Origin of the sequence: Arachnia rubra (assembly GCF_019973735.1) — a bacterium.
GTDB lineage: Bacteria > Actinomycetota > Actinomycetes > Propionibacteriales > Propionibacteriaceae > Arachnia > Arachnia rubra.
Genome location: NZ_AP024463.1, coordinates 1,478,094 through 1,535,351 on the forward strand (window position 1 = coordinate 1,478,094; position 57,258 = coordinate 1,535,351).

A 57,258-nucleotide genomic window follows, 5' to 3' on the forward strand; every position below is an offset into this window, starting at 1 on the left:
GGCGAGCTGGCTTCTCGTATTCGGGCTGCTGGGTGTTGGAATGCGTTTCCTGGACCGGGCACACTCCTGGATCCGGTATCTCGCCGATGCCTCCTACTGGATGTACCTGATGCACCTGCCCTTGCTGGTGGCGCTCGAGATCCCGCTGGCTGACCTGGCGTGGCCAGTACTTGTGAAACTCGTGATCGTGTGGGTGGTCTCCACCACAATCTTGCTCATCACGTATGAGCTGTTGATTCGTCACACCTGGCTTGGCGCATGGCTCAATGGCAGACGCTATCCACGTACGTCACCGGTCTCAGATACCAGTCCTCGGGAGTCCCGGTCTGGGCAGCCGTGAGCCGCCCATTGGAGAAGCGGAACCGCATACTGAGTCGTCGCCAGCGACCTTGACCTGCTGGCGAGCCACGGTCCCGGAAGGGGAGAACCTGAAGACCAGGGTCTGGGCGCCAGAGGGGATCGCGCAGCCAGCGGGAAGACTGATATCTACCCGTGCCCTGCCCTCCGTAACGGTTCCGCCGCCGACCCTGGTCTCGCCGAGGAACACCTCAACGCTGTCGTTGGCGAGCGCTGGAGTCACCCTGGCAGGATCTTTCGGGGAATTTCCAGTCGCCGTCCCTAACAGGAAATCCACACCCTCACGAGCCTTAACGGCTCCTGAGGGCAGATCGAAGCTGAACGTCACGGTCTCGCCGTTACGGTTCAATTCGGTGGGTGCAGCAATGAGTGACAGGCCACGTTTGGCATAGCTCGGGGAGAGAGTCTGCTTGTCCTTCACCCAGCTGGTCCATGCCTCCAGATCGACGCGTCCTGTATCCCGGGTGTTGGCTCCCTTGGCCAGCTCCCGGAAATTGTCACCGCCTGCGATCAGGAAGGAGGTGGAACCTAGGGAATAGAGCCGGTCCGGGTCAAGGGGAACACCGCCGATGAAGATTGAGGTGATGCGATCGCCCTCAGGACGTGACTCGTCATAGGTGTAGGAGACATTGCTGGATAGGCCAAGGCGCAGGAAGGGTCGTGAGGGGATCTCGCCCCTGGCATTGCGCTGCCATTGCTGTTCCAAGACCGTTTTGAACTGGGTTCCCGTCAACCGGGTGGTCAGCAATGTGTTTGCGAACGGCAGGGTCAGCGCTGCCTCCTTGTAGGTGATGTCACCGGAGTCAAAACTATCGCGCGTTCCTCCGGGGTTCTGGACGCCGATGAAATACGGATCCCCATTGCCCAGTACCTCATGGAACATCTGAGCCACCAGGTTGCTCATGGGGGATTCCACATCCCGGACATCAGAGTTACCGGTTGGGGTCGAGATGGCTGCGGTGGCCTTGCCGATCACAGTGGTTCCGATCTCGTCGGCCCTGGCTACGGCTGCGGAGACGATACCGGAGATCCGCTGGATACGCGGGAGGCTGTCGTCGGCAACTCCAGGGTCGATCTCAATTGCGGTGTTGGAGACTCCACAGAGCGTCCCAGCCGAGGTCACGCCGGCCCGAAGCTCATTGATTACGGTCCCATATGAGCCCGCCTGGGTGAAGAGCTGGCCCTTGGCGTTTGTCCACGAATACCTCTGATGGGTGTGACCGTTCAGCACGACGTGAACCCTGGAGTCTATGCCCGTCCACATCTTGTGAAAGTTCGGGCTGGCCTCGGCCTGTTCGTCACCGGTGCTGTTTCCGTCTGGCGCTCCCTCGTGGATGGAGGCAATGACCAGGTCGGTCTCTGGGGGCAGCTGAGCGACGGTCTCGTTCACGGCCTCCACCGGGTCGCCGATGGTGAGGCCGGTGATTCCTGCGGGGGAGACAACAGATGACAGATCACCGGTGACTGCCCCGATAACCGCGACATTCAAGTCACCCACTTTAAAGGTCCTGTATGCCTTGAGCGGAGAGGCCACCTGTCTGGTGCCTTTCGCGTAGACATTCGCCCCAAGCTGCTCTATGCCGTTCAAGGAGGTATTCACCCGGCCGGCGAGGTCGGCCCAGCCTTTGTCGAACTCATGGTTTCCCACGGTCTGCACGTTGAGGCCCACTGCTGACATCACCTTCAAGGTGGGGTTGTCATTGTCTGCCATGGACTCGAATGTTGAGCCGCCAATGTCATCTCCGCTGCTGATCAGCGCGACGTTCGCCTCTCCCTGGACAGATCGTGCTCTTTCCACAGGGGTGAACAGCGCTGATGCATTTCTCAGCCGCCCATGGAAGTCGTTGTAGGTGAACAATGAGACGTTGTGGGAAGGCGTGCAGCTGGCGGGATCGGCTGCCGCGTGGGAAGGCGTGATGAAAAGTGTCCCAAGACCCAAGCAGAGAGCCATCAATCCGGTAGGTAAGTGTTTCCTTGGCAGGGTCATGGGTAACTCCATATGTTTTTCCGGCCCGACGCTGTTGTCGAGATTCCTGGGGACAACCCTTAGGCACGCACTTTGCAGCAGTCAAGGAATTGAATCGTTGTTAACCCAAGATTTACCTACAGCGCATCGTGGTGAGAGTTTCCAACAGGTTCCGGCACCCTTGGAGGATCGGCCCCAGCCCTGCCCAGAGTGTTGGCATGGGGAGTCTCACAGATCAGCAGCAGATTGAGCGGGCGCGGCTGGCGCTCGTGGCCTCCGGGCAGGCCCCGCTCGGCGCGGCGCGGCGAGCGGATGACATCTCGACCGAAAGTGACCCGCCTGCGCAAGCGGGGGAGGAAACACCCGAGGCCAAGGCACGCACAGGCTGGCGGCGGCTGGTCATGCTCGGCCGCGAACATGTTGTCGTGGTGATAGCGCTGCTGGCCTGTGGCGTGCTCATCACCTTCTATGCCCTGGGACAGAGCTCCGCCACAGAACTGCCGGCCAGCTCACCCAGCATGATCTCCACCTCAGGGCCTGCACTGTCAAGTAGTCCCGAGGTCTCCGCCAGCCGTGGTGTGCTAAGAGTTCATGTGCTGGGAGCGGTGGCCAGGCCTGGGGTGGTCTCCGTCACTGAAGGAGCAATCGTGCTGGACGTGATCGAGGCCGCGGGTGGGCTGGTCTCCGGGGCGGACCCCGGTGAACTGAACCTGGCGGCTCCCGTACGTGACGGGCAGCAGATCATTGTCGGCACCTCAGCCTCGCCACGTGGGGAGGTTGTGGAGCCGGGAGGCGGTGTGGCGACGGAATCGGGCTCAAGTTCTGGGGCAGGGCTCGTGAACCTGAACCGTGCCACCTCGCAGCAGCTGCAGGAACTCCCCGGGGTGGGACCCGTCTTGGCTGAGGCCATCATCAAGTGGCGGACCGACAACGGGTCCTTCACAGAGGTCTCTCAGCTACGGCAGGTCTCGGGGATCGGCCCGAAGGTTTTCGAGAAACTAGCGCCGTTGGTGACTTTGTGAGCCGCCATGACTGGCGCCTGGTTCCCCTGGCAGTGGCAGCCTGGATAGGCTGCTGGGCAGGGACCTCGGGATGGCGGCCAGCCACGGGGCTGTTGTGCGCTGGTATCGGTGTGCTCGTGGTCTGTGCCCTACTGCTGCGGAAGATCTGGTTCGATCTTGCCGTCTGTGTCCTGGTCGTGGCCGCGGTTCTGGCTGGGGTGCGCTCCTCAGCGGTCCACGAGGGTCTTCCCGCCAGGTGGGCAGCCGAGGAGCCACTGGGGTCAGCGCTGATCAGGCTGGAGGGGGAGCCGGCCCTGACCCAGCACTCAGGGCGTACCTTAGCGATCGCCAGGGCGACGCTGCTGGAGCTTGAGGTGAACCGGCGGAGCCTGAGCACGTCGCAGCCGGTCCTGCTACTGGCAGGTGACCAATTGGCAACGGAGCTGATGGACATCGCGCCAGGAGCGGTTTACAGGATCTTGGGGCGATTGGGTTCCTCGGAACCTGAGTCCCACGAAGCCCTCGTTGTGAGGGTGACTAGAATTTCCGGCGAAACCCGGGCGCCCGACTTCTTCAATGCTTTGGTGACCGCGATCCATGCCGGCTTGCGCGAGGCCGCATCCCACTCCCCACCCGAGCAGGCGGCTCTGGTGCCGTCGCTGGTGGTCGGAGATCGCAGCGGGATCACGCCGGAGCTCACTGATGTCTTCCGTGCCACCTCGCTCAGTCACTTGCTGGCGGTCAGCGGTTCCAACCTCACGCTGCTGCTTGGGGTGCTGCTTTTCGCCACGCGTTTCATAGGCGTCAGGGGTTGGGCGGTCCGCGGAGTTGCCGCTGGGGGAGTGGCTTTGTTCGTGCTGGTGTGTAGGGCCGAGCCCTCTGTGCTGCGCGCAGCAGCCATGGGGCTTGTGGCCTTGCCTGCGATGGGAATCGGGCGTGGCAAAAGCAGCGTCCGCAATCTCAGCGTCGCGATCCTCGTTCTCCTGCCGCTGGATCCCTGGCTGTCCCGCTCCTGGGGTTTTGCGCTTTCCGCGGCAGCGTGCCTCGGCATCAGCGTCGGTGCAGGACCGATGGTCAAGAGCATGGGCTCATGGGCGCCTGGATGGCTTGCCGAGGCCATTGCTGTGCCTCTGGCCGCTCAGCTGGCCACACTCCCGCTGACAACGGCGCTTTCGGGCCAAGTGTCGGTGGTTGGGGTGGTCGCGAATGCGCTGGCGGGTCCTTTCGTCGGGCCTGCCACTGTGCTGGGTCTCGTGGCTACCATCTTGACCTGGGCGCCACCGGCTGCTGCCCTGGTGGCCTGGCTGGCGGGCTGGGTGGTGCAACCCATCCTCTGGATAGCTCATTGTGGCGCTGCGATGCCGGGTTCAGTCCTCGAATGGCCCACGACACCTCCCGGGATCATCGCCAGTGTTCTGCTGGCTGGGGCTGTTGCGGTGCTGGCCTGGGCAGCACTCCGGCGGCGGGCAGGAGCCCTGTGCCTGATCCTTGGCCTGCTGGTCGCCGGATGGCTACGTCCGGTTCCTCTGGACTGGCCGGGGAGATGGCAGGTTGTGTTCTGTGATGTCGGGCAAGGAGATGCGACGGTGTTGCGTGCTGGTGATGCAACAGCCGTCCTTGTGGACACCGGACCCGAGCCTGCCCCCACCATCGCCTGCCTGGAATCCCTCGGGATCAGGCATATCCCGTTGCTCGTTCTCACGCATTTTCACGCGGACCATATCGGGGGCGCCGAGGCCGTCCTGTCCCGGTTCCGGCCCGAGATGGTTCTGGTGAGCCCGCTGCGCTCCCCTGGGATGTCTGCCGCCTCAGTTGACGCCGCAGCGGAGGCCTACGGGGCGCGTGTGATCGTGGCCGTCCCTGGGCAGAGCATGACTGTTGGGGAGGTTGGATGGGTCACCGCATCGGCATGGCAGCCAGGCGGTACCTCGGTGGCGGGGGAGAGCGAAAGCTCCGTGGAGAACGACTCCTCCGTGGTGGGAGTCGCCGATGTCGCAGGAATGCGGGTCTTGCTTCCTGGGGACGCGGAGCCTGGCGGTCAGGAGCAGGCGATACGCAGGGCCCGTGATCTGGGGATCTCACTTAGTGCGCATGTCCTGAAAATTCCCCACCATGGCTCTTCCCGGCAGGCTCCGGAGTTCCTCGCAGCCTCGGCGGCTCAGCTGGCGGTTGCGAGTTGCGGGCAGGGCAACTCCTACGGGCACCCCAGCTCCAAGACCTTGACCAGAGTGGCGGCACTCGGCATGGTTGTTGCCCGCACCGACACGGATGGCAGCGTAGCGGTCTCACTCGAAGCCGGGAAACTCAATGTACGCCGCTGGCGTGGCTGATGTCGGAGCCAGCTGGCATGCTGGGCGGGTGAACAGTTTCGGACACACCCTGCTAGTCACCGGTTCTGAGTCGCTGCTTACCGCCCGGGCCATCGACGGCAGGCGCCGGGCCGCGCTGGAGGAGGAACCTGAGGCCGAGGTCAACCGGATCTCGGGTGCCGAGCTGGCCGATTCCATGCTCTCGGAGGTGACGGGAGGCTCCTTGTTCTCCAGCCATATCATCGCCATCATCGACGACATTGGCGCCACCCCGCCGGATGTGGTCGATGCGCTCGTGGCCTTGGCGAAAGACCCAGGGGATGAGTTGTGCCTGATCCTTTCCCACGAAGGTGGCAACAAGGGCCGCGGGCTGGCAGACAAACTGAGGAAAGCCAAGATCGAGACGGTCAGCGTCGCTGCCCCCAAGCCGTGGGAGCTCCCGAGGTTCTGCGTGGAGGAGGCGCGTTCCCGCAAGGTGAAGCTCTCGCAGGAAGCGGCGGGTGTGCTTGTGGCGGCGGTTGGAAATGATCTCAGGGCACTCACCTCAGCCATAGCCCAGCTGGCTGATGATGCTGATGGCGCGCCGGTCGACGAGGCACTGGTGCAGAAATACTTCGCGGGCCGCGCCGAGGTGACCTCGTTTGCGGTGTCCGATGCAGTCCTGGCAGGCAACACCTCGCTGGCTTTGGAACGTCTCCGCTGGGCTCTTGGTACAGGGGTCGCACCGGTGTTGATCACCTCGGCCATGGCCGGGGCATTCCGTGGAATGGGCAAATACCTGGAAGCGCGGGGAAGTGGTGCTGATCTTGCCCGGCGTATCGGTGTACCGCCGTTCAAGCTGAAGGAGTACCAGCGCACCTCCCGGAACTGGCAGCCGGCGGGTGTCGCGGCGGCAATCGGGATCATTGCCCAGGCTGACGCCGATGTCAAAGGCGCCGCCACCAACCCGGACTATGCCCTGGAACGCATGGTGCTTGGAATCCTGCGACAGAAACGGGCCTAGGCGTCGTGTGGTGTGAGTCCGCTGGTGTTTTCCGACACTGGAGGCGGCACCTCGTTTCGTTCACCTCGCTCACGGTACGCCCAGTAGCGTTTTACTCGGCTGCCTTGGCACAGCATCCGCCCCGGAACCGCCTCCCACTGACAAACTCCCACCACAACACCAGCCTCTGATTCCCCAGGCTGGATCCTCAATGCTTCCGGTACAGTTTTTTGGTCTGGAACACCGGCTCGCAGGTTACATACGCCCCCAGGCTTCGCAGAATGGCCTCATCGACTGGGCCGAGAATCACCGTGGAGTGGACATCACAGCCGCGGATGTTGTGGAGCTCCGCCAGGGCGCGGCGCGCGAAGTCGCTATGTGTGGCACTCACCGACAGGGCGATCAGGACCTCGTCTGTGTGGAGACGCGGATTCTGGCTGCCCAGGTGCTTCGTCTTCAACGTCTGGATCGGCTCGATGGTCTCAGCCGCCAGCAGCTTGACGTCCGGGTCGATCCCGGCGAGTGCTTTGAGGGCGTCGAGCAGCATGGCCGAGCAGGCACCCAGCAACGGTGAGGTCTTGCCGACGATGATCTGGCCGTCTGGAAGCTCGATGGCAGCGGCGGGTGCCTTTGTTGTCCGCTGCTTCTCCAATGCTGGACCCACCACGGGCCTATCCTCGCGGGAGATCTGCAGTTTACTCATCAGCAATGCGATGCGGTCCGACTGGACCGGTTCCGTCTGGTCCCGGTGCTCTGCCGCGAGGGCTTTGAAATAGCGGCGGATCACCTCCTGCCGGGACGCCTCTTGGCACACCTGATCGTCGCTGATGCACATCCCGGCCATGTTGACGCCCATGTCGGTGGGTGACTGATATGGGGACTCGTCGAGCAGCTGCTCGAACAGCCGCTTTAGCACTGGGAAGACTTCGATGTCGCGGTTGTAGTTGACCGTCTGCTCGCCATGGGCAGCCAGATGGAAATGGTCGATCATGTTCACGTCGTCCAGGTCAGCGGTTGCCGCCTCATAGGCGATGTTCACGGGATGGTCGAGGGGTAGGTTCCAAATCGGGAAGGTCTCGAACTTCGCATAGCCGGAGCGAATGCCGCGCTGATGGTCGTGGTAGAGCTGTGACAGGCAGGTGGCCATCTTGCCTGATCCCGGGCCGGGTGCGGTCACGACCACCAGGTCGCGTTCAGTCTCGATGTAGTCGTTGCGCCCATACCCGTCGGGGGAGACGATACGTGCCACGTCATGTGGGTAGCCGGGAATCACATAGTGGCGGTAGACCTTGATGCCGAGCCGATCCAGTTTCCGCCTGAAGGCCGCGGCCTGGCGATTGTCATTGGACCAGTGGGAGATGACGACACTTCCGACATAGAGACCGTAGGAGCGGAATGCATCGATGTGACGCAACACGTCGTCCTCGTAGGAGATACCCAGATCCGCTCGCACCTTGTGGCGGGAGAAATCCTGGGCGTTGACTACCACCACGATCTCCACCTCGTCGGCGAGCCCAGCCAGCATCACGATCTTGTTGTCGGGGGTGAAACCAGGCAGGACGCGGGAGGCATGCATGTCGTCGACGAGTTTCCCGCCAAACTCCAGGTAAAGCTTGCCCCCGAACTGGCGTCGCCGGGCCTCGATGTGCTCGCCCTGAAGCGTCAGATACTTTTCCCTGTCGAATCCAACTTTGTGCATTTCTCCCCATTCGTTGTGACTGCCGAAGCATACGCGAAACAGCGCCCAGACCACCGAGTGGGTCCGGGCGCTGGCTTACCGGTTCGGCTATGGGTCAGTCGAGGGCGTTGACGGTCAGACTGATGGCCGACTTGCGGTTGGCCGCCTGGTTGGCATGGATCACACCTTTGCTGACAGCCTTGTCTAGGGCGCGATTGGCGACCCTGGAAAGCTCGATGGCCTTGGCCTTGTCACCCTCGGCGACGGCAGTGCGGAAGTTGCGAACATAGGTGCGCAGCTGAGACTTGACAGCCTTGTTGCGCTGGCGCGCTTTCTCGTTGGTCTTGATGCGCTTCTTCTGGGACTTGATGTTTGCCACTTGGGCTTGCCTCGCTAGTCTGGTTACTCGGTTTGGGCGCGTCATTACGACGCGACAGTCCAGACTAGCGGAGCCTGGGTAGAGCCGCCAAATTTCTGGCCGTGATCCTGCGGGCCGGGTCGTGCTCGTGTCCTGAGGGTCGCTCGTGAGAAGATAATTCGTCCCGCTCCCGGCTACAAGGAGGATGGATGCCAGCACCCGGCAGGACCGATCCGGCGATCATCCGCAATTTCTGCATCATCGCTCACATCGACCACGGCAAATCCACTCTCGCCGACAGAATGCTGCAGCTCACCAAAGTGGTCGATGAACGCGCCATGCGAGCCCAGTACCTGGACCGCATGGACATCGAGCGTGAGCGCGGCATCACCATCAAGTCACAGGCGGTGCGGATGCCATGGACAGTCGACGGGACCGAGCACATTCTCAACATGATCGATACCCCGGGGCACGTGGACTTCACCTACGAGGTCTCGCGCTCCCTGGCGGCCTGCGAGGGCGCGATCCTGCTGGTGGATGCGGCCCAGGGCATCGAGGCCCAGACGCTCGCCAATCTGTACCTGGCCCTGGAGGCCAACCTCCACATCATCCCGGTCCTGAACAAGATCGACCTGCCCAGTGCCAATCCGGAGAAATACGCCGCTGAACTGGCCGGGATCATCGGCTGCGATGAGCCGGAGGTGCTCAGGGTCTCTGCCAAGACCGGGAACGGCGTCGCCGGCCTACTGGACCAGATCGTCGCCCAGATACCGGCTCCCGTCGGTGACCCCGAAGGCCCCGCGCGGGCCCTGATCTTCGATTCCGTATACGACACCTACCGCGGTGTGGTCACCTACGTCCGCGTGGTCGACGGGGAACTCAGCCATCGTGAACGCATCCTCATGATGTCCACCAAGGCCGAGCATGACCTCCTCGAGGTGGGGGTGATCTCCCCGGAGCCGAAGAAAACCGATTCGCTGGGCGTCGGCGAGGTGGGATACCTGATCACCGGTGTCAAGGACGTACGTCAGTCGCGGGTGGGTGACACCATCACCGGGGCCAGCCGTTCTGCTGCCGAGGACCTTGGCGGCTACCGGCACCCCAACCCGATGGTCTATGCCGGTTTGTACCCGATCGACGGTGACGACTTCAACGAGCTACGTGAGGCCTTGGAGAAACTCCAGCTCAACGACGCGGCTCTCACTTTCGAACCAGAGACCTCGGGGGCGCTGGGTTTCGGGTTCCGTGTCGGTTTCCTCGGTTTGTTGCACATGGAGATCGTCCGTGAACGCCTAGAACGCGAGTTCGGCCTGGACTTGATCTCCACCGCGCCCAACGTTGTCTACCGCGTCGTCATGGAGGACGGCACCGAGCACACCGTGACCAATCCATCGGAATATCCCGAGGGCAAGATCTCCGATGTCTATGAACCTGTGGTGCGTGGCACGATCCTGACCCCGGCTGAGTACATCGGGGCCGTCCTCGAGCTATGCCAGATGCGGCGTGGCGTTCAGCAGGGCCTCGACTACCTGAGCGAGGACCGGGTTGAGATTCGCTACACCCTGCCGCTGGCTGAGATCGTCTTCGATTTCTTCGATGCCCTGAAGTCACGCACCAAGGGTTACGCGTCTCTTGACTACGAACCCGATGGTGAACAGGTGTCTGACCTGGTGAAGGTGGACATCCTCCTCCACGGCGACCCCGTCGACGCCTTCTCAGCGATCGTCCACAAGGACAAGGCCTACTCCTATGGCCTGAAAATGGCGGGCAAACTCAAGGAACTCATTCCGCGCCAACAGTTCGAGGTGCCGATCCAGGCGGCCATCGGGTCGCGGGTCATAGCCCGGGAAACCATCCGGGCCATGCGCAAGGACGTGCTGGCGAAGTGCTACGGCGGCGACATCTCCCGCAAACGCAAGCTTCTGGAGAAACAGAAGGAGGGCAAGAAGCGGATGAAGATGGTGGGTCGCGTCGAGGTGCCGCAGGAAGCCTTCGTGGCCGCCCTGTCCACATCGGAGACCACCAAGAAGTAGGGCGCAGGGCTCCTGGAGCACCAGGCAATCAACCGGGACAACTGGGACTCTCGCGCTGACGTTCATCTCAGCGCGAGAGGTTACGCCCCGGACAAGGTGGCGGATCCCTCGTGGATCTCCCACGTGGTTGCCTTTGACCGGCCCCGTCGCTGGAACTGCCCTACTGGGAACACACTGAACCGCTGTTGTGGCACGACGAGTGCTCCTACACCGGAGGTGAGGCCGGTTCAGCGCAGTCCGGAAGTGGTCAGCCCCTGGACCAGGAAACGCTGCAGGAACAAGAAGACCACCAGCATCGGCAGGATCGCGATCAGCGAACCCATGAAAAGCTCCGGGTAGCGCACGTTCTGGCTGGTCATGTACTGGCTGAGCGCCACCTGGACGGTGCGCGTCGCCTCGCGGCCAACCAGCGAGGGCCACAGGAAGGCGTTCCACGACCCGATCAGCACGATCGTCCCGACCGCTGCGACGGTGCCCGTGGAGTTCGGCACCACGATCCGCCAGAAGGCCGTGAACGGGTTGCAGCCGTCCATCAGCGCCGCGTCCTCCAGCTCGGATGGGAAATCCAGGAAGGCCTGCCGGAACAGGTAGGTAGCGAAGGCGGAGAACATGCCCGGGATCACCAGTCCCCGGAACGAGTCGATCCAACCGAACTGTGCAGTGATGATGAACATCGGGATGAATGTGGTGGCCGCGGGCACCATTAGGGTGAACACCGTCAGCCCCAGCACCATTCTCGACAGCCGGTGGGTGAAACGCGCCAGCCCATATCCAGCCATCAGGGAGATCACTACGGTGCCCACCGTCTGCAGGATGGTCATGATCGCCGAATTCAACAACCCTTTCAACACACCCGTCGAGTCGGAGGACAGCATCGATTCCAGATTGGCCAGGTTGAGCTGGTCGGGCAGCCAGTTCCAGCGGGGAGCGGTGATGTTCTGGTTCGTGGAAAAGGCGTTCCGGATGATCACGTAGAACGGCAGCAGGAAGAGCAGGGCCAGCGCCGTGGCCAATCCGTAACGCAGCGCCGTGACGAGCCGGGAGGATCTCATCCGCGCTGCCTCCCCAACACCCAGTTCTGCAACAGACCGAAAACCACGATGATGCTCGCCAGGATCATCGTCCCGGCACCCCCAACCCCCAGGTCCTGCTGCCCGCCCCCCAGGGCGGTCAGGTACAGGTGTACCAGCGGTGGACGACCGTAGGGCGGGTAGGAGCCGATGGAGCCCAGCAGGTTGTAGAACTCGTCGAAGGCCTGGAAGGCCCCGATCAGCAGAAGCATGATCACCGCTGCCGAGGTGGCGCGCAGCTGAGGGAGGGTGATGTGACGCAGCATCCGCCAGCCGTGTGCCCCGTCGAGTGCTGCCGCCTCGTAGGTTTCGGGTGGGATGCGTTGCAGGCCTGCGATGAACAGGATCATGTAGAACCCGGCCTGCAGCCACAGGCGCACCGTGACCAGGGCGATCCAGTAAAGGTTGTCGCCACCACCGAGCCAGTTCACCGCATCCCCGCCGAAGGCCCGGATCAAGGAGTTCAACAAACCGAAACGGGTTCCGGAGAAAAACCCGAACCGCCACACCAGGGCCGCAACCACGTAGGAGACCGCGGTCGGGATGAAGAAAGCGGAACGGAAGAAGGCCTGCCCCCACTTCAGCCCGTTCAGCAGCAGCGCCAACCCCAGCGAGCACACGTAGGTGAGCGGCACGATGAACACAGCGAACGCGGCGAACACCAGCAGCGAATCCCGGAACAGGGGATCACCCAGCAGCTGCGCGTAATTGTCGAAACCGACGAAACGCGTCGGGGTGAGCGTTTGGTGGGCCTCGTGGAGGGACAGCCAGGCGCTCCACAGGATTGGGATGTAGACGAACACCAGCAAACCCAGGGCGAACGGCCCCACGAATACCGGGAACCAGAGTTCCCGGCGCCGGATCAGATTCACCCCTTCAGTTTCGCGAGCTCGGTGGCGGCCAGTTCCGCGAAACCTGCGAAGGCCTGAACCGGGTCCTGGCCCTGCACCACCACATTGCTGATGGCCGCGGAATAGGTGTCTCCCAGGGAACCCGACCACATGATGTCGTTGGCGAAGCCATGGCTCCCGACGAACTCGGCGGCCTTGGCCCCGGGACCGGACTGCAATTTCTTGGCCGTGGCCACGAGCGACTTACGGGCCGGGATGTGGGTGCCATAGGAATCGGAGAAGTCCAGCTGCTTGTCGGTCTGATCGATCCAGAGCCATTTCACGAACTCCTTGGCCGCCGCGGCATTCTTTCCCTTGGCAGCAACGCAGGAGCCGAAGGCCCCGAAAGGCACCGCGACCCGCCCCTTCGCGCCGATCGCGGGGAAAGGCAGTACCCCGACGTCATCGCCGTGGGCGGCGATGATGTCGGGCAGCGACCACAGGCCACCCCACTGCATCGCTGTCTCGCCGTTGACGAAGGCGGCACCGGAGAACCAGTCGGCCGAGGCCGCCTTCAGCAGCCCGTTGGACTGGTAGAAGTCTCTGTAGGCGGAAAGGGCCGCGTAGAAATCATCGGTGAGGAAGGCCGCGGCGGTGCGATCCGCATCGAGCTGGTCGTGGCCCGAGGCCCAGATCAGCAGGGTCCCCAAAACATCCACCCCGCCCTTGTTGCCGGCGAAGAACCCACCCATGTCCGAGGTGGCCACGGCATTCGCCGCCTTCACCAGGTCATCGAAGGTAGCGGGGGCGGCCACCCCAGCGGCCTGCAGCAGGGAAGGTCGGTAGTAGAGCAGCTGCATGTCGATGGTCTGCGGGATGCCGTGGATCTTCCCGTCGAAGGTGAAACGCTTGATGACGGCCTCGTTGAAGTCATCACGCACCGGGGCGATCATTTCGGTCAGGTCCTCCAGCTGCCCGGAACGGATCATGTCGAGGGAACCGCCCTGCTCCACCTCGAACACATCGGGAACGTCGTTGGTGAGCAACTGGGCGGCGAGAATGCTTCCGTAGTCGCCGGGATTCCACTTCACGTCGACTTTCGCGGCGGTGTATTCGGCGGCGTAGCGTTCGACTGCCTCCTTCACCCCTTCCTCCCCGTACTGGTGGTACCACTGGGTCAGGGCCGGGCCGCCACCCGACGACTCTTTGCCACCGAGCCCGGTGTTGGAGCCGCAGGCGCTGAGGGCGGCCGCCGCGGCGAGGCCGCCAAATCCTAGGACGCTTCGACGAGTCAGGTTCATGCCCAGAGTCTTTCACCAAACGCCCCCGGTTTGGGGCAGGGGAGGGAATTTGAGCACTGTATATTTTCCCGGTGGCCAATCAGCTGCCTGCCGGAGACCCGGTGCCTCTCGACGGGACCCTGCCCGGTTCCGCGCTGGCCGAGCTGCCGGAACGGTCGTTCTCCGTCTACCTGCACGTCCCCTTCTGCCACAGCCGCTGCGGGTACTGCGACTTCAACACCTACACCGCATCCGAGCTGCGGGGCATGTCCACGGGCGACTATCTCACGGCGGCGCTGCGGGAGATCGACCTCGCGGCCCGGGTGCTCGGCGGTGGGACCCCCGAGGTGGACACGGTCTTCGTCGGCGGCGGCACCCCGACCATGCTTCCGGCGGGGGAGGTGTCGCGGCTCCTGGATGCCGTCCGGGAGCGTTTCGGCCTGGCCCGCGACGCCGAGATCACCACCGAGGCCAACCCCGAGACCGTGACCCCGGAATACCTCCGGCGACTTCGGGAAGCCGGTTTCACGCGGATATCGCTGGGAATGCAGTCAGCGGTGCCGCACGTCCTGGAAGTCCTGGAACGGGCACACACCCCGGGACGCGGCATCGATGCGGCACGCTGGGCCCGGCAGGCCGGTTTCGAGCACGTCAGCCTGGACCTGATCTTCGGGACCCCGGGTGAATCCAGGACCGACTGGGAGAAGAGCCTCGAAGCGGTGGCCGCGGCACCCGTCGACCACGTCTCCGCCTATTCACTCATCGTGGAGCAGGGAACCCGCCTGGCGATGCGGGTGCGCAGGGGTGAGGTGCCGATGCCGGACGACGACGAACTCGCCGAGAAATACCTGATGACCGAGCAACACCTGACGGCGCTGGGATTCAGCAACTATGAGACCAGCAACTGGGGCCACGGCCAGGCGGCGCGCTGCCGGCACAACCTGGCCTACTGGCGGGGCGGGAACTGGTGGGGCATCGGGCCGGGCGCCCACAGCCACATCGGGGGAGTCAGGTTCTGGAACCGCAAACACCCGCGCAGTTACGCGGCCGCCCTGGCCGACGGCCACACCCCGGCTCAGGGCAGGGAGGTGCTGTCCTTGGAGGATCGCCGGGTGGAGCGGGTGATGCTCGAACTCCGGCTGGCCGAAGGGCTGCCGCTGGGGGTGCTCACCGAAACCGAATCTGCCCGGGTTGAAGGGATTGTTGCCGAAGGATTGGGAGTAGTGGAGGAGGGACGGCTCTCGCTCACCCTGCGTGGTCGGCTCCTGGCCGACGGTGTGGTGCTGCGGCTGCTCGACTGAGCGGCCTCGGCGAACTCCGCGGCCAGGCCCGCCAGGGCGGTTCGCAGGGAGTTGCCGCGCACCACGCGCAGTTCGGCTCCCAGCGAGCGCGCGAGACCGACGAGATGCCAGGCCATGTGGTCGGGGTCGTCGTCCCCCACCCGCAGCGTCGAGACCCCGTCGTGCTCCTCCAACAACTCGAAATGGCGTTCCGGGATCCTGTTTTCCAAGACCTGTGAGGGACAGGTGAGCGTCACCACCGCCTCATGTGGCCAGTGGTCCGGGCGGCGGCCCAGCAGCATGTCGCGGGGGCTGGGTGGGGTGCGGGGAGTGAAGGTGAAGGTGAGAACATGCACCCGGTTCATGCGGTCCAGCCGGAAGAGCCGCCAATCGGAACGCAACCGGTCGAAGGCGATCAGATACCACTTCCCGGCCTGGGTGAGCAGCTGAGCGGGTTCCACGTCCCGTTCGGACTCCTCCCCGTCGCCGCGCACGTAGTTGATCCGCGCCAGGCGGTGGTCGCGTTTGGCCTTCGCCAGCGCCGCCAAGGGCTGCCAGGAAATCCCGGGGCGGGTGGCTGGCAACGTCGTCACGGCCTCCGAAACCGCCGCGACCTCGGGACGGATCCGTGCGGGCAACACCTGGTCGAGTTTCGCCAGGGCCCGCAACGCGGCCTCCCCGATCTGGTCCCTGCCATCCATGGCGGCCATCCTCAGGCAAGCCGTCAGGGCGATGGCCTCGTCGTCGTCGAGCACCAGCGGCGGCAGGGCGCGACCACCCGACATGCGGTATCCACCGTCCAGACCCTGCACGCTGTCCACCTGGTAGCCGAGCTCCCGGAGCCTGATGACGTCACGCCGGACGGTTCGCTGCGTGACGCCGAGCCGCTCCGCCAGCTCGGATCCCGTCCACGTGGAGCGGGACTCGAGCAGCCCGAGCAGCCGCAGTACCCGGTGGGTGATCTCGCTCATGAACCCAAGCCTCGCACGGGTAGCGGACAGGATCTGTCCGGATTGTGCGGCAACGTTGGTGTCGAACGAACCGAACAGGAGGAAACATGTACTTCCCGGCCATCCACGATGAACGCACCACGCTGCGGAACTACCAACAGGTGCAGCTCCAGGCCATCCGGGACGCCGCCCACGGGCTGACCGATGAACAGGCCCGGCGGCAACCCCTGGCCTCGGTGTTCTCCGTCTCCGGGGTGATCAAGCACTGCTCCTACGTCCTGCGCAGCCGGCTCGCGGCGGCCGGTGTCCTGGACGCGAAGCCCGGCTACGAGGACTTCATGGCCAGTTTCACCCCCGGCGAGAATGAGGATCTCACCACGCTCCTCGAGGACTACGACAGGCTCTGCGAACAGTACCTGAAGCTGGTGGAGGAGACCGATCTGGATCAGGTGGTGCAGGTCCCGCCCGCTCCCTGGTACGGACGCAACGAATCCGATGAGGCGACCATGCGCTACCTCATCGTCCACAACCTGGCGGAGTTCGCCCGGCACGCAGGACATGCGGACATCATCCGGGAGCAGATCGATGGCGCCAAGGCCGCGGAACTCAACGCGGCCGTGGAGGGTCGACCCGCCAACAAGTTCGTAGCGCCCTGGAAGAAATGACCCGGTCTGATTGGGGGGGGCGCCGGGAAGCCGGCGTCCCCAACCGGGTCACAGGTGTTGCTCGGCCCAGCGGCCATGGATCGGGGCGAGATCAAAACCCAACAGGACCCGGCCAGAGTGCTTCATGGGTGCGATCCCTCACCCCTCACGCATGATCGGGGGGTGGAGGCCGCCCGCGGTTCCTGCGCGGTAGAGGGCAGCGGGTCTCCCTCGACCGCCGCTGCGGGTTCCGCACTCGACGACGAACCCCCGCGAGCCCAGAACCTTGCGTGAGAAGTTCCGGGCGTCGACCTCGACGCCCCAGGCCGCCTCGTAGACCTGGCGCAGTTCGGTCATGGTGAACTGCGGTCCGCAGAACCGGGTGGCGATCGTCGTGTACTCCAGCTTTGCGCGGGCACGCTCAATCCCGGCCCGCAGGATCTCATCATGGTCGAAGGCCAGCGCGGGGACGTCCTGCACCGGGCACCACCGGGCCCCAGCCGCGTCCGAACCCGGGGTTAGTCCGCCCAGGGATGCCGCCAGCGCCAGGTGAGCCACCGAGATGACACGCCCCCTGGGATCGCGGCCCGGATCCCCGAAGGTGGCGAGCTGCTCCAGATGAGTCGCCCCAAGATCCAGGCCGGTTTCCTCGACCAGCTCGCGCCGAGCCGCTCCGATCACTGACTCCTCCTGCAGAACGAAGCCACCCGGCAGAGCCGGTGCCCCCTCGAAGGGGGCGATGCCCCGCTCGACCAGAGCGACCTGCAACCTGCCATCGGTGATGGTCAGGACGACGATGTCGACGGCGACGGCCATGAGAGGAGCTTGCACACCCCAAGACTAAGAGATCCCGCCGGTGACGCCACGCCTTATAGACCTCTGGGGCAGCGATGGTCAAAGTAGATTCTATTCATGACGTATCAGCCTGTAGCCCTCGTGACCGGAGCCACTCGCGGGATCGGCCGTGCTGTGGCGGCCGAGCTCTCCACCACGCACCGGATCCTGGTGGGGGGACGTGACCAGTCCTCGGTAGCTCAGCTTGTCACTGAGCTCGATGACGCCGCCCCCTTCGTCTGCGACCTGACCAGGGAGGACGAGGTGGCGGAGGCATGTGCTGGGATAACACGCCTTGACGTGCTGGTGCACTCCGCGGGAGTCGTGGCATCGGGGAAGATCGGAGCCGCGTCCCGGGAGCTGTGGCGTGAGGTCTTTGAAACCAATGTCTTCGCGGTGGCCGACCTCACCCGCCTTCTCCTGCCTGCGCTTGAGGCCGCGAAAGGCCTTGTGATTGCCATCAACTCCGGGGCCGGATTCACCTCAAGCCCCGGGGGTGGCATCTATGCCGGCTCCAAGTTCGCTCTGCGAGCGCTCACCGACGCACTACGCGAAGAGGTGCGCGGCACGGTGCGGGTCTGCTCCATCCATCCTGGCCGGACGGACACCGACATGCAGCGCGAACTTCAGGCCGCGGTGGGCAATGAGAACTATGACGGAACACTCTATGTCGCCCCCGAGTCAGTGGCGGCAGCCGTCCGGCTGGCAGTCGATACCCCGGCGAATGCCACCATCGAGCAGCTGAGCATCCGCCCCAGCATCTCCTGAGCTGGGCCGCCGCGCTACTGGGTGGCGGATCGCCTTGGTCCTGTGTTACTGTATTAACTAATTAATACAGTAACACGGAAGAGAGTGGGATGGATTTCGATGCCAGTCGGCCGATATGGCTCCAGCTCAGAGAGGAGTTCGCCAGGCGCATCGTCATCAGGCAGTGGGCGCTTGGCCAGAGAATCCCCGGAGTGCGGGAACTGGCGGCCGAGCTTGGGGTCAACCCGAATACCGTTCAGCGGACTCTCGCGGACCTGGAGCGCGATGGCCTCTGCCGCTCCGAAAGAGCTGTAGGGCGCTTCATCACTAATGATGCCGAACGCATTGCGTGTCTTCGCCGTGATCTGGCGGCGGGGATGGCGGATGAGTTCATAGCCCGTGTACAAGGCTTTGGCCTGACTGAGACCGAAGCCGTCTCCCTCATCACAGAAAGGTGGCGATAGTGGCAGGCAGAAAAGAGAGACAAGAGGGCGCATCGCTGATCGCGATTCATGGTCTGGAGAAAAGTTTCGGTACAGTCCAAGCCCTTTCAGGGGTGGAACTGGAACTCGACGGTGGGCAGATAGTCGGCCTGTTGGGGGAGAACGGTTGCGGCAAGACCACCCTGCTGAAGGTGCTGGCAGGCGTCATGCAGGATTGCAGGGGTGAGGTGAGGATCGCAGGGTATGAACCGGGAGTCACCACGAAGGCCTACGTCAGTTTCCTGCCTGATGTCAGCTACCTGAGTGGCTCCGCCACCATTGCCCAGTGCCTCAGGATGTTCGTGGACTTCTTCCCGGATTTCCAGGTCGACAAGGCAAGCGACATGATCAAGTTCTTTGGCCTTGAACAGGACATGCGACTGAAACACATGAGCAAGGGCATGCGCGAGAAAGCCCAGATCGCCCTGGCCATGTCACGTGATGCCAAGGTGTTTCTACTTGATGAGCCCATCTCCGGGGTCGATCCTGCAGCTCGCGAGGTGATTCTCAACGGCATAGTGCGCAATCTGGAATCAGATGCCCTCGTCCTGATTTCCACCCACCTCATTCATGACCTTGAAGCAGTCCTTGACTCCGTCATCATGATGCGCCACGGCAAGGTCATGCTCACCGGCCAGGTGGACGATCTCCGTGCTGAGCACGGACTATCCATCGACGCTCTTTTCCGGAAGGTTTACTCATGGTCCGAAAACTGATCAAACACGAGATCCTGCGCACTGGCCCCCTGTTGGGCTTGATCCTGGACGTGGGTACCCTCACAGTGCTGGGCTCCGGTGTCCTGGCAAGCCTCAGGTTTCCTCTTCTCTCAGCCGTCTCAGCAGTGATCGGGTTCATCGCGGTCGCGTTCCCATGGCCGCTGGGCAACCTGGCTCTCACCATTGATTTCTGGCGCACCTCCTGGGGAAGGGCCGGTTACCTCACCCACAGCCTGCCAGCCAAGGGATCCACGATTTTATGGGCGCGGCTGGCCTGGGGGCTCATGGCTCAGCTGGTCTTCCTTGTCTGGACAGTATCAGCGATGCTGGCGATGCTCTATCTGGCAAATCCGGTCCCTGCAGGCGATGGGCCTGGTATCGAAAGGATTATTTCCCAGGCACTGGGCGAGATCAGCCGGATGGTGCCTTGGTGGCAGTCGGCGCTGGTTGTACTCGCCTTGTTGCTTATCGGCTGGGCCTACCTTGTAATGTTCTACTTCGCGGCCACCGTCGGCAATGGCCCGAAGTTGGCCGGCTTCGGAGCGGCCGGGCCGGTCATCACCTGGGTGATCACCTATGTGGTGCTCGGCCTTCTGATTGTGGGCTCGTTCCTGCTGCTCGTCGGCCTGGTCCTGGGGGATAGGGGATTGCACTTCACGACGGTAGACATGGTGCGAGCCGTCCAGGTGAATGACGGGAGTGTCATACCGTTTGGTTTTGTTCCCGTGATAATCGCATCGGTCGCCATCTGGGTCCCATGGATGGCTCACAACTGGAACCACCGGGTCTCATTGCGGTGATCCCTGGACGGGTGGTCTGGCCGTGTCGTGTGCGCGGCCGGGGTGCCCGCGTCTATGGTGTGACGAATGGATCGTTACCGCGATGACGTGCTGCGTCCGGGCTGGCAGCAAGCCCACCTCAAGAAGACCCGCGATGTTCCTGTGGAGAAGGATCTCGTTGTCGAATTCGACGACTTCTGCGGGGCGGTCGTCGGCTGGGAGAACGGCATCGTCGTGCTGGAGGACCGGAAGGGGAAACGGCGCAGCTTCCCTTTCGGGCCAGGATTCCTGCTCGAGGGTGAGCCGGTTGCGCTGCAGCCTCCGTTGCGAGTCACAAATTCAAAGACTCGTTATACCGCCTCCGGTTCCAGGGTCTCGGAGGCCCCCGCCCAGGCAAAAGTGGCGTTGCCATCCCGCATCTACGTTGAGGGCCGGCACGACGCGGAGCTGGTCGAGAAAATCTGGGGGGCTGATCTGCGGCACGTCGGGGTGGTCGTGGAATACCTGGGGGGCATCGACGACCTGCCCGGCGTCGTCGCTGGGTTCAACCCCGGGCCGGGACGGCGTCTCGGGGTGCTGGTCGATCACCTGGTGCCGGGCAGTAAGGAGTCCCGGATCGCCGAACAGGTGGCGAGGGCCGGCTACCGGGACCATGTTCTCGTTACCGGCCACGAGTTCATCGACATCTGGCAGGCCATCAAACCCGAACGTATCGGCCGCAAGGCCTGGCCGCGGGTTCCCAGGGACCAGGATTTCAAGAAGGGGACCCTCCAGGCCCTCGGCCTACCACATGCAGATCAGGCTGACATCGCCCGTGCCTGGCAGGCGATGCTCGCACGGGTCCGGACGTGGCGTGATCTCGAACCTCAGTTGAACCAGCGCATGGAGCTGCTGATCGATTTCGTCACGCAGGATCACCTTGACCTTGGCTAATGTGAGCATATGGACACCGCAGCCATCCTGGAATTGATCAAGGAGATCGCAGAGGCAGTCATCAATCCCCGGTTCCGGGCACTTGAGCAGAAAGACGTGGAGACAAAGTCCTCCGCGAATGATCTGGTCACCATTGCAGACAAAGAGGCCGAGGCCCATCTTGCCGAGACATTGCGCAGGATCTATCCCGGTGCGCTGGTGATCGGCGAGGAGGCGGTGTTCGTCAATCCGGATCTGCGCCGCAGACTGCCCGGCGCAGATCATGCTCTGGTGATCGACCCGATTGACGGGACCCGCAACTTCGTCAGGGGACGGATGGAACATGGCGTGATGCTGGCCGAGACCCGGGCAGGGGTCACGACCCGAGGATGGATCTGGCAGCCGCAGACCGGTCGCGGCTACGTGGCGGAGAGAGGAGCCGGAGTGCTCTTGAACGGGGAGCCGATTGTGCCGGAGAAGCACGACCGGCTACCGCTCGGCGCTTCGTCGAGGGAGCGCCTGCAGGGATTCACGGCCGAGGGTGAGCTCTCGCCGGTGGCCCAGTCCTATTTCGCCTGCGCCTTCGACTATCCGAGGGTGCTGCACGGGGAACTGGACTTTATCCAGTACACCAAGATGCTGCCGTGGGATCATCTGGCGGGATCCCTCATGGTGGTTGAGAGCGGCGGTGTCTCCCGGACCATGAACGGTAGTGACTACACAGCCGCGTCCGATACCAGGGGGCTGATCGTGGCGAGCAGCGAGCAGATCTGGGATAAGGTCCGCGCATGCTGGCCGGTGGGCTCGTCAGGCAAGCGGTAGCTGCTTTCGTGGCTCCAGGCCCCGTCGTGCCAGGTCCTGGTAGAGCAGGGGCAGCATAATCTGCATCGTTTCCAGGCTGAAGGGCCAGTCGGCGGCCCCGAGCGCGTCTTGAACCATGACCCCTCGATGCACGAGATCCTCCACAGTGCCTTGGACCATGGCGATCTCGGCACGCTGCCGGAAACAGAAGTCCCGGTCCACCATGAGCGACCATGGGTCTGTGAGGCCGTGCCCCGGCACGAAGCGAGTGGCCTCAGTGGACGCGCCCAGCACCCCGTCCAGGACCTTCGGCCAGTTCCTGAAGTCGGATGCTGTGCTGAACTGTGGATCACCTGCGCTCTCGACGAGATCACCCATGAAGATGACATCCTCACCAGGGACGACTGCGACGATGTCGGCCTGGGTGTGAGCGGGTCCCAGATGAAGCATTTCGATACGCACCCGTCCCAGGTCCAGGGACTTCGCCAGGACGAAGGTCTCATCGGCGGCGGGCAGTGGCGATAGTCCGATGGCGGCAGCGGCATCAAGGGTTTCAACCTCAGGGGTGCTGGCTAGGTCCTCGTGGGCTATGGCCGTCACTCCCTCCATTCCAGCCAGGCCGAACCAGTGGTCGTGGTGTGGATGGGTGATCACCGCGTGGGTGACCGGCACACTGATGAAGTCGCGTGCTTGCTTCAGCAGTTCCGCCCCCTGCTGAGGTGTCGACCCGCAGTCGACCAGCGCGGCGCGTTCCTGGCCGGCAACCAGCCCAGCGGTGACGCCGTAGGGCTGCAGGACGCTGATGTGTACGGAGGGGCTCACGGATTGCCACGGGCCGATAGACGCCTTGCGCATGGCCCGAGACTACAACGGCGGAATGTATTGCGCGGGTGCTCTACACTGGCACTCGCGCGCTTCGAGTGCCAGTGAGGAGGTGACCCATGCTCGACGACCGGAAGATGCAGGTGCTGCGTGCCATCGTCACGGACTATGTGGCAAGCCGGGAACCTGTCGGCTCCAAAGCGCTTGTGGAACGGCATCAGCTTGGTGTGTCCCCGGCCACGGTTCGCAACGACATGGCGGTCCTGGAGGAGGAAGGCTACATCGCTCAGCCTCACACGAGTGCCGGACGTATCCCCACTGACAAGGGGTACCGGCTTTTTGTGGACAAGCTTGCCACCATCAAACCACTCTCCGCGGCTGAGCGCAGGGCCATCAATGCCTTCATGGCCGGGGCGCTGGACGTCAACGATCTTGTCACCCGCACAGTCCGCCTGCTGGCTCAGCTGACTCACCAGGTGGCGATTGTGCAGTATCCCGCAGCCCAACGTAGCACTATCGCGCATGTGGAACTGGTGCAGCTGGCGCCGGGGCGGCTTCTCGTGATCATGGTCAGCTCCACCGGCCGGGTGGATCAGCAGATCCTAGAGCTTCCGGGGCTGGGAGCTGAGGATGTTCACTTGGCAAGCCTGAAACTGCGGGAGGCCGCTCTTGGGTATACCGCTGCTGATGCGGCGACACGCATCGCCGTGACCCTGGATGAGCTCGACCCAGCCAGGCGCGTTCGGATAAATCCGGTCTTCGCCGTTGCGCTCGAGCTGCTCGGCGCCGATCCAGTGGCACAGGTTGTGGTGGCGGGTGTTCCCAACCTCGCCGGGCACTCTTTCACAACTGGGCTGCGGCCCCTGCTGGAGGCTCTCGAGGAGCAGGTCGTGCTGCTGCGTCTCCTTGATGAGGCCACCAGTGATGACGTCACCGTGCGCATCGGAGCCGAGAATACCCCTGAGGGATTCAAATCCACCTCGCTGGTGGCCACCGGGTACTCGGTTGGAAACGAGCGTGCTGCTTCCCTGGGAGTGGTCGGTCCCACTCGCATGGACTATCCCTCCACCATCGCATCCGTACGTGCCGTCGCGCGGTACGTGAGTCGCATCCTCACGGAAGGCTGAGCATTGAGCAAGGACTACTACGAAATCCTCGGGGTCGATGAGGAGGCCACGACGGAGCAGATCAAGAGGGCCTACCGCCGCAAGGCGATGAAGGTGCATCCTGACGTGGCCCAGGGCGAGGATGCTGCTGAGAAGTTCAAGGAGCTCAGTGAGGCCTATGAGGTGCTCAGTGACTCCAACAAACGTGCCATTTACGACCAGGGCGGCGACCCGCTTGGACGAGGTGGAGCCGGGGGAGCTGGCGGCTTCGGCGGGACTGGTTTTGGTGGGTTTGATTTCTCCACCATCATGGATGCCATGTTCGGTGGTCAGGCGGCCGGCCGCGGCCCGAGATCCCGTACTCAGCGGGGGCAGGATGCGCTGGTCAGGACAGGGCTGGAACTGCATGAGGCTGTTTTTGGATGCACGAAATCCATCAGGATCGACGCGGCAGTGGTGTGCCCGCGGTGCCAGGGCTCAGGCGGGGCGCCCGGGTCTCAGCCGGTGACCTGCAGCACGTGCCATGGCCAGGGCGAGGTGACGACGGTGCAGCGCAGTTTCATCGGGGACATCCGTACTGCCCAGCGATGCCCCACCTGCCAGGGATTCGGGACCATCATCCCGGAACCCTGCGTCGAGTGTTCCGGGGAGGGACGGGTGCGCAGCTCGCGTGACGTTTCCGTGCGTATCCCCGCTGGCGTTTCCACTGGAAACCGGATCCACCTGGAAGGACGCGGCGAGGTGGGACGCGGTGGCGGTCCCGCCGGTGACCTCTACGTGGAGCTGGTGGTTGCTGAGCATGACCGGTTCCGTCGTGACGGTGACAACCTGGAGACGGTGGTGACCTTGCCCATGACTGCTGCCGCACTGGGCACCAGCATCGACGTGAAGACCCTGGAGGCCGAGTGGGAGGGCTCCGAGGAGGCGGACCGGAAGGTTACCGTCGAGGTTCCAGCCGGTATGCAGTCAGGTGCCCGGATCCCGCTGAAGGGGCGCGGTGTGCCACGGCTGCGCGGTGGTGGTAGGGGAGAGCTGGGAGTCACCTTCGTGGTCGAGACTCCCCGGAAACTGGATGACAGGCAGCGTGATCTGCTGCGTCAGCTCGCGGAATTGCGGGACGAGACCAAGGTCGAGGCCAAGCACCCCGGTCACAAGGGGGTCAGGGGCTGGTTCAAGGAGACCTTCGGGTGAGCGATGCGCTTTTCCTCGCTGAGATCGGTCAGGCGGGGATCGGCGGAGTCGTCGAGGTCACCGGTGACGAGGCCCGGCATGCGGTGACGGTCAAGCGCACAAGGGTGGGAGAGAGTGTGCTGCTGTCCGACGGTGCCGGCCGCGCTGTCCGGGGATGCATTACGAGCACCGGGAAGGACAGGTTCTCAGTTGAAGTCACTGAGATACTGGGGAGTCCTGCCCAACCCCATCGGTTCGTGGTGGTGCAGGCACTCGCCAAAGGCGATCGCTCTGAGTTCGCGGTCGAGATCATGACCGAGGTGGGGGCAGACGAGATCATCGCCTGGCAGGCGTCACGCTCTATCGTGCGCTGGCGCGGGGAGCGTGGGGCCAAGTCGCTGGGCCGGTGGGCTGCGACCGCTCGTGAGGCCACGAAACAGTCCAGGCGGTTCCGCATTCCCAGGGTGTCGGCAGCCAGTACCGGCCAGGTGGTGGAGAGAATCCGTTCTGCTGCCCTGGCCTTGGTGCTGCATGAAGCCGCTGAGCAGTCCATCACGCACCTCACATTGCCCGGGGAGGGGGACGTCCTGCTGATCGTCGGCCCGGAGGGTGGGATCAGCCCGGAAGAACTGAGCTGGTTCCAGGAGGCGGGGGCTGTTCCAATCCGGATCAGCGACGGTGTACTGCGTACCTCCACGGCCGGCGCGGTTGCTCTCGGACAGCTCAGCGTTCTAGCAGCGAATCAGCAGGGCCCCAGGGTCGATCCACGCCTCTAGCGAGGAGATGCCTGGGAACAGGTCACCATCGATCTGCGCCATGACCGGGGCCTCAGACTCGATGAGCACGTGCCCGGTGCCCCAGCGGTGCAGCTTGCCCGCATCCCGCCGGGACCGCGCAATTCCCGTGTAGGCGACCGGTATCCAATCGGCCCAGCTCCTCACACCGAGATGCAGCACATGGAGTCTGCCGTCGTCGGGCCGGGCGCTGGGGAACATTGAGGCCGTTGGTATCTTGCCGATATTGCCCGCCAGAACTGTCCAGGCCTCGACAGGCTGTCCGTTGATCTTGAAGGGAATCCGGGGCCTGCCCGCGGTTTTCAAGCCAGCCACGGCGTAGGCCAGCCAGCCGAGCCGCCTCTTCGATTCAGTGCGCACCTCCGAGATGGTCTCGGCGTCCCGTCCCATTCCCGCCGCCACGAGAAAGGGGCTGGCAGCACTGCCGTCGAGACTGGCCCACCCGAGATCCACGGCGCGAGGAACTCCCTGCGTCGCCACTTTCCTACCGTACATGCCTAGCGGAATCCCAAGATTCCTGGCATAGACGCACGCGGTTCCCGTGGCGAGGATTCCCAGCGGCACGCCGCTGCCGGCCAGGGCGCCCGCGACAAGACGCTGAGTGCCATCACCACCCGCGACGACCAGGCTCTCGGCTCCGTCGGAGAGCGCCTGCGCCACCTGGGCGGGCCCAGGGGAGTCCGGGGTTGTCCGGTAGGTGCGGATAGGTCCGAAGGCCGCAAGTTCTCGTTCCGCGGCCGCTGCTCCCTCATGGATCGGGTTCAGGATCAGCGCCGTGAAAGACATGGGTCAACGGTAGCCTTGCCCGGTGAGTTTTGGATTTGAACTGGCTGTGCGATCGGGTAAGAGAGCACGCACGGGAGTGATACACACCCCCCACGGCGACATCCGCACCCCTGCCTTCATCCCCGTTGGGACAAAGGCGACGGTCAAAGCCGTGCTGCCCGAGATCATGGCGGATCTCGGAGCCCAGGCGTTGCTGGCCAACGCCTACCACCTCTATCTGCAACCCGGCTCCGACGTGGTGGATGAGGCCGGTGGGCTGAGTCGTTTCATGAACTGGCCCGGTCCCACTTTCACAGACTCTGGGGGATTCCAGGTGATGAGCCTCGGCGCCGGGTTCAAGAAAGTGCTGGCCATGGACACCAAGGGTCTCGTCGGCGATGACGTGATAGCGGAGGGGAAGAAACGACGCGCTCACGTCGACGAGGATGGTGTTACCTTCTTCAGCCATCTCAATGGCGCCCGTCTCCGCTTCACTCCCGAGGTGTCAATGACCATCCAGCATCAGCTGGGTGCCGACATCATGTTCGCCTTCGATGAACTCACCACCTTGATGAATACCCGCGCGTATCAGGAGGCCTCGGTCGAGCGCACTCACCGGTGGGCTATCCGATGCCTGGGAGCCCATGCCGTCCTGACGAAGGAACGTTCCGGTAAGCCATACCAGGCCCTGTTCGGGGTGATTCAGGGGGCCCAGTATGAGGACTTGCGGCGAAAGGCTGCCCATGACCTGGCTGCGCTTGAGGTGGATGGTTTCCGGTTCGACGGGTTTGGGCTTGGAGGCGCACTGGAGAAGGAGAACCTGGGGCGCATCATCGGCTGGATGGTGGAGGAGCTGCCTGAGGACCGCCCCCGGCACTTGCTTGGCATCTCTGAACCCGAGGACCTCTTCGAGGCGGTGGCGGCTGGTGCTGACACCTTCGACTGCGTGAACCCATCACGGGTGGCCCGCAACGCCGCCATCTACACGGCTGAGGGACGCTATAACGTGACCACCGCACGGAACCGCCGTGCCTTTGAACCGCTTGAGGAGGGCTGCGACTGCTACACCTGCACCCACTACACGCGCGCCTACCTACACCACCTGTTCAAGGCGAGGGAGATGCTCGCTTACACCCTCGCCACCATTCACAACGAGCGTTTCACCGTGCGCCTGGTCGACAGGATTCGCCTGAGTCTTGAGACAGGTGGGTTTGAGGATTTCCGCGCAGAATTCATGGGACGTTATGCCGTACGGAACCGGGGCTGAAGGTGGCCGGGCGCGGATTCACCATGAGATTCCCCGCTAGCAGCAGGTGCTGCGTGTGGGGTCTAGGTGCTCGTCATAGCAGGGTGAAAGAGAACCCAGCGGATCGTGCCCTGGCGATGACCTATAGCCGAGGATGGCTGTGCACCGTGGGCTGGCCATCCCTTGCCGGCGGGAACTCTACGAAACCGGTGTGAGCTCCGGCTCGCGGCATCGGACCAGGGCGATCACCCGGTAGGTGATGGGGAGCAGGACCGCCTCCACACTCACCTTGAAGACATAGCCGACGACGATGTAGTTCAGCATCGTGCCGCCGTCGATCTCGCCACCGAATGCGATCAGGCAGAAGATGGTGGTGTCGGCTGCCTCACCCACCACCGTTGAACCCAGCAGGCGTGCCCACATGCCCCGTCCGTCGCGCCACTGTTTCAGTTTCACCAGCACCCAGGCGTTCAGAAACTGGCCGACCAGGTAGCCGGCCAGGGAGGCTGTGACGATCCGCGGAACGAAACCGAGGACAGCCACGAAAGCCTCCTGGTTCTCATATCCGGGGGCGGCCGGGGCGGCACCTACCGCCAGGAAGGTGAGCGAGGCGAGCAGCGACACCCCGAAGCCCAGCAGGATGGCCCGCCGGGCTCCTCGCATTCCGAAGACCTCTGCCAGGACATCGCCCAGCACGTAGGTGAGTGGGAAGAGCAGGGCTCCGCCATCGGTGATGACCGGCAGGACCGGCAGCCCGAAGGGTGACCACTCGGGGCCGAAGGCGATCAGCTTCGTGGCGGCCACATTCGAGATCAGCAGCAGTGAGACGAACAGCGCCACCACCAGGTCGTAGTTGCCCCGGGAACGGGGTATTGCATCCAGCTGGCTCACCGGGGCATTGTACGTCGCGGACCGTGAGGGAATCCACGCCGGATGGCAGGCACAAAGCCTGTTGTGGTGGCAGTATTGGGGCATGGAAGACATCGTCGACTTCAACACCCAGGTTCCCGAGGAAGCCGAGCAGCTGGACCAGCTGCAGGAGGGGGACTCCCTGATCAACCGCGGCGTGGACGATGTGCTCGACGAGGGTTACACCACACCCGAGCGGTGGTCGGTGGCCCAGGGCTTCGGCAACACCGTCGCGGAGATGCACCAGGGCGAGACCATCGAGCAGCGGATCCGGCAGGAGCAACCGGAGCTTCACCATGATGCTGCCCCCTGGAACCCTGAGGGGGAGGAACGCGAGGTTGGACGGGAGAGAGCTGGCCGTCTGATGCGGGTTCAGGGGTCCGGTCGTGAGGACACGCTCGGCGTCGACGTCGGATTCGCCGGTGGGGCCGCAAGCGCGGAGGAGGCTGCCATGCACATCATCGCCGATGACGAGGATGACTCCGGCGAGCTGTGAAACTCAGTGCCGGAGGTCGTCGACGCTCAGCATGCCGGATGAGTAGGCGCGGACCAGGCGCCGTGGCACCTTGAAGGTCTCACCCGCGATCCGGATCGGGACCAGGTCTGTCAGGGAGGCCTTCCACTGCGCCCGCCGGGAGCGTGTGTTGGACCGGGATTTCCTGCGCTTGGGGACTGCCATCGGGGCTCCTTCCTGAAACAGATGCTAATGATAACCAGTTTCTGAAAGTTGGTAAAAGCTACCCGGCTGTTCTGCCGGTGTGCCCGGCAGCCCTGGCTGATGACGAACGGGCAACCAGACTGGTGGCCAGGACGACATGCCGGGGCGGTGCATCGGGAGCGGCGAACCGGCGCAGCAGCGCCTCCGCGCACGCGATCCCCGCGTCAAAAGCGTGATTGTCCACCGTTGTGAGGCTCAGGAAACGGCTCTGAGCGAGCTGGGAATTGTCGAATCCGACGAGTGACACGTCGTGCGGGACCCTTCTGCCGGTCTCCTGCAGTGCGGCCCGGGCACCCAGGGCCATGGTGTCGTTCGCGGTGAAGACCGCGGTCACCTCAGGGTGCTCTCTCAGCAGCTCAGCGGTGCCCAGATAGCCGCCCTCCTCGTTGGTCTGGTGCGAGAAGCCGACGATCCATGGTGCCTGGCCGGCCGCCTCCATACAGCGTGCATAGGCCTGCCTCCGGATGGTGGCGGACCCTCCAAGACCGGTCACATGCCCGATGCGCTCGTGTCCCAGGGAGTGCAGATGGTCCATCAGGAGTCTCACGCCCTGAGGCTGGTCGCTGTAGATCAGGTCGGCTCCCGCGATCGTGTTGCATCGGGTCCCCTCCAGTACCACAGGGATCCCGGGATCCTCGAAGTCTCGTCCTGGCTCTGCAGCCACGACCAATGCATCCACTTGAGTGTCGCGGAAGCCGTCAATCGCGTTGGCCACTGTGCCGCCGAGCGTGAAATGCTCGCGGACCGCGACGTGGAAGCCGTGCGGTCCCATCGTGGTGCGCAGCCCGTTCAGCAGCTCAACGAACCAGGGATTCCTGAAGTCGTCGATGACCAGGCCGATGGTCCTCGTGCGACTGCTGGCCAGCGAAGAGGCGGCCTGGCTGCGGCGGTAGCCGAGCCTCCGGATCGCTTCCTGTACGGCCTCTCGTTTGGCTTCGGCCACCAGAGGTGACTGATTCAGAACGAGCGAGACCAGTGACTTCGACACCCCCGCCTCGCGTGCGACGTCGTAGATGGTCGGTCTTGCCGGCCGCAAAGCCATCGCCTCTCCTTCCTGGGAGTCCGTCCGGAGTCAGCGTCGCGTCGACGTGGCATGTGTTGACGTGGCGTGCACAAAATCTTACAGTGAGGCTATTTGGACCGCTCCAAATAGCCGTCGAGGAGGATGCATGACCATAGGGATCGCTGTCATCGGGGCAGGCATGGCTGGGAAGGCACACGCCGCCGCCTACCGGGTCGCTCCCACGCTGTACGACTCCACGCTTCCTGATCTGCGGTACGTCTCCATCTGCGACGTGAACCCTGAGATCAGCCAGGCCACCGCCCGGCGCTACGGCTATGAGCGGGGTGACACTGACTGGCGCGCCATCGCAGGTGACCCCGGCATTGACGTGGTCAGCGTCGTCATAGCCAACAGCCTGCACCTGGAGGTGGTCAAAGGGCTTCTTGAGGCCGGCAAGCACGTGCTGTGCGAGAAACCCTTGTCTGACACACTGGCTTCCGCCCGGGAAATGGCCAGGCTGGCTCAGGAGGCATCCACGCTGGCCCGTATCGGCCTGACCTATCAGCGCCAGCCCGGTATTGCAGCCATCCGGGACTGGATCCGCGACGGCACGCTCGGCAGGGTGCATCACTTCTCGGGCCGCTACTGGTGCGACTACGGCTGCGACCCGATGGCGCCGATCAGCTGGCGATACAAGGGGCCGATGGGATCGGGAGCGCTTGCCGACGTTGGAAGTCACCTGACGTATCTCGCCGAGTTCTTGTGCGGAGAGGTCACGGCCGTCTCCGGCGGGGCCTTCACCACCGTCGTCGCAGAGCGCCCAGTCCCGCTGGGCAATGTGATCGGGCATGAGCTGGCCGCCGTGTCTGACCGCATGGAGGCTGTCGAGAACGACGACTACGCCACCTATACAGCCACCTTCAGCCAGGCCGCTGGCAGCCTTGAGGCATCACGAGTGGCGGCTGGCTATCCGAACGGGCTCGCCATAGAGGTGTTCTGTGAGAACGGCGCGGCGAACTATCACCAGGCCAGGCCATCCCAGATACGGCTGTACCTGAACGGCAACCAGCCGGGTGCGAACGGCTACCGCACGGTAAACCTGGGTGCAGATCATCCCTATGTGTCCGCCGGCATGCCCATCGATGTTGCTGGCGTGGGGTTTGGTCAGAACGAGGGATTCGCCTACCAGGCGCGGGCCTTCCTTGAGGAGGTCGTGGGGATTCCGGAGGAGAGGTCCCTGCCGCGCAACGCCTCTTTCGGGGAAGGCGTCCACAACATGGAAATCCTGGCTGCCGTCGTCCAGTCGGCGGAGCGTAATGGAGAGCAGGTGAAGCTGTGAAGCTGGGTGTCTACAACGCGGTCCTGCACGATCGCCCCCTGGAGGAGGCGGTCGAGGTGGTGGCTTCGCTTGGCCTGGGCGGCATCGAGATCAACTCGGGCGGTTTCCTGGCGCCGGTGCACATCCCTGAGATCGACCAGATCATCGCAGACCCGTCAGTTGCCAGGAAATACCTGAGGAGGTTCGACGGCACAGGTGTTGAGATAGCTGGCCTCAACTGCAACGGCAACCCCCTCCATCCCAATCCGGTGATTGGCGAGAAGCACGCCGAAGATGTGCGCCGCACCATCCGTGCCGCGGCCGCGCTGGGACAGACCAGGGTCGTCACGATGTCTGGCCTGCCCGGCGGGGAGCCCGGAACGCGGCATCCGAACTGGATCGTCAACGCCTGGAACTCTGCAGCACTCGACGTCCTCGATTACCAATGGGAGATTGCCGCGGAGTTCTGGAGCGGAATCGATCAGCTGGCCAAGGACCATGGGGTCAAGGTGGCGCTCGAACTGCATCCTCAAAACCTGGTCTTCAATACCCGTGATGTCCGCAAACTGATCCAGTTGACAGGGGCGGCGAACATCGGGGTCGAGATGGATGCCTCGCACCTGTTCTGGCAGCAGGCTGATCCGGTGGCTGTGGTGCGTGAGCTCGGTCCTTTGATCTTCCACGCCGCCGCGAAGGACGTCCGGATCAACGTCGAGAATGCCAGGCTGAATGGTGTCCTGGATAACGGTTTTCGGCGGCTTGCACCCGACGAGCCGCGCGTTAATCTCGGCGGTGATGAATGGGCCAATGAATGGCCGAGGGATTCCTCGTGGGATTTCGTCGCTCTTGGCAAGGGACATGACGTGGCCTACTGGACCGAGTTCATCCGGGCCCTGTACGAGGTCGACCCTGATATGTGCCTGAACATCGAGCATGAGGACACGGAGCTGGGACAGATAGAGGGACTCCAGGTGGCTGCCGATGTGCTGATGTCAGCCTGGAGGACCTTCGAGGCTGAGCAGTTGAAGGGCTGAGCTAACCATCCTTCCCTGAGTCCCAGCGGCGGAACCTCTAAGCTGGATTGCCATGGGCTCAGGTGGTCTGGGTCGTGAAAGGGAACCTGTGGGAGAAGAAGTCCAGCGAGCGAGCCGAGTGATCATGGTCCCACCATCCATCGACATGGTGACGCTGCTAGGGCCCCGAGATACTTTCCTCCGGGTGTTGGAGGACCGGCTGTCCGCGGACCTCCACGTGCGGGGCGGGCAGGTCACGCTCACCGGAGACCCGGAGGCTGTGGCTGCAGCTGACGAGGTGCTGACAGAGCTCATCACGATCATCCGCACCGGGCAGGGACTTACCGAGGAGACGGTGGAACGGGTCATCGGCCTTACCGCCGGTGAGGTGAAGCCCTCCGAGATTCTCACCACCGACATCATCTCCGCGCGGGGCAGGACGGTCCGGCCCAAAACGCTCAACCAGAAGCGCTACGTGGACGCCATCGACCGGCACACGGTGGTTTTCGGGATCGGCCCGGCAGGCACCGGCAAGACATACCTGGCCATGGCCAAGGCGGTACAGGCGCTCCAGGCCAAACAGGTGAGTCGCATCATCCTGACGCGCCCCGCGATTGAGGCGGGGGAGAGGCTGGGCTTCCTGCCCGGCACCCTAAGCGACAAGATCGACCCGTACCTGCGTCCCCTGTACGACGCCCTGCACGACATGGTCGAGGCTGAGTCGGTACCCAAGCTCCTGACCTCCGGCACCATCGAGGTCGCACCGCTGGCCTACATGCGTGGCCGCACGCTCAACGACGCCTTCATCATCCTGGACGAGGCCCAGAACACCTCATCGGAGCAGATGAAGATGTTCCTGACCCGCCTCGGGTTCGGCTCCAAGGTCGTGGTGACGGGCGATGTCACACAGATCGATCTCCCTGGCGGGGTACGCAGCGGGCTCCGCCAGGTCACCCAGATCCTTGACGGCCTGGAGGACATCGCATTTTGCACCCTCACGTCCCGCGACGTGGTGCGTCACAGACTGGTCGGCAAGATCGTCGCAGCCTACGATTCCTATGACAGCATCCAGCAGGGCAGGGGCGGTAGATGATCGACATCAACAACGAGTCCGGGGTCAAGGCGGACGAGCTGGGATTGGTTGCCCTGGCCCGGTTCGCTCTCAGCCGGCTGCGTATCCACCCTCAGGCAGACTTGTCGATCCTTTTGGTGGATGAGGCCACCATGGCCGAATACCACCAGCGTTTCATGGACTTGCCCGGCCCGACAGACGTGATGAGCTTCCCGATGGACGAGTTGCGAGAGCCCTCCGACGACGAGGATCCGCCGCTGGGCCTGCTCGGCGACATCGTGCTGTGTCCTCAGGTGACGGCCAGGCAGGCAGCGGAGAACGGCCGGGAGCCAGACGCTGAGGCCGAGTACCTCCTGATCCACGGGCTACTTCACCTGCTCGGGCACGATCATGCCGAGCCTGAGGAGAAGGCCGTCATGTTCGGCCTGAACGACCGGATCATCGCTGCCTGGGAGGTGGCGCGCAACAACCGCCGCAGCGACCGTGCAGCAGGTCAGTGAAAAGCCCCATAGGCAGATTCCTGGGGGATATCACCGGCTGGGATGAGGCCCGCCGCCGCGCATTGCGCTCCGGTGATGCCCCGGCACCTGGCCGTTGCGAGTTGGTCGGCTCCCGCTGGAGGAATCTCCTAAACTGGGAACCCGGATATTTCTTGTTCAAGGTTGGTTGATCACATCCACATGCTTCAATCCCAGTGGATAGAACTGGCTGCTGCATTCGTCTGCGCGGTCATGGCCTCTTTGCTCGTTGCAATCGAGACTGCGCTGACCGGGTTCTCCCGGGCCCGGGCGGAAAAACTTGCCGCGTCGGGAGCACGTGGTGCGGAGCGGGTCCGGATGATAGCGCAGGACCCAGCCCCCTCGATCAACGCCGTGATGTTCACCCGGATGTCTCTCGAGGCAACGGCGATGGCGCTCATAGCCCTGGTCGTTTTCCAGAGCCTGGAGGGCACGGGGCTGCGGCTGGTGACGCTGGTGGCGATCCTGCTGGTCGTCTTCTTCATCCTCTGGGGAGTGGCGCCGAGAACGATCGGAAGACAGCATCCTGAGAGGATCATGCGGGCCTTTGCTCCCTTGGTGTCGCTGCTGACCACGGTGCTTGGCCCCGTTGCCCAGCTGATGATCCTGCTTGGGAACGCGCTGACCCCTGGACGGGGTTTCTCAGATGGCCCGTTTGCCTCAGAGGCCGAGCTGCGGGACCTGGTCGATATCGCCGAGGCCCACGAGGTGATCGAGGCCCGTGAGTCGAAGATGATCCATTCAGTCTTCGAGCTGGGTGACACACTCGTCAAAGAGGTCATGGTGCCGCGCACCGACATGGTCTGGATACCCAGTGACCGCACCCTCAGACAGCTGTTGTCGCTGGCGCTGCGGTCTGGTTTTTCCCGTATCCCCGTGGTGGGGGATGGCGGCATCGACGATGTGCTGGGTGTGGTGTACCTGAAAGATGTGATGCGGCGTGTCTATGACTACCCGGATGCGGAACGCAGCGAGACCGTTGGCGACCTGATGCGCCCGGCCAGCTTCGTTCCCGACTCCAAACCAGCATCAGAACTGCTGCGTGACATGCAGCTCAGGCACTCGCATCTCGTGATCGTGATCGACGAGTTCGGGGGCACCGCGGGGCTCTGCACGATGGAGGACATCGTGGAGGAGATCGTCGGTGAGATCGTCGATGAATACGACCACGAGATTCCCGCTGTGGCGGAGCTCCCTGAGCCAGGGCACTACCGCATCAGCTCGCGGCTTCCCGTCGATGAGCTGGGAGAGCTGTTCGGCATCCCGTTACAGGACGAGGAGGTCGACACTGTGGGCGGGCTCATGGCGAAACTCTTGAACGTGGTCCCCATCCCAGGCTCCAGCGTCACATATGAGGGGATCGAGATGCTGGCTGATCGTGCCGTGGGGCGCCGCCATCAGGTGGGGACTGTACTGGTGCGGCTTGCTTCGGAGAAATCCGAGGAGGAGGAAACCAATGACTGACCATCCATTCCACTCTGGTTTTGCATGCTTCGTCGGACGTCCCAACGCGGGGAAATCCACTTTGACCAATGCCCTGGTGGGCCAGAAGATAGCGATCGCCTCATCCAAGCCGCAGACCACCCGGCATGTGGTGCGGGGCATCATTACCTGCGACTTAGGGCAGGTGGTTCTGATCGACACACCAGGACTGCACCGTCCCCGCACCCTGCTGGGAGAACGGCTCAACGCACTGGTCCGTGAGACGTGGTCCGAGGTCGACATCGTTGGTGTCTGCTTGCCTTGCGATCAGCGGATCGGTCCTGGGGACCGTTACATAGTCTCGCAGCTCGCGGAGCTGCCGAGTCGTCCGCAGCTGGTGGCCTTGGCCACCAAGACCGATCTGGTCAGCAAAGAGCGGGTGCTGTCCCATCTGGTCGATGTCTCGGCCCTGGCTGAGGAGCTCGGTGTTCAATGGGCTGAGGTGGTGCCCTGCTCGGCCATCAGCAACGATCAGGTTGACACCGTCCGGGAGGTGCTGCTGCGCCTCCTCCCTGAGGGACCGATGTACTACCCAGACGCTGAGGTCACCGATGAGCCCGAGGAGACACTCATCGCCGAACTGATCCGGGAAGCCGCCCTGGAGGGGGTGCGCGACGAGCTTCCGCACTCCATCGCGGTGGTGATCGATGAGATTCTGCCTCGCCCCGACCGGCCGGAGGACAAACCGCTCCTGGACGTGTTTGCCTCGATCGTGGTGGAACGCGACTCCCAGAAGGGGATCATCATCGGTCACAGGGGGACCCGGCTGCGGGAGATCGGGATGGCCGCGCGGCTACAGATCAACCGGCTGCTGGGGACGCCCGTCCACCTGAGCCTGCACGTCAAGGTGCTGCGGGAATGGCAGCGCGACACGAAATACCTCAACAGGCTCGGTTTCTAGTAGGCTGCGGGCGTGGCAGAGCGATTCTTTCTCCTTCGCTGCCGCGGCGAGGCCCAGTCCTGAACCGGCCAGCCTCCTCGCTGCGGAGCTGTCGCATACCTGGCTAACAAACCCAGCAAGGAGAGGTCAATGACCCGGATTCAGCCAAAACCCATTCAGCTGCCCACAGCAATGCCCGTTGGGCGCTACCGGGCTTTCGAGCCGGTCGCTGTGCCGGACCGCACCTGGCCTGGCAACCGCATCACGAAGGCACCGCGCTGGCTGTCCACCGACCTTCGCGACGGCAACCAGGCCCTCATCGATCCGATGACCCCGAGCCGCAAGATGCGGATGTTCGAGCTGTTGGTGGCGCTGGGGTACAAGGAGATCGAAGTGGGATTCCCGTCGGCCTCCCAAACCGACTTCGACTTCGTCCGGCAGCTCATCACCGGTGCTCGTGTGCCCGAGGACGTGACCATCTCGGTGCTCACCCAGGCCAGGGAAGACCTGATTGCTCGGACCGCGGAATCGTTGATTGGAGCGCACCGGGCCACCATCCACATGTACAACGCGACATCTGAGCTGTTCCGGCGCGTGGTCTTCGGCATCGACGAGGCTCAGTGCATCAACTTCGCCACCCACGGCACAGAGCTGGTCATCAAATACGCGGAGAAGCACCTGGGAGACGTCGAGTTCGGCTATCAGTACAGCCCGGAGATCTTCACCCAGACCCCGACTGATTTCGCCATCGAGGTGTGCAACGCCGTCGCCGAGGTCTGGCAGCCAACCGGGGAACGGGAGATCATCTTCAATCTTCCCGCGACCGTGGAGCGTTCCACTCCCAACACCTATGCCGACCAGATTGAGTATTTCTGCCGGCATATCCGGGACAGGAACTTCGTTGCGGTCTCGCTGCATCCACACAATGACCGGGGCACTGCCGCCGCGGCCGCTGAGCTGGGGCAGATGGCCGGAGCGGACCGGGTTGAGGGCTGTCTGTTCGGGCACGGCGAACGCACGGGAAACGTCGATCTGGTGACGCTGGCGCTGAACCTGTACACCCAGGGGATAGACCCGCAACTGAACTTTCACGACATCGACCACGTACGCCGTACCGTCGAGTACTGCACCGGGATAGCGGTGCATCCCCGCCACCCCTATGCCGGTGATCTGGTATACACCGCCTTCTCTGGCTCCCACCAGGACGCCATCAAGAAGGGGCTGGAGAACCTGGAACGGCAGGCCGCCGCTGCAGGGAAGGCTGTCTCGGAGATCGAGTGGGAGGCCCCGTACCTGCCGATCGATCCGCATGATGTTGGCCGGAACTATGAGGCGGTGATCCGAGTGAACTCGCAGTCTGGCAAGGGCGGCATCGCATACCTGATGAAAACCGAGGCGAAGATGGAGCTGCCGCGGCGCCTCCAGATGGAGTTCAGCCGCATAGTGCAGCAGCGCACTGACGCTGAGGGGGGCGAACTCTCCCCGAAGACCATCGTCAGTGTATTCACCGACGAGTATCTTTCCGAGGGCCCCTGGATCCTGGTGTCGGCGGGATCATCGTCACAGAACGGGCAATTCCGCATCACCGCGACAGTCAGGGACCCGGCTGGCCGTGACATCCAGGTCGAGGGTGAGGGCAACGGTCCTGTCTCGGCCTTCGTCGACGCCCTGGCAGAGACCGGAGCCCAGGTGCGGGTCCTCGACTACTCGGAGCACGCCCTCGAAGCCGGCGGCGACGCGAAAGCAGCGGCCTACGTTGAGTGTGAGATCGGGACCGGCGACGAGGTCCAGGTGCTCTGGGGGGTTGGCGTCGATCCGTCGATCACCAGCGCATCCATGAAGGCCATCCTCTCGGCGCTGAACAGGGGGACCCATGCCTGAGCCGGGAAAACATCTGTGGCGGAAACGCCTTGCCATCGCACTCGCAGTCACCGTCTGCGCGGCAGCGGCTATTGCCGGCGAGGTATATCGGGAGGTGAACACCACCCGGCTGGTCACCGAGACCACCAGCACCGACAAGCTGGCCGGGGAACTCCGGATCATGCAGCTCAGCGACATTCACGTGCGCGACAACTCAGCCCAGCTGGCGAGCATCGTGAGCCAGATACGCGACGCGGCACCAGACCTGATCGTCATAGCAGGAGACACCCTCAACACCTACAACGAGACCCTGGACCCGCTGCAGGAGCTGTTCTCCCAGCTTGCTGAGCTCGGGGTACCGATGTATGCGGTCCTGGGAAATCATGACCACTGGTCCGAGGAACTGCCGCAGTTGCTTGACCTGTACGCCAGGTATGGCATCAAGCTGATCGACAACAGGCATGAGGTGGTCACCGGCGGCTTCGGCACCTTCACCCTGGTGGGGGCAGGAGATGCCTTCACCAGTCATGCGCACCTGGCCGAGGCCTTGGAAGGTGCCCCCGAGGGATTCCGGTTCCTGCTGACCCACGCCCCAGAGATCGCCCCCCAGCTCGAAGCTGCGGACATCGACTATGCCGTCTGCGGGCATACGCACGGCGGACAGGTGGCCTTGCCCTTCATCGGAGCCCTCTACGCTCCCGGGCAGGGACTTTTCCCGAAGTACAGCCGTGGCCGCTACCAGGTGGGGAAATCGACGCTATACATCGATTCCGGCGTTGGGGTGACGGAACCAGACGTGAGGTTCCTGGTGCAATCGCAGATCGTGCTCCACATCTTCAGGCCCTGAGCCCCGGTGCTGTCCTGACCTGGTGGCTGAAAGGATCAGTCTTGTGCATTCCGGCGATGGGCGCCCTCAGAGACCGCACGTGGATCTCGCCGGGCTCTCACCCGGCCGGCTGGAGGTCGGCATTGATCTGGAAGGTGCGCGAATAAACGGGGACTGCTCTGGCATCCAGGCACCGGATGTGCGTGCGTTGGAATGTGAACTCGCCGACGTTGTCGCTGACGATGCGCGGTTGTGTGGCGGGCACTGGGCAGAGTGCCGGTGGCGGCGCGTCCAGGCTACGGTGATCGACCTGGCCGACTCGGTGTTGCGTGACATTCTCTGGGAGGAGGGGCGCTTTGGCGCGGTGGAGCTCAATGGGAGCACATTGACCCGGGTCCTGATCCGCGGCTGCAAACTCGGCTATATCAACCTACGCCACGCCAAGGTGACGGATCTCACAGTCGCGGACTGCGTCGTCGGTGAACTGGATATCGCTGGTGCCCAGCTGAAGCGAGTGCAGATAACCGGCTCCGAAGTCGGTAGGCTCGCGCTTTCTGGATCGCGTTCCGAGCATGTCGACATATCCGGTGCGCAGCTATCGCATCTCGATGGCGTGGAGGCGTTGAGCGGGGTGGTTGTCTCTGAGGCTCAGGCGATGGACCTGGCGCCGACGCTCGTCCGGCATCTGGGAGGACGGGTGCTTGATCCCTGAGGCTTTCTGCGCCCGGCTTTTTCCTGCTTTCCAGGGGCAATCTTCTTAGAAATAGACTGCCACAGGCCCACGCGGACCGGGAATGATGTCTACCCGAGTCTCAAAGATCTCTGCCAGCACCTCTTCGCGGAAAATCTCCTCCGGGCTTCCCTGGGCCGCCACCTTGCCGTTCTTCATGGCAATGATCGTGTCGGAATAGGCCGCTGCGAAATTGATGTCATGCAGCACGATGACGATCGTGCAGCCCAGTTCCGTTGCCGCCTGGCGCAGATGCTGCATCATCTGGACCGAATGAGCCATGTCCAGGTTGTTGAGGGGCTCGTCCAGCAACACGTACTCGGTGTCCTGAGCCAGCACCATGGCGACGTATGCGCGTTGCCGCTGTCCTCCCGATAGCTCATCGATGAAACGGTCTGCGATATTCTCTAGCCGCAGGAAGGAGATCGCGCGCTCGATGACCTCGATGTCCTCATCGGTCAGGTGTCCCCTCGAATGGGGAAACCGCCCGAAACCAACCAGCTGCCGGACCGTGAGCCGCGTGACGAAGTGGTTCTCCTGGCGCAGCACCGACAGCACCTTCGCCAGATCCCTGGACTTTGCCGTGGCCACATTCATGCCTGCGACCTCGATGGTTCCAGAGTCCATGCCCAGCAGGCGCCCGATCATCGTCAGCAACGTGGATTTCCCTGCGCCGTTCGGCCCCACCAGGGCGGTGATGCCCCCGCTGGGGATCTCAAGTTGCACAGGCCCGATGGTCGTGGTGGGGCTGTATTTCTTCAAGGCCGCGTCTACGAGGATCACAGGCGTCCCTTTCGCAGAAGATAAACAAGGAAGAAGCCGCCACCGACGGCCTCGATGATGATGCCCACCGATCCCGTGGCATAAAAGATGTGCCGCAGGATGAAATAGGCACCCCCGAGAATCACCACGCCAGCCAGCCAGGCCACGGGGAAGATGAGCCGGTGCTCGTGGGTGTCGGACAACTGGTATGCGCTCATCGCTATCAGGAACCCGAGAAACGACATCGGGCCTATCAGTGATGTGCTGACGGCCATCAGCACCGCTGACAGCAGCAGGATCGCCAGGGAGTTGCGGCGATGATCCACGCCTAGGCCGACGGCTGTGTCACGGCCAAGCCCTAAGACGTCGAGGGTCCGTGACATGAACAGCAGTGCTCCTCCCGCCACCACAGCCAGGGGGATGGCGACTGCCAGATGGGACACATCCGCATTGGACAGGTTCCCGATGAGCCGTGCGCTCAGGACGTCGAACGCTGACGGGGTGAGGAGATTCTGCATATATGTGGCAAGGGCCCCCAGGCCGGTTCCGATCACGATGCCCAGCAGCAGCGTCTGGTGGATATTGCTGTGCTCGGTGCGCAGCAGCCGGCCATACAGCAATGCCGCCAGGGCCACCATGAGGCCGACCTGGAGCAGGTACTGCGCCACGCCGTCCATTGCGGTTAGTCCCGCCACACCGTAGAAGAAAACGGCGCTGGTCTGCACCAGGTGGTACAGGGACTCGAATCCCATGATCGAGGGTGTGATGATCCGGTTGTTCGTGATTGTCTGGAAGGCTACCGTCGCCAGTCCTTGGCACCAGGCCACCACGAGGATAACGGCCACGGAGGTGACCCGGAGCCCAGCGATCCGCCAGAAGCCAACGGACCCGGGTGGCATGGGATTTCCCCAGGCCAGGATGCCGTAGCAGATGAGCGGGGCCAGCAACGCCAGGATCGCGAAGGTGATCCAGTAGCGACGTGCCGCCTTGAGGCTGGCGAAGGCTTTGTGTCCTGTCGTTTTCGTGAGCTCAGCCATTCTTCTGCCGTCTCAGGAGAAGGAAGGCGAACGTGAAGGCACCGACCACCGCCAGGATTGTTCCCACGGGCACCTCGAAGGGCATGATCACTATCCGGCCGATGATGTCGCAGATCGTTACCGCGGCCGCACCCAGCAGGCACACCCAGGGCAGGTTGGAGCGAAGGTTGTCTCCTCGCCAGATCGAGACGATGTTCGGGACGATCAATCCCAGGAAGGGCAGGTTTCCGATTACCACGGTGATGATCCCGGTGGTGGCTGCGATCATGCCGGTGCCCAGCAGCACCACCTTCCGGTGGTCGAGTCCGACGTTCGTGGCGACATCCTCTCCGAGACCCGCGATGGTGAACTGGTCAGCGACCACGAAGACTCCCGCCACGACGAATACCACCGCCCAGACCGGCTCATACTGTCCCTGGATCGCGGAAGCGAATGAGCCCTGGAACCAGACCCCGAGGGTTTGGAGCATGTTTGCGGCCTGCGCCAGGTAGGAGGAGACAGCACCAACTACGGCACCCAGCATGATGCCGACGATCGGGACGATCATCGCGGAACGCAGCCTGATGCGCCTCAGGATCAGGAAGAAGATCATTGTGCCGGTGAAGGCGGACAGAATGGCGACCACCATCTTCACCAGCAACGGAGCCTCGGGGAAGAGGATCAGCACGCAGAGCAGACCCAGCCCGGCCCACTCGTTGGTCCCGGTGGTGGTCGGTTCCACGAAACGGTTCTGGGCGATCTGCTGCATCACCAGACCGGACATCGCCATGGCAGAGCCAGCCAGCAGCAGCGAGATGGTGCGTGGGATCCGGGTGAGGGCAAAGATGTGGGCACCGTCCTGGGCGCCCACCACGTCGTAGACCCCCACCATCAGGGACAAAGCCGCCAGGGCGACAACTCCCAGCAGTCCCAGCAGCAGGGGAGCGGTGAGCAGCCGACGCCGGGGCGCGACAGCACCGGGGGCAAGGCTCTCGGCCTCGCCCCCGGCAGCTTCGGTCTTTGTCACTGGGACTTCTCCATGGCGTCAGCCACGGAGTTGAAGAACTCGGTGTAGGTCTGGATACCCTCGTTCAGGTATGTGTCGGTTGGCATGTAGACAATCTGCTCCTTGGTCACGGCGGTCACGTTCTGCAGGGGAGCGGAACCCGCGATCACCTCTTTCGCCGGGGTGTAGCTCTCACCCTCGGCCGTGATGGCGCCGTCGCGGTCCATGACGAAAATCCAGTCCGGGTTGGACTGGGCGATCGCCTCGACGGAGATGTCGTCGCCCTGATGATCTGAGCTGCCCTGGCTCTCCAGTGCGGGGGTGAGGCCCAGGATCTCGAAGACGGGACCGAGCGTGCGGCCAGAACCGGGAGCAGAGTAGTTCACCTTGCCTCCCGAGACGATGACGGCCATCACTTTGGAGCCTGGCTTGTAGGCTGACTTCACCCGGGCGATGGACGCGTCGAAGTTGGCGACCAGCTTGGCGGCCTCGTCCTTTTTGCCGAAGATCTCCCCAGCCAGGGTGATCTGGCGTCTCAGCTCGTCAGCGAAGGGCTTGTCTTCACGGACGTCGATATCTACCAATGCAGCCTCGGGAGTCAGCTGCTTGAACTGGTCGTAGTACTTTTCAAAACGCTGGCCGTTGATGATCAGATCCGGCTGGACGGTGACAGCGGCCTCCAGGTTGGGTTCCTTGTGGTCTCCGAGGTTCACGATCGAGCTGTCGGTCTTGTAAGCCGAGTCCTTCGAGATGATCTCCTGTGGCGCGGCTGCGAGCTTCACACCCCACGTTTCCAAAGGCTCGAACAGGCGGTTGTCGGTCACGATGGCCTTCTTCGGGGGCACTGGAACGGTCACAGAACCGCGATTGTCCTCGATGGTCACCGACGTTGCAGTGGCTGATTGCGAGGCGCCAGACGACGACTCGGCTGGCTGCGAACTCGCACCGCCGCAGGCAGTCAGGCCAAGGCTCACGGTAACGAGAGCGGCCAGGGTGGGGAGCAGACAGGTCTTCTTCAGGGTACTCACGCTCTTCCTCTCCTCTACGGTCGGCAAGGTTAGGTAAGGCGAAGTTAACAGTATTTTTCCTGCGAAAGTAAGAGCTCTTGCGTCCAATTTTCGGGCAGTCACAGGTGCCGGAAAGGGCAAGGTCAGCCGTCAGAGGGTATCCGCATCCCGTTCTCAGTGGTTCCGCGGTAACCGTCGAGCAGCAGGTCGATCCTCCGGGCGGACAACTCGCTGACTCTGTCCGGGAGATTCTCGCGTGGCACCCAGTGGACTGCTCTCAGCTCCGGATCGCAGGGCGCGATGGAGTGGGCCACCGCGGCGGGGAGGACGCCCCCGTCGTAGATGAACTCGATGGCATCGTCCCAGCACAGGTACGGAGGCATCCAGTCGGTGAGAGCCGGTTCCCCCAGGTCGATGTCGAGGCCGATCTCCTCACGCAACTCACGGCGCGCCCCCAGCCTTGGCGACTCACCTGGGTCCACCACACCTCCAGGCAGCTCCCAGTCATCCTTGTATGTGGTCTCGGTCAGCAGCACGTTGCCCGACTCATCGCGGAAAACAACATGGGCGATGGTCCGTTTCGCCGGCAGCACCGAGTTCATCACACCGGAGAAGCCATGTGGCCCGTAGACCGGATCGACCGCCAGGCGCGCGTAGATCAGCACATCCACCAGATGGCCCGACGGTTTCAGCAGCGCAGAGCGCAGCCGTCCTTCCCTGCGGAACCCACAGCGATGCAGTGCCACCATGGCGGCCCGGTCGGTGGCCGGGATGTCGCACTGCAGGCGCCGCAGTTCATGAGCCAGGATGGCGTCGTCAGCGGCCAGGGACACCGCACGCTCCAGCGTCTCCGCATCCACCACCTGCTCTTCCCAGCGAAGCTGGCCCACATCACCGGCGATGTCCACCTGTACCTTGAAGTCACTCACTTCGCGTTGTGCCGTAACCAGATGGAGCCCAGCGGCGGGATCGTCACCTCGGCGCTGGCCGGGAAGTGTCCCCAGGGCTCGGGGCGGGCGGTCACCGTGCCCAGGTTGCCGAACTGCCCAGAGCCGTCGTAGAACTCCGAGTCGGTGTTCAGGATCTCCTCCCACTGGCCCTCCGCCGGCAACCCGACGGAGTAATCGCGCAGCGGCTCGGGCGAGAAGTTGGTGAAACAAGCCACATGGTTGCCCTGGGAGTCGTGACGCACCCAGCTCAGCGTGTTGCGGCCCCCGTCGTCAGCGTTGATCCAGGTGAACCCATCCGGGTCATCGTCCAGCTCGAACAGCGGCGGAGTGTCCCGGTAGATCGCGTTGAGATCGTGGAGCAACCGTTGCAGCCCACCGTGACCCCAGAGCTCCGTGACCCACCACTCCAAGCTGGTGGCCTCGTTGAACTCGGGGCGCTGCCCGAACTCGGATCCCATGAAGATCAGCTGTTTGCCGGGGAAACTCCACATGAAGGAGTAGAAGGCCCGCAGCGTTGCGAACTTACGCCAGTCATCCTGGGGCACCTTATTGATCATCGAGCCCTTGCCATGGACCACCTCATCATGGCTGATGGGCAGGATGAAATTTTCCGAATACTGGTAGACCATCGCGAAGGTCAGCAGATTGTGCTCGTACTGGCGATAGATCGGGTCGAGGGCAAGATAACGCAGCGAGTCATTCATCCAGCCCATGTTCCATTTGAATCCGAAGCCGAGACCACCCTCGTGGACTGGTTTCGTGACCCCTGGGAAACTCGTGGACTCCTCGGCGATCATCATCGTGCCGGGATGCCGCTCATAGAGGTGCCGGTTGACGTATCGCAGGAAGTCGATGGCCTCCAGGTTCTCCCGGCCACCGTACTTGTTTGGTATCCACTGGCCCTCGGCGCGCGAGTAGTCGAGGTAGAGCATCGAGGCCACCGCATCGACCCGTAGGCCGTCGATGTGGAACTCGGTCAGCCAGTAGAGGGCATTGGAGACCAGGAAGCTCTTCACCTCGTTGCGCCCGTAGTTGAAGATGTAGGTTCCCCAGTCCATGTGCTCGCCCTGCCGGGGGTCGGCATGCTCGTACAGGGCGGTGCCATCGAAACGTCCGAGCGCCCAGTCGTCCTTGGGGAAGTGACCTGGCACCCAGTCGAGGATCACACCGATCCCAGCCTGGTGGAGCTTGTCGATCAGGAATCGGAGGTCATCGGGTTTGCCGAAGCGGCTCGTGGGGGAGTAATAGCCGGTTACCTGGTAGCCCCAGCTCGGCTCGAATGGGTGCTCGGCCAGCGGCATGAACTCGACATGCGTATATCCCTGCCATTTGACATAGGACACCAGCTCCTCGGCCAGATCCAGATAGCTTTTGCCGCGGCGCCAGCCACCCAGGTGGACCTCGTAGATGCTCATCGGCTCCTTGTAGGGCTCTGACGAGGCGCGCCTGGCCATCCACTGGTCATCAGACCAGGCGTATCTCGACTCGTAGACGATCGAGGCGTTCGCGGGTGCCTGCTCCGAGAAACGTGCCATCGGGTCAACTTTCTCGCGCCAGACACCATCAGGGCCCTGGATGCGGAACTTGTAGAGAGCTCCCTCGCCCAAACCCTCGATGAAGGTGCCCCACACCCCGGAACCGGGAATCAGCTGCATCGGGTCGCCGGTCCACCAGTTGAAGTCACCGATCACCTGCACCGCGCGAGCATTGGGTGCCCAGACCGCGAACCTGACGCCTTCGATGGGTCCCCTCTCATCGTCCTCGACCGTGCACTGGAAGGCGCCGAGACGCTTCCAGAGTTCGGTGTCGCCACCGTTGTGGAATCCTTCCAGGTCCCAGCCGGTCAGCCCGCCAAACGGATCATGCGCCATTGTCAGCTCCTCAAGACTCGATGCCTGTCAGATAATCTACCGGGATACGGAGGCAAGTGGGGCGATTCCGGGATTCGTAGACCGTCTCGTAGACGGCCTTGTCCACCTCGTAGGCGAGCAGGGCTTCCGCCAGGATTCCGGCGGTGCCGTCGTAACCCTCCAGGAAGGCCGCCCGGGCATCGTCCCGCCAGCCCTCGGGGGCATCTCCGCTGGCCGCGGCGTAGTCGAAGGAGCGCAACATGCCGGCCACGTCCCGCAGCGGGGAATCGGGTTCGCGTCTCTCCTGCAACGATTTGATGGGCTCGCCCTCGAAGTCGACGTAGCGCCAGCCGTTCCGGGTTGACAGCGCCTGACCGAGATGGCAGTCCCCGTGGATGCGCTGGATCGGCAACTCGAGTTCCTCAATGACGGAGTAGGCCCGCAGCGCCGGGCCGCGGAACCTCTCGAGCAGCGGAACCTCAGATGCGGCGGCGTCCAGTCGTGCCCGGAACTGGGCCACCAGTTTCCGTCCGTGCAGTCTGCCGGTGGGGAAACGACTGGCCAAAAGGTCGTGCACCCGGTTCAGCTGGCGGCCCAGTTCCCGGGCCTGCTCGGTGAAACCGGTTCCGGTCCCGGCGGCCCGGCAGGCCTCGACGAATCCGTCGCGCGGATCGGGCAGCGCCTCCAGGAACACCCCGAGGTGCGCCCCACGCCACTCCCACCAGCCGAAAAGCTCCGCCACCGCACCGGAACCGGACAGGGCCCGGTGCATCTCGACATCGACGTTCGGGCCGTTCTCGATGCGACGAAAGATCTTTCCGACGATCAGGTCCCCGAAGAAAATCGACGTGTTCGACTGTTCCCCGCGGTAGCGGCGGCCCGGGAGCCCGGAGGGAACCTCCCGGGTGGCCACGAAACCCGGTGCGCCGGAGGACAGGCAGTCGAGCAGCGCGGTCATCGCGGCGGGTTCGTCCGCGACCTCCGCGACATCGAAACCGGTTCCTTCCAATTCGATGCGCGCCAAGGGTTCCGTGGGGCAGTCCCCGGCGGCGTGGAAGGCCAGCGGCACGTGGTATCTCTCTGTTTCCCCCGTCGGGTAGGCCACCTCCAGCAGGGCGCTTCGCAGCCCGGGGCTGGCTTCTCCCGGCGGCCGGAACCAGTCGGTGAGTTCTACTTGGCGGGGAACCCCGCCGCGGGAACGCCCGGAGAACCACCGGGCATTTCCGGCCAGCTTCCAGAGCGCCCCGAGCAGCGGGTCGTGGTTGCGGTTCATGGTTCAGCGCGAGGTGACGTGGAAGATGTGGGCGGGCTTGCCTGGGTACAGGCGAACCCAGTTCTTCTCACCCCAGATGTAGGTGTCGCCCGACAGCTCGTCGTGGACCTCGACGGCAGCTCCCGGGGGAAGCCCCAGAGCCGGGAGGTCCAGGTAGACCTCGGACTCCACGGTGTTGTCCGGATCCAGTGAGCAGACCACCAGCATGACGTCGTCCCCGTCGTGTTTCGAGTAGACCATCACCGAGTCGTGGGGTGCGTGGTGGAAGTGAATGTCACGTAGCTGCTGCAGGGCCGGGTGCTTCTCGCGGATGTCATTCAGCCGTCCCAGCAGCAGGTTCAGATTCGGTTCCGCGTCAAAATCCCGTGGCCGGAACTCATACTTCTCGGAGTTGAGGTACTCCTCCCGGCCCGGGGCCAGCGCGGTGTGCTCGAACAGCTCGAATCCCGAGTACACACCCCAGGAGGGGGACAGCGTAGCTGCCAGGATGGCCCGGATCGCGAATATCGCGGGATTCCCGGACTGCAGGTGGAAGGGCAGAATATCCGGGGTGTTGACGAAGAAATTGGGCCGGTAGTAGGGGGCCATGTCCCGGCTCAGCTCCGTCAGGTATTCCGTGAGCTCCCACTTCGCGACGCGCCAGGTGAAATACGTGTACGACTGCTGGAAACCGACCTTACCGAGGGCCGCCATCATCTGCGGTTTGGTGAAGGCCTCGGCCAGGAAGATGACCTCCGGGTTGGTCTCGTGCACCCGCTCCAGCAACCAGTCCCAGAACTCCACGGGTTTGGTGTGGGGGTTGTCCACCCGGAAGATCGTCACGCCGCGGTCGATCCACAGCTGCACGACCCTCAGCACCTCCTGGTAGATGCCCTCGGGATCGTTGTCGAAGTTCAGGGGATAGATGTCCTGGTACTTCTTGGGCGGGTTCTCCGCGTAGGCGATGGTCCCGTCCAGGCGGGTGGTGAACCATTCGGGATGTTCCTGCACCCACGGATGGTCGGGGGAGGCCTGGAGGGCGAGGTCGAGGGCCAGCTCCAGTCCGAGGGACTTCGCCTTCGCGACGAACCGCTCGAAGGACTCGAGATCACCCAGGTCGGGGTGGATGGCGTCGTGCCCGCCGTCGAGAGAACCGATGGCCCACGGGGACCCCGGGTCGTCGGGGGCCGGGTCGAGACTGTTGTTCTTCCCCTTCCGGAAGGCCGAACCGATGGGATGGATCGGGGGCAGGTAGGCCACGTGGAAACCCATCGCCGCGATCGCCTCGAGACGCGAGTGCGAGGAGTCGAAACCACCCGAGATCCAGTTGCCCTCCTCGTCGCGCATGGCCCCCTGGGAGCGCGGGAAGAACTCGTACCACGACGAGTAGAGGGCGCGGCGGCGTTCTACGCGGATCGGGTATTCCTGGGTGGCGGAGATGCATTCCCTCGGGCCGAAACGCGCCATGGCCCGTTCGATGGGGCGCGAGTTGATGAGTTCCTCTATCTCGCTGGCCGGAGTCTCGGGGCTCAGTGCCTCGGCGGCCGCCCGTAGCAGATGGGAGGCGGCCATCACCCGCGACTGCTCGGCGGTCTCGGCAGCCTCGTTGAAAAGCTCACGGCCCTCCAAGCACAGAAGGTCCACATCCATGCCGAGCGGCAGCTTCATCAGCGCATGGTGGCGCCAGGTCCCCCAGGGATCGGACCAGCCCTCGACACGGAAGGTCCAGTCTCCCTCGGTGGCCATGCGTACGTGGGCTTGCCAGATGTCGAGGCCCTGGGGCTCGACCTGGGTCATGTCAATGCGGCGCTGGGTGCCGTGTGGTGCGGTGAGGATCACGGATGCGTTTACGGCGTCGTGGCCCTCGCGGAACACGTTCGCGCTGATCAGGATTCGTTCATGCGCCACGGCCTTTACCGGGTAGGCGCCGTCGGCTATCACGGGGGAAACCCCCGTTACCGGGATGCGGCCGAAACCGCCTTCGGTGCGTCGCAGGTGTGCTCTGGCTGGTGTGGGGTGGTTCACAGGAACCACCCTATCTTCCTCAGGGTTTCGTGTGCCGGGGTGAGTCAATGTAATTTATGCCCGTGCGTGCATTCCGACGATTCACCGTTCATCCTGTGCTGCCCGAACGCATCGCGAAGCTCGATGCGCTGGCGAAGAATCTTCGCTGGTCGTGGCACCAGGAGACCCGGGATCTTTTCCGGGCCATCGACCCTAAGCTCTGGGAGGAGGTGGGTGAGGATCCCGTCAAGCTGCTGTCCGCGGTGCGTCCGGAGAGAGTGCAACAGCTTGCCACGGACCAGGTCTTCGCCCGCAACGTGGAGCTTCTTCATGATGATCTGACCAACTATCTCTCCGCCGACCTGTGGTTCCAGCGCTACGCAGCTGACAACGAGGACGCCCCGGCGGGCGTCGGATACTTCTCTGCCGAGTTCGGGGTCAGCCAGGTGCTGCCCCAGTACTCGGGAGGGTTGGGAATCCTCGCCGGCGACCACCTGAAGGCGGCATCCGATCTCGGGCTGCCTCTGATCGGCGTTGGCCTGCTGTACCGCTACGGCTACTTCAGGCAGTCGCTGAACGCGTCCGGCTGGCAGCAGGAGCGCTACCCGGTGCTTCCCTCCAACGAGATGCCCGTTGTGCGCCTGCTGGACTCCGCCGGAAACCCGCAGCAGATCAGTGTTGAGGTGTCGGGGCGGGAGGTCTTCGCCTCCATCTGGGTGGCCTCCGTGGGGCGTATTCCCCTGCTGATGCTCGACACCGACCGCGATGACAACGATCCTGAGGCGCGTAACATCACCGACCGGCTCTACGGCGGCGGCACCGAGCACCGCCTCGCGCAGGAGGTCGTCCTGGGTATAGGCGGTGTGCGGGCGCTGCGCCGCTATTGCGAGATCACCGGGCATCCCCAGCCGGATGTCTACCACTGCAACGAGGGACACGCTGGTTTCCTCGGTTTCGAGCGGATCCGCGAGTACCTGGCGGCTGGGCACGACCTGGGGGCGGCTGTCGAGCTGACCCGTGCCGGCACCGTGTTCACTACCCACACCCCCGTGCCGGCAGGCATCGATCGTTTCGACAAGAACCTCATCGAGCATCAGTTCGCGAACTTCGACCCCGGCCTGCCCTTGGACGCCATTATGTCCTTCGGCTCTGAGACCTACCACGGCGGCGACCCGTCGCGGTACAACATGGCGGTCCTGGGGCTGCGGCTCGGCCAGCGCGCCAACGGCGTCTCCAAACTCCATGGCGAGGTCTCCCGCGAGATGTTCAACGGCCTGTGGCCCGAGTTCGACACCACCGAGGTGCCTATCGGGTCCGTCACCAACGGGGTCCACCACCGCACCTGGATCCATCCAGAACTCCTGGAGATCCTCAAAGCCCATACTGACGACTCCAGCACGGTTGTCGCCGGCTACGACTGGGCGGCGATCCAGGAAGTGGACGATGACACCCTGTGGGGGCTGAAGCGGCAGCTGCGCTCCTCCATGATCCAGATGGCTCGCCAGCGCCTGGCCGAGTCCTGCAAGGCCCGCGGTATACCCGCGGACTGGACGGCGGAGGCCCTCAACCCGCGGGTCTTGACCCTCGGATTCGCCCGGCGTGGTGCCTCCTACAAGCGCTTGACGCTGATGCTCTCCAACCCAGAGCGACTGAAGGCCCTGCTGAACCATCCGACGACCCCCATCCAGATCGTGATCGCCGGTAAGGCGCATCCCGCCGACAACATCGGCAAGTCGCTGATCCAGCAGATGGTCCAATTCTCCGACCAGGAGGACGTGCGGGGCAAGCTGGTCTTCCTGCCCGACTACGACATGTCCCTGGCGCGGCCGCTGTACCCGGGATGCGATGTGTGGGTGAATAACCCGCTGCGCCCCTATGAGGCCTGCGGCACCTCCGGCATGAAGGCTGCTCTCAACGGCGCCGCCAACCTGTCCATCCGTGACGGCTGGTGGGATGAGCTGTACTCGCCCCGTTTCGGATGGGAGATTCCCTCAGCCGAGGGCATCGCCGACCAGGCCGAGCGTGACGCGGCAGAGGCTGAGTTCCTGTATTCGATCATCGAGAACGAGATCATCCCGCGCTTCTACACCCTGGATGCCAACGGCAACCCGGCAGAGTGGCTCAAGATGATGCGGGACTGTATCTCCGACCTCGGCCCGGAGATCCTGGCGTCCCGGATGGTCCGGGACTACGTGACCGACTACTACACCCCGGCTGCCCAGTCCATGGCCGCCCGTGGCAAGGGCCGCGTCGCCGCCGACCTGGCGCAGTGGAAGGAACGGGTCCGCCGAGACTGGCATTCCGCCCAGGTGGTCGGGCTCGACGTCGGTGTCACAGGACAGCTGGAGACCGGGACGGTCCTGCGGCCGACCGTTGACGTGCGTCTCGGGAATCTGAGGCCCGAGGATGTGGCCGTCCAGCTGATCTTCGGCGACGTTGACGACAAGGATAGGCTCCACAACATCCGCAAGTACCCGACAACCCCGGTGGGGGAGTCAGACGGGGTCACCCGGTTCGTGGCTGAGATTCCCACCCAGTATGCGGGGCAGATCGGCTGCCTGGCCCGCATGGTGCCCTCGCATCCGCTGCTGGCCAGCGATTCCGAGATGGGGCTGTCTGCCGTCATCCAGTGAGTCTGAGACGCAAGACCCCGCGGGAGAGATCCCCGCGGGGTCTTGCTCTGCCCAGCAGTTCAGTGCGCCAACGGAGCTGGCATCGCCAGCAGCTCAGCAGCAGTGGCGGGCACGTCGCAGCGCGTCAGCACGACACACCGGCCCGGGATGCGCAGGACGGAGCCGGGGTGCAGGTCATCGGTGGGGAGCTCGTCTGTGCCTGCTGAGTGCCAGATGATCCTGATGCGAGCAGCCCAGGGCGCCCTGGGAAGAACCACATCAATGGGATCGGGGCCAGAGTGGAACCAGGCCAGGAACGCATCTGAGTCGTCCGAGACATACATGCCGAGCAGGCGGCGGGAACCGTCGTGCCAGTCCTGCTCGCCCATCTGAGCGCCGCTGTCGTTGAACCAGGTCAGGTCGACGCGCCGCAGGTTCTCCCCGTGGGCGTTGATGATGTCGGTGTGGTGGAGATAGCGGTCGGGGCGCAGCAGGGGATGCTGGGACCTCAGGTGCAGGAGCTTCACCAGCCGGTTCCGGACCGACTGCCAGCGCGGGTCAGGTGCCCAGTCCACCCAGCTCAGGGGTGAGTCCTGGCAGTAGGCGTTGTTGTTCCCCTTCTGCGTGCGTCCGAACTCGTCGCCGGCGAGGATCATGGGTGTCCCTGCGGCGAGCACCTGGGTGGCGTGCATGTTCAGCACCTGGCGGGCCCGCAGGTCATTGATCGCAGCATCATCGCTCTCGCCCTCGAAACCGTGGTTCCAGGAGCGGTTGTTGTCGCTTCCGTCGCGGTTGCCCTCACCGTTGGCTGAATTGTGTTTGACGTCATAGCTGACGAGGTCCCGCATGGTGAAGCCGTCGTGTGCTGTGACGAAATTGATGGAGGCCTGTGGCCTCCTGCCGTTGTGGTGGAACACATCGGGTGAGCCGGACAGGCGGGTCGCGAGTTCCTGGACCCCGTGGACTGTGCTCTTCCAATAGTCGCGGACATGGTCGCGGAAGCGATCGTTCCACTCCGACCAGCCGGGTCCGAAGCTGCCGAGCTGGTAGCCGTAGGGGCCGATGTCCCACGGCTCGGCTATCAGCTTCACCTCCGACAGCACCGGGTCGGAGTCGATCTGCTGCTTCAGTGGGTGATCGGGGATGAAACGATGCTGGCCGTCTCGGAACAGGGTTGGTGCCAGGTCGAACCGGAATCCGTCGATGCCCATGTGCTCCACCCAGTAGCGGAGGGAATCGACGATCAGCTGCCGGACCCTCGGCGTCCACGAGTTCACCGAGTTACCGCAGCCGGTCACGTCGTAGTCGTCCCTCAGGTCATCGGTGAGCCGGTAGTAGCCAGCGTGGTCGATACCGCGCATGGATAGGGTCGGTCCCTCGTGCCCTCCCTCGGCGGTGTGGTTGTAGACGACATCGAGGATTACCTCGATGCCAGCGTCGTGGAGGGCTGTGACCATTGCCTTGAACTCGGTCACCTGGTTTCCGAGCGTCCCGCGGGTGGCGTAGTAGGCGTGGGGCGCGAAATAGCTGAGGGTGTTGTATCCCCAATAGTTGCGAAGTCCCTTGTGGGCGATGAAGGGCTCTGAGGCGTAGTGGTGGATGGGCAGCAGCTCCACGGCTGTGATCCCCGTCTCTAGCAAGTAGGCGATCACATCCGGATATGCCAGGGCAGCGTATGAGCCGCGCAAATGCTCGGGTACCAACGGGTGCATCTTGGTGAAGCCCCGCACATGCATCTCGTAGATCACCGATTCCGCCATGGGGCGCCGTCCCCCGGCCACGGGCGGGGGTGGGGGAGTGTCGGCGACGACCACTCCCAGGGGCACCGCACCGAGTGAATCGGTGGAGTCTGGGCGGAAGGCGTTGGTGGCGATGTGGTCATGGATCGGTCCCCGGTAGTCGATCCCCCCGGTGACGGCGCGGGCGTACGGGTCCAGCAGGAGCCGTGCCGGATTGAAGCGGCGTCCATGGCCGGGAGCCCAGTCGCCGTGGACACGGTAGCCGTACTCCTGGCCCTCCCTGGCGCCGGGCACGAAGGTATGCCAGATCCCCTGCTCGTCGACGGTCATCTCGATGTTGCGCTGATTCTTCACCGGGTCTATCAGCGACAACTCAACACGGCTGGCGTTGGGTGCCCAGAGGCCGAAGCCGACGCCGTCCTCCTCGACTTTCGCGCCGAGCCGGCTGCTGTCGAGTGGATCAATGAACATTTTTAACCTTTCGTGCCTTGTGGACCGGGTCCGCGAGGGCCGGGTTATTGTGCCACAATCTGTCTGGCCTCATTGGCCACGAGGCCAGCCGGCAGCGGAACGCGGAGATCACAGGGCTGCAGTCGAGGTAGGCCCGTTAGGCATCGTCCTCTGGGTCCTGGTATGTCGTCGTCCTCGTCAGCGTCGCGGTGACGTCGGGTACCTCGTTCAGCAGGCGCCGCTCAGTACGGACGTAGCCATTCGACCGGGGCCGGTCCGGAAGGGTCAGGGGCGGCCGGTCCACATGCTCGTAGGGGATGGTGGACAGTAGGTGGGAGATCATGTTGATCCGCGCCCGTTTCTTGTCCCCGGCCTCGACGACATTCCAGCGGTTGCCTGGCAGATCGGTATGGACGAACATCTCGTCTTTGGCGCGGCTGTACTCCTCCCAGCGGGTAATGGACTCCAGGTCGGTGGGGGAGAGTTTCCAACGCCGCATCGGGTCCGTCAGCCGGGAGCGGAAACGTTTCTCCTGTTCCTTATCGGACACTGAGAACCAGTATTTGCGCAGCAGGATGCCATCGTCTATGAGCATCTGTTCGAACTGCGGGCACTGCCTCAGGAAACGGACGTACTCCTCGGGGCTGCAGTAGCCCATCACACGCTCCACCCCGGCACGGTTGTACCAGGAGCGGTCGAACAGGACGATCTCGCCAGCCGCCGGCAGATGCTCGATGTAGCGCTGGAAATACCACTGTGTGCGTTGTCGTTCTGTGGGGACGGGAAGAGCGACCACTCGCGCCACCCGGGGATTCAGGAACTCTGTAACCCGTTTGATGGCTCCGCCCTTGCCGGCGGCGTCACGGCCCTCGAAGAGGATGACGAGACGGGCACCCACCGCCTTGACCCACTCCTGCATCTCCACCAGCTCGGTCTGGAGCCGGGTCAGTTCCGCCTCGTATCGGGCGGTGTCTAGTTTCTGGAGTTTCGCCATACGCCATTCTCACACTCCGCTGAGCCAACGGGCCCAGGGAGGGGGCAAATCCCAGTGGGCCTGGTCGTCGCGGGTGAACCGATCCCTTCTTAGTGGGATCTCTAAGCTGGGTGGGTGAACAGCTATCTGGACCATGCCGCCACCTCGCCGATGCGCCCGGAGGCTAAGGAGGCCCTGCTGCGTGAGGCCTCACGGGTGGGGAATGCCTCCTCGCTGCACCGGGCCGGGCAGCAGGCCAGACGCAGGCTTGAGGAGGCTCGTGAGGAACTGGCGGCTGCGCTGGGAGCCAGCCCTCCTGAGGTGATCTTCACCTCGGGAGGCTCGGAGGCTGACTCGATAGCGATCCTGGGCTCGCTCGCCGCCCGGCCTGAAAGGGTGGGAGCCCTGGTGTCGGCGGTGGAGCACCCGGCGGTCCTGGAAGCACGGGGCCATGGTGCCGGGGTGCTGCCGGTCGGTCCGGACGGTGTGGTCCTGGAGCCGGCATGGGACAGCGCCGATGAGAACGTCGCAGTGATCTCGGTCATGACCGTCAACAACGAGACGGGGGTGATCCAGCCGCTGGACAGGCTTGTCTCGACCTGCTCCAGGACCGGGGCCTGGAGCCATAGTGACGCGGTGCAGGCCTTCGGTCATATTCCCCTGGAGTTCCAGTCCCTGGGCTTGGACCTGATGAGTGTCTCGGCGCACAAGATCGGCGGGCCGGTCGGTGTCGGGGCTCTTGTGGTGAGGCGTGGCATCACTCCGTGCCCCATAGGGCTGGGCGGTGGTCAGGAGGGGCGAATCCGCTCCGGCACCCTCCCAGTGGCCCTGGCGGCCTCATTCGCTGCTGCCGCCACCAAGGCTGTCGCGGAGCTTGCGGCCGAGTCAGCCCAGCTCACCAGCCTACGCGATGACATCCGTGGACTTGCCCTCGCCAGCGGTGGGCGGGTCAATGGCAAGGACTGCGCCCCGCACATCGTCAGTGTCACCTTCCCAGGACTGCGGGCCCAGGACCTCCTGTTCCTGCTGGACGCCAGCGGCATCTACGCCTCCGCGGGCTCCGCCTGCCGCGCTGGTGTGCACCGTCCCAGCGAGGTGCTGCTCGCCATGGGGGCCCCGGAGGACGAGGCCGCAGCTACGGTGCGGTTCTCGCTCGGTCACTCGAGCACCCTGGAGGATGTCGCCCAGCTTCGCCAGGTGCTGCCGGCAGCCGTGGAACGAGCCCGCGCAGCCGGATAGAATTCTGCGGCCACAGTTGTGGGAAGGAGGGAGTATGAAGGTTCTGGCAGCTATGTCAGGGGGGGTCGACTCTGCGGTCGCAGCCGCGCGTCTCGTGGCCGCGGGACATGACGTGACCGGGGTGCACCTGGCGCTGAACCGCAACCCTCAGCCCTAC

The 57,258-nt window shown here is 63.8% G+C and carries 52 protein-coding genes and 1 pseudogene (2 of these 53 running past the window's edge); 30 read left to right on the forward strand and 23 right to left on the reverse strand.

Annotation, left to right across the window (positions count from 1 at the left end; genetic code table 11):
* Positions 1-340: the 3' portion of an acyltransferase family protein gene (locus tag SK1NUM_RS06675; RefSeq protein ID WP_212326939.1), read on the forward strand. It extends 824 nt beyond the left edge of the window; 340 of the gene's 1,164 nt are visible here — the last part of the coding sequence; its start codon lies off the left edge, out of view; it ends in the stop codon at positions 338-340.
* Here the strand turns inward: SK1NUM_RS06675 and SK1NUM_RS06680 are convergent.
* The gene (locus SK1NUM_RS06680; protein WP_212326941.1) at positions 299-2,308 is read right to left on the reverse strand and encodes a bifunctional metallophosphatase/5'-nucleotidase; all 2,010 of its coding nucleotides are present in this window, start codon (positions 2,306-2,308) and stop codon (positions 299-301) included. The genes SK1NUM_RS06675 and SK1NUM_RS06680 overlap by 42 nt on opposite strands.
* A gap of 233 nt (positions 2,309-2,541) precedes the next feature.
* Between SK1NUM_RS06680 and SK1NUM_RS06685 the strand changes: the two genes are divergently transcribed.
* Genes SK1NUM_RS06685 through holA form a run of 3 tightly spaced genes read left to right on the forward strand, consistent with a single transcriptional unit; the run spans position 2,542 to position 6,636 of the window.
* Positions 2,542-3,345 carry a helix-hairpin-helix domain-containing protein gene (locus SK1NUM_RS06685; RefSeq protein ID WP_212326943.1) on the forward strand — a complete coding sequence of 268 codons (804 nt, stop codon included), beginning with the start codon at positions 2,542-2,544 and terminating at the stop codon, positions 3,343-3,345.
* Entirely contained in the window at positions 3,342-5,654 is a 2,313-nt protein-coding gene (locus tag SK1NUM_RS06690) for a ComEC/Rec2 family competence protein (protein WP_212326945.1), read from the forward strand. Before SK1NUM_RS06685 ends, SK1NUM_RS06690 begins: the two co-directional genes overlap by 4 nt.
* Complete coding sequence (gene holA / locus SK1NUM_RS06695) at positions 5,647-6,636, forward strand: DNA polymerase III subunit delta (RefSeq protein WP_223927871.1); 990 nt, start codon at positions 5,647-5,649, stop codon at positions 6,634-6,636. The genes SK1NUM_RS06690 and holA overlap by 8 nt, the downstream gene beginning before the upstream one ends.
* Before the next feature lie 187 nt (positions 6,637-6,823).
* Here holA and SK1NUM_RS06700 read toward each other — a convergent pair whose 3' ends face one another.
* Together SK1NUM_RS06700 and rpsT are read right to left on the reverse strand one after the other, a co-directional pair.
* Positions 6,824-8,314, reverse strand: a complete 1,491-nt coding sequence (locus SK1NUM_RS06700) for a DUF1846 domain-containing protein (protein WP_212326947.1) — start codon at positions 8,312-8,314, stop codon at positions 6,824-6,826.
* Between the two features lie 94 nt (positions 8,315-8,408).
* Entirely contained in the window at positions 8,409-8,672 is a 264-nt protein-coding gene (rpsT, locus tag SK1NUM_RS06705) for a 30S ribosomal protein S20 (protein WP_212326949.1), read from the reverse strand.
* Positions 8,673-8,860: 188 nt separating this feature from the next.
* Between rpsT and lepA the strand changes: the two genes are divergently transcribed.
* The gene (gene lepA / locus SK1NUM_RS06710) at positions 8,861-10,684 is read left to right on the forward strand and encodes a translation elongation factor 4 (protein ID WP_212326957.1); all 1,824 of its coding nucleotides are present in this window, start codon (positions 8,861-8,863) and stop codon (positions 10,682-10,684) included.
* A 227-nt stretch (positions 10,685-10,911) separates the two neighbouring features.
* Here lepA and SK1NUM_RS06715 read toward each other — a convergent pair whose 3' ends face one another.
* From SK1NUM_RS06715 to SK1NUM_RS06725, 3 genes are read right to left on the reverse strand one after another with little or no spacing between them, the layout of a single operon-like run.
* Complete coding sequence (locus tag SK1NUM_RS06715) at positions 10,912-11,736, reverse strand: carbohydrate ABC transporter permease (RefSeq protein WP_212326959.1); 825 nt, start codon at positions 11,734-11,736, stop codon at positions 10,912-10,914.
* Positions 11,733-12,626, reverse strand: a complete 894-nt coding sequence (locus SK1NUM_RS06720) for a carbohydrate ABC transporter permease (RefSeq protein ID WP_212326961.1) — start codon at positions 12,624-12,626, stop codon at positions 11,733-11,735. Before SK1NUM_RS06720 ends, SK1NUM_RS06715 begins: the two co-directional genes overlap by 4 nt.
* Positions 12,623-13,885, reverse strand: a complete 1,263-nt coding sequence (locus tag SK1NUM_RS06725) for an ABC transporter substrate-binding protein (protein WP_212326963.1) — start codon at positions 13,883-13,885, stop codon at positions 12,623-12,625. The genes SK1NUM_RS06720 and SK1NUM_RS06725 overlap by 4 nt, the downstream gene beginning before the upstream one ends.
* A 71-nt stretch (positions 13,886-13,956) precedes the next feature.
* Between SK1NUM_RS06725 and hemW the strand changes: the two genes are divergently transcribed.
* A complete protein-coding gene (hemW, locus tag SK1NUM_RS06730; RefSeq protein ID WP_223927873.1) occupies positions 13,957-15,165 on the forward strand; it encodes a radical SAM family heme chaperone HemW in 1,209 nt (402 codons plus the stop codon).
* Between the two features lie 338 nt (positions 15,166-15,503).
* On the opposite strand, the pseudogene SK1NUM_RS06735 reads toward hemW, so the two are convergent.
* Positions 15,504-16,115, reverse strand: a pseudogene (locus SK1NUM_RS06735) (helix-turn-helix transcriptional regulator); the annotation flags it as partial.
* A gap of 86 nt (positions 16,116-16,201) precedes the next feature.
* Here SK1NUM_RS06735 and SK1NUM_RS06740 point away from each other — a divergent pair.
* Complete coding sequence (locus SK1NUM_RS06740) at positions 16,202-16,759, forward strand: DinB family protein (protein ID WP_223927875.1); 558 nt, start codon at positions 16,202-16,204, stop codon at positions 16,757-16,759.
* A gap of 138 nt (positions 16,760-16,897) precedes the next feature.
* Here SK1NUM_RS06740 and SK1NUM_RS06745 read toward each other — a convergent pair whose 3' ends face one another.
* Positions 16,898-17,569, reverse strand: a complete 672-nt coding sequence (locus SK1NUM_RS06745; protein ID WP_223927877.1) for an NUDIX hydrolase — start codon at positions 17,567-17,569, stop codon at positions 16,898-16,900.
* Between the two features lie 81 nt (positions 17,570-17,650).
* Here SK1NUM_RS06745 and SK1NUM_RS06750 point away from each other — a divergent pair, with 81 nt between their 5' ends.
* From SK1NUM_RS06750 to SK1NUM_RS06775, 6 genes are all read left to right on the forward strand, one after another.
* Positions 17,651-18,340 (forward strand): SDR family oxidoreductase, encoded by a 690-nt coding sequence (locus SK1NUM_RS06750; RefSeq protein ID WP_212326976.1) that lies wholly within the window; start codon positions 17,651-17,653, stop codon positions 18,338-18,340.
* Positions 18,341-18,429: 89 nt separating this feature from the next.
* Complete coding sequence (locus SK1NUM_RS06755) at positions 18,430-18,783, forward strand: GntR family transcriptional regulator (RefSeq protein WP_212326978.1); 354 nt, start codon at positions 18,430-18,432, stop codon at positions 18,781-18,783.
* Entirely contained in the window at positions 18,783-19,517 is a 735-nt protein-coding gene (locus tag SK1NUM_RS06760; protein ID WP_212326980.1) for an ABC transporter ATP-binding protein, read from the forward strand. Before SK1NUM_RS06755 ends, SK1NUM_RS06760 begins: the two co-directional genes overlap by 1 nt.
* Complete coding sequence (locus SK1NUM_RS06765; RefSeq protein WP_212326982.1) at positions 19,502-20,317, forward strand: hypothetical protein; 816 nt, start codon at positions 19,502-19,504, stop codon at positions 20,315-20,317. Before SK1NUM_RS06760 ends, SK1NUM_RS06765 begins: the two co-directional genes overlap by 16 nt.
* Positions 20,318-20,383: 66 nt before the next feature.
* A complete protein-coding gene (locus SK1NUM_RS06770; RefSeq protein ID WP_212326984.1) occupies positions 20,384-21,229 on the forward strand; it encodes a DUF3097 domain-containing protein in 846 nt (281 codons plus the stop codon).
* Between the two features lie 9 nt (positions 21,230-21,238).
* Positions 21,239-22,030 (forward strand): inositol monophosphatase family protein, encoded by a 792-nt coding sequence (locus tag SK1NUM_RS06775; protein WP_212326986.1) that lies wholly within the window; start codon positions 21,239-21,241, stop codon positions 22,028-22,030.
* Here SK1NUM_RS06775 and SK1NUM_RS06780 read toward each other — a convergent pair.
* Entirely contained in the window at positions 22,016-22,864 is an 849-nt protein-coding gene (locus SK1NUM_RS06780; protein ID WP_212326988.1) for an MBL fold metallo-hydrolase, read from the reverse strand. The two genes, SK1NUM_RS06775 and SK1NUM_RS06780, sit on opposite strands and share 15 nt — an antisense overlap.
* A gap of 86 nt (positions 22,865-22,950) precedes the next feature.
* Here SK1NUM_RS06780 and hrcA point away from each other — a divergent pair, with 86 nt between their 5' ends.
* Genes hrcA through SK1NUM_RS06795 form a run of 3 tightly spaced genes read left to right on the forward strand, consistent with a single transcriptional unit; the run spans position 22,951 to position 25,883 of the window.
* Positions 22,951-23,958 carry a heat-inducible transcriptional repressor HrcA gene (gene hrcA, locus SK1NUM_RS06785; protein ID WP_212326990.1) on the forward strand — a complete coding sequence of 336 codons (1,008 nt, stop codon included), beginning with the start codon at positions 22,951-22,953 and terminating at the stop codon, positions 23,956-23,958.
* A 3-nt stretch (positions 23,959-23,961) separates the two neighbouring features.
* Positions 23,962-25,128: a molecular chaperone DnaJ gene (gene dnaJ / locus SK1NUM_RS06790; RefSeq protein ID WP_212326992.1), complete on the forward strand. Its 1,167-nt coding sequence runs from the start codon at positions 23,962-23,964 to the stop codon at positions 25,126-25,128.
* Complete coding sequence (locus tag SK1NUM_RS06795; RefSeq protein WP_212326994.1) at positions 25,125-25,883, forward strand: 16S rRNA (uracil(1498)-N(3))-methyltransferase; 759 nt, start codon at positions 25,125-25,127, stop codon at positions 25,881-25,883. The genes dnaJ and SK1NUM_RS06795 overlap by 4 nt, the downstream gene beginning before the upstream one ends.
* Here the strand turns inward: SK1NUM_RS06795 and SK1NUM_RS06800 are convergent.
* On the reverse strand, positions 25,839-26,687 hold the full coding sequence (locus tag SK1NUM_RS06800) for a diacylglycerol/lipid kinase family protein (RefSeq protein ID WP_212326996.1): 849 nt from the start codon (positions 26,685-26,687) through the stop codon (positions 25,839-25,841). The genes SK1NUM_RS06795 and SK1NUM_RS06800 overlap by 45 nt on opposite strands.
* A gap of 22 nt (positions 26,688-26,709) precedes the next feature.
* Between SK1NUM_RS06800 and tgt the strand changes: the two genes are divergently transcribed.
* A complete protein-coding gene (gene tgt, locus SK1NUM_RS06805) occupies positions 26,710-27,933 on the forward strand; it encodes a tRNA guanosine(34) transglycosylase Tgt (RefSeq protein WP_212326998.1) in 1,224 nt (407 codons plus the stop codon).
* Positions 27,934-28,110: 177 nt separating this feature from the next.
* On the opposite strand, the gene SK1NUM_RS06810 is transcribed toward tgt, so the two are convergent.
* A complete protein-coding gene (locus SK1NUM_RS06810) occupies positions 28,111-28,803 on the reverse strand; it encodes a queuosine precursor transporter (protein ID WP_212326999.1) in 693 nt (230 codons plus the stop codon).
* An 82-nt stretch (positions 28,804-28,885) separates the two neighbouring features.
* On the opposite strand from SK1NUM_RS06810, the gene SK1NUM_RS06815 reads away from it, so the two are divergent.
* Positions 28,886-29,317 (forward strand): DUF5709 domain-containing protein, encoded by a 432-nt coding sequence (locus SK1NUM_RS06815; RefSeq protein WP_212327001.1) that lies wholly within the window; start codon positions 28,886-28,888, stop codon positions 29,315-29,317.
* Positions 29,318-29,320: 3 nt separating this feature from the next.
* On the opposite strand, the gene rpmF is transcribed toward SK1NUM_RS06815, so the two are convergent.
* Positions 29,321-29,500 (reverse strand): 50S ribosomal protein L32, encoded by a 180-nt coding sequence (gene rpmF / locus SK1NUM_RS06820; protein ID WP_212327003.1) that lies wholly within the window; start codon positions 29,498-29,500, stop codon positions 29,321-29,323.
* A 58-nt stretch (positions 29,501-29,558) separates the two neighbouring features.
* Entirely contained in the window at positions 29,559-30,581 is a 1,023-nt protein-coding gene (locus tag SK1NUM_RS06825) for a LacI family DNA-binding transcriptional regulator (protein ID WP_212327005.1), read from the reverse strand.
* Between the two features lie 127 nt (positions 30,582-30,708).
* Here SK1NUM_RS06825 and SK1NUM_RS06830 point away from each other — a divergent pair, with 127 nt between their 5' ends.
* From SK1NUM_RS06830 to SK1NUM_RS06870, 9 genes are all read left to right on the forward strand, one after another.
* Positions 30,709-31,881 (forward strand): Gfo/Idh/MocA family protein, encoded by a 1,173-nt coding sequence (locus tag SK1NUM_RS06830; protein ID WP_212327014.1) that lies wholly within the window; start codon positions 30,709-30,711, stop codon positions 31,879-31,881.
* Positions 31,878-32,894 carry a sugar phosphate isomerase/epimerase family protein gene (locus SK1NUM_RS06835; protein ID WP_212327016.1) on the forward strand — a complete coding sequence of 339 codons (1,017 nt, stop codon included), beginning with the start codon at positions 31,878-31,880 and terminating at the stop codon, positions 32,892-32,894. Before SK1NUM_RS06830 ends, SK1NUM_RS06835 begins: the two co-directional genes overlap by 4 nt.
* A 145-nt stretch (positions 32,895-33,039) precedes the next feature.
* Positions 33,040-33,966: a PhoH family protein gene (locus SK1NUM_RS06840; RefSeq protein WP_223927879.1), complete on the forward strand. Its 927-nt coding sequence runs from the start codon at positions 33,040-33,042 to the stop codon at positions 33,964-33,966.
* Positions 33,963-34,445: an rRNA maturation RNase YbeY gene (ybeY, locus tag SK1NUM_RS06845; RefSeq protein WP_212327025.1), complete on the forward strand. Its 483-nt coding sequence runs from the start codon at positions 33,963-33,965 to the stop codon at positions 34,443-34,445. Before SK1NUM_RS06840 ends, ybeY begins: the two co-directional genes overlap by 4 nt.
* A 180-nt stretch (positions 34,446-34,625) precedes the next feature.
* A complete protein-coding gene (locus tag SK1NUM_RS06850; RefSeq protein WP_212327027.1) occupies positions 34,626-35,927 on the forward strand; it encodes a hemolysin family protein in 1,302 nt (433 codons plus the stop codon).
* Positions 35,920-36,846, forward strand: coding sequence for a GTPase Era (gene era, locus SK1NUM_RS06855; RefSeq protein ID WP_212327029.1), 927 nt, complete (start codon positions 35,920-35,922; stop codon positions 36,844-36,846). Before SK1NUM_RS06850 ends, era begins: the two co-directional genes overlap by 8 nt.
* Before the next feature lie 129 nt (positions 36,847-36,975).
* Complete coding sequence (gene leuA, locus SK1NUM_RS06860) at positions 36,976-38,706, forward strand: 2-isopropylmalate synthase (RefSeq protein WP_212327035.1); 1,731 nt, start codon at positions 36,976-36,978, stop codon at positions 38,704-38,706.
* Positions 38,699-39,532 carry a metallophosphoesterase gene (locus SK1NUM_RS06865; protein ID WP_212327037.1) on the forward strand — a complete coding sequence of 278 codons (834 nt, stop codon included), beginning with the start codon at positions 38,699-38,701 and terminating at the stop codon, positions 39,530-39,532. Before leuA ends, SK1NUM_RS06865 begins: the two co-directional genes overlap by 8 nt.
* A 22-nt stretch (positions 39,533-39,554) precedes the next feature.
* Positions 39,555-40,223 carry a pentapeptide repeat-containing protein gene (locus SK1NUM_RS06870; protein ID WP_212327039.1) on the forward strand — a complete coding sequence of 223 codons (669 nt, stop codon included), beginning with the start codon at positions 39,555-39,557 and terminating at the stop codon, positions 40,221-40,223.
* Between the two features lie 45 nt (positions 40,224-40,268).
* On the opposite strand, the gene SK1NUM_RS06875 is transcribed toward SK1NUM_RS06870, so the two are convergent.
* From SK1NUM_RS06875 to SK1NUM_RS06910, 8 genes are all read right to left on the reverse strand, one after another.
* The gene (locus SK1NUM_RS06875) at positions 40,269-41,024 is read right to left on the reverse strand and encodes an iron ABC transporter ATP-binding protein (RefSeq protein ID WP_212327041.1); all 756 of its coding nucleotides are present in this window, start codon (positions 41,022-41,024) and stop codon (positions 40,269-40,271) included.
* A complete protein-coding gene (locus SK1NUM_RS06880) occupies positions 41,021-42,040 on the reverse strand; it encodes an iron chelate uptake ABC transporter family permease subunit (RefSeq protein ID WP_212327043.1) in 1,020 nt (339 codons plus the stop codon). Before SK1NUM_RS06880 ends, SK1NUM_RS06875 begins: the two co-directional genes overlap by 4 nt.
* Positions 42,033-43,046 carry an ABC transporter permease gene (locus SK1NUM_RS06885; RefSeq protein ID WP_212327045.1) on the reverse strand — a complete coding sequence of 338 codons (1,014 nt, stop codon included), beginning with the start codon at positions 43,044-43,046 and terminating at the stop codon, positions 42,033-42,035. The genes SK1NUM_RS06880 and SK1NUM_RS06885 overlap by 8 nt, the downstream gene beginning before the upstream one ends.
* Positions 43,043-44,053 carry a siderophore ABC transporter substrate-binding protein gene (locus SK1NUM_RS06890; RefSeq protein WP_223927881.1) on the reverse strand — a complete coding sequence of 337 codons (1,011 nt, stop codon included), beginning with the start codon at positions 44,051-44,053 and terminating at the stop codon, positions 43,043-43,045. The genes SK1NUM_RS06885 and SK1NUM_RS06890 overlap by 4 nt, the downstream gene beginning before the upstream one ends.
* Before the next feature lie 122 nt (positions 44,054-44,175).
* Positions 44,176-44,961: an NUDIX hydrolase gene (locus SK1NUM_RS06895; protein ID WP_212327047.1), complete on the reverse strand. Its 786-nt coding sequence runs from the start codon at positions 44,959-44,961 to the stop codon at positions 44,176-44,178.
* Positions 44,958-46,853: a 1,4-alpha-glucan branching protein GlgB gene (glgB, locus tag SK1NUM_RS06900; RefSeq protein ID WP_212327049.1), complete on the reverse strand. Its 1,896-nt coding sequence runs from the start codon at positions 46,851-46,853 to the stop codon at positions 44,958-44,960. The genes SK1NUM_RS06895 and glgB overlap by 4 nt, the downstream gene beginning before the upstream one ends.
* 10 nt (positions 46,854-46,863) lie before the next feature.
* A complete protein-coding gene (locus tag SK1NUM_RS06905; protein ID WP_212327051.1) occupies positions 46,864-48,105 on the reverse strand; it encodes a maltokinase N-terminal cap-like domain-containing protein in 1,242 nt (413 codons plus the stop codon).
* A 3-nt stretch (positions 48,106-48,108) separates the two neighbouring features.
* The gene (locus SK1NUM_RS06910; protein ID WP_212327053.1) at positions 48,109-50,109 is read right to left on the reverse strand and encodes an alpha-1,4-glucan--maltose-1-phosphate maltosyltransferase; all 2,001 of its coding nucleotides are present in this window, start codon (positions 50,107-50,109) and stop codon (positions 48,109-48,111) included.
* A gap of 56 nt (positions 50,110-50,165) precedes the next feature.
* Here SK1NUM_RS06910 and glgP point away from each other — a divergent pair, with 56 nt between their 5' ends.
* Positions 50,166-52,721, forward strand: coding sequence for an alpha-glucan family phosphorylase (glgP, locus tag SK1NUM_RS06915; protein WP_212327055.1), 2,556 nt, complete (start codon positions 50,166-50,168; stop codon positions 52,719-52,721).
* A gap of 59 nt (positions 52,722-52,780) precedes the next feature.
* On the opposite strand, the gene glgX is transcribed toward glgP, so the two are convergent.
* Together glgX and ppk2 are read right to left on the reverse strand one after the other, a co-directional pair.
* Positions 52,781-54,910: a glycogen debranching protein GlgX gene (gene glgX / locus SK1NUM_RS06920; protein WP_212327057.1), complete on the reverse strand. Its 2,130-nt coding sequence runs from the start codon at positions 54,908-54,910 to the stop codon at positions 52,781-52,783.
* 136 nt (positions 54,911-55,046) lie between these two features.
* A complete protein-coding gene (gene ppk2 / locus SK1NUM_RS06925) occupies positions 55,047-55,883 on the reverse strand; it encodes a polyphosphate kinase 2 (RefSeq protein ID WP_212327059.1) in 837 nt (278 codons plus the stop codon).
* Positions 55,884-55,997: 114 nt separating this feature from the next.
* Between ppk2 and SK1NUM_RS06930 the strand changes: the two genes are divergently transcribed.
* Positions 55,998-57,101 carry a cysteine desulfurase family protein gene (locus tag SK1NUM_RS06930; protein ID WP_212327061.1) on the forward strand — a complete coding sequence of 368 codons (1,104 nt, stop codon included), beginning with the start codon at positions 55,998-56,000 and terminating at the stop codon, positions 57,099-57,101.
* Between the two features lie 52 nt (positions 57,102-57,153).
* Positions 57,154-57,258, forward strand: partial view of a tRNA 2-thiouridine(34) synthase MnmA gene (gene mnmA / locus SK1NUM_RS06935; RefSeq protein WP_244980213.1) — the beginning only. 948 nt of this gene lie beyond the right edge of the window; 105 of the gene's 1,053 nt are visible here — the first part of the coding sequence; it begins with the start codon at positions 57,154-57,156; its stop codon lies beyond the right edge, outside the window.

Coding starts and splice junctions, on each gene's coding strand:
- SK1NUM_RS06680 (WP_212326941.1), bottom strand. CDS start 2,308: ATGGCTCTCTGCTTGGGTCTTGGGACACTTTTCATCACGCCTTCCCAC.
- SK1NUM_RS06685 (WP_212326943.1), top strand. CDS start 2,542: ATGGGGAGTCTCACAGATCAGCAGCAGATTGAGCGGGCGCGGCTGGCG.
- SK1NUM_RS06700 (WP_212326947.1), bottom strand. CDS start 8,314: ATGCACAAAGTTGGATTCGACAGGGAAAAGTATCTGACGCTTCAGGGC.
- lepA (WP_212326957.1), top strand. CDS start 8,861: ATGCCAGCACCCGGCAGGACCGATCCGGCGATCATCCGCAATTTCTGC.
- SK1NUM_RS06715 (WP_212326959.1), bottom strand. CDS start 11,736: ATGAGATCCTCCCGGCTCGTCACGGCGCTGCGTTACGGATTGGCCACG.
- SK1NUM_RS06725 (WP_212326963.1), bottom strand. CDS start 13,885: ATGAACCTGACTCGTCGAAGCGTCCTAGGATTTGGCGGCCTCGCCGCG.
- SK1NUM_RS06740 (WP_223927875.1), top strand. CDS start 16,202: ATGTACTTCCCGGCCATCCACGATGAACGCACCACGCTGCGGAACTAC.
- SK1NUM_RS06750 (WP_212326976.1), top strand. CDS start 17,651: ATGACGTATCAGCCTGTAGCCCTCGTGACCGGAGCCACTCGCGGGATC.
- SK1NUM_RS06755 (WP_212326978.1), top strand. CDS start 18,430: ATGGATTTCGATGCCAGTCGGCCGATATGGCTCCAGCTCAGAGAGGAG.
- SK1NUM_RS06765 (WP_212326982.1), top strand. CDS start 19,502: ATGGTCCGAAAACTGATCAAACACGAGATCCTGCGCACTGGCCCCCTG.
- SK1NUM_RS06770 (WP_212326984.1), top strand. CDS start 20,384: ATGGATCGTTACCGCGATGACGTGCTGCGTCCGGGCTGGCAGCAAGCC.
- SK1NUM_RS06775 (WP_212326986.1), top strand. CDS start 21,239: ATGGACACCGCAGCCATCCTGGAATTGATCAAGGAGATCGCAGAGGCA.
- SK1NUM_RS06780 (WP_212326988.1), bottom strand. CDS start 22,864: ATGCGCAAGGCGTCTATCGGCCCGTGGCAATCCGTGAGCCCCTCCGTA.
- hrcA (WP_212326990.1), top strand. CDS start 22,951: ATGCTCGACGACCGGAAGATGCAGGTGCTGCGTGCCATCGTCACGGAC.
- SK1NUM_RS06800 (WP_212326996.1), bottom strand. CDS start 26,687: ATGTCTTTCACGGCGCTGATCCTGAACCCGATCCATGAGGGAGCAGCG.
- SK1NUM_RS06815 (WP_212327001.1), top strand. CDS start 28,886: ATGGAAGACATCGTCGACTTCAACACCCAGGTTCCCGAGGAAGCCGAG.
- rpmF (WP_212327003.1), bottom strand. CDS start 29,500: ATGGCAGTCCCCAAGCGCAGGAAATCCCGGTCCAACACACGCTCCCGG.
- SK1NUM_RS06825 (WP_212327005.1), bottom strand. CDS start 30,581: ATGGCTTTGCGGCCGGCAAGACCGACCATCTACGACGTCGCACGCGAG.
- SK1NUM_RS06830 (WP_212327014.1), top strand. CDS start 30,709: ATGACCATAGGGATCGCTGTCATCGGGGCAGGCATGGCTGGGAAGGCA.
- SK1NUM_RS06840 (WP_223927879.1), top strand. CDS start 33,040: ATGGTGACGCTGCTAGGGCCCCGAGATACTTTCCTCCGGGTGTTGGAG.
- ybeY (WP_212327025.1), top strand. CDS start 33,963: ATGATCGACATCAACAACGAGTCCGGGGTCAAGGCGGACGAGCTGGGA.
- SK1NUM_RS06850 (WP_212327027.1), top strand. CDS start 34,626: ATGCTTCAATCCCAGTGGATAGAACTGGCTGCTGCATTCGTCTGCGCG.
- era (WP_212327029.1), top strand. CDS start 35,920: ATGACTGACCATCCATTCCACTCTGGTTTTGCATGCTTCGTCGGACGT.
- leuA (WP_212327035.1), top strand. CDS start 36,976: ATGACCCGGATTCAGCCAAAACCCATTCAGCTGCCCACAGCAATGCCC.
- SK1NUM_RS06865 (WP_212327037.1), top strand. CDS start 38,699: ATGCCTGAGCCGGGAAAACATCTGTGGCGGAAACGCCTTGCCATCGCA.
- SK1NUM_RS06880 (WP_212327043.1), bottom strand. CDS start 42,040: ATGGCTGAGCTCACGAAAACGACAGGACACAAAGCCTTCGCCAGCCTC.
- glgB (WP_212327049.1), bottom strand. CDS start 46,853: ATGGCGCATGATCCGTTTGGCGGGCTGACCGGCTGGGACCTGGAAGGA.
- SK1NUM_RS06905 (WP_212327051.1), bottom strand. CDS start 48,105: ATGAACCGCAACCACGACCCGCTGCTCGGGGCGCTCTGGAAGCTGGCC.
- glgP (WP_212327055.1), top strand. CDS start 50,166: ATGCCCGTGCGTGCATTCCGACGATTCACCGTTCATCCTGTGCTGCCC.
- glgX (WP_212327057.1), bottom strand. CDS start 54,910: ATGTTCATTGATCCACTCGACAGCAGCCGGCTCGGCGCGAAAGTCGAG.
- ppk2 (WP_212327059.1), bottom strand. CDS start 55,883: ATGGCGAAACTCCAGAAACTAGACACCGCCCGATACGAGGCGGAACTG.